The 55864-nt window shown below is 61.8% G+C and carries 59 protein-coding genes and 2 pseudogenes (1 of these 61 cut by a window edge); 16 read left to right on the forward strand and 45 right to left on the reverse strand.

Annotation, left to right across the window (positions count from 1 at the left end):
• The 6 genes and pseudogenes from ACZXDY_RS09430 to ACZXDY_RS09455 form a co-directional block, all read right to left on the reverse strand.
• A pseudogene (locus ACZXDY_RS09430) lies at nt 1-206 on the reverse strand (hypothetical protein); the annotation flags it as partial.
• A gap of 14 nt (nt 207-220) precedes the next feature.
• On the reverse strand, nt 221-1135 hold the full coding sequence (locus ACZXDY_RS09435) for a branched-chain amino acid ABC transporter permease (RefSeq protein ID WP_464345285.1): 915 nt from the start codon (nt 1133-1135) through the stop codon (nt 221-223).
• Complete coding sequence (locus tag ACZXDY_RS09440; RefSeq protein ID WP_464345286.1) at nt 1132-1992, reverse strand: branched-chain amino acid ABC transporter permease; 861 nt, start codon at nt 1990-1992, stop codon at nt 1132-1134. The genes ACZXDY_RS09435 and ACZXDY_RS09440 overlap by 4 nt, the downstream gene beginning before the upstream one ends.
• Nucleotides 1973-2734 carry an ABC transporter ATP-binding protein gene (locus ACZXDY_RS09445; protein WP_464345287.1) on the reverse strand — a complete coding sequence of 254 codons (762 nt, stop codon included), beginning with the start codon at nt 2732-2734 and terminating at the stop codon, nt 1973-1975. Before ACZXDY_RS09445 ends, ACZXDY_RS09440 begins: the two co-directional genes overlap by 20 nt.
• A 23-nt stretch (nt 2735-2757) precedes the next feature.
• Nucleotides 2758-3495, reverse strand: a complete 738-nt coding sequence (locus ACZXDY_RS09450; RefSeq protein WP_464345288.1) for an ABC transporter ATP-binding protein — start codon at nt 3493-3495, stop codon at nt 2758-2760.
• Between the two features lie 280 nt (nt 3496-3775).
• Nucleotides 3776-5074: an LLM class flavin-dependent oxidoreductase gene (locus ACZXDY_RS09455; protein ID WP_464345289.1), complete on the reverse strand. Its 1299-nt coding sequence runs from the start codon at nt 5072-5074 to the stop codon at nt 3776-3778.
• Nucleotides 5075-5510: 436 nt separating this feature from the next.
• Here ACZXDY_RS09455 and ACZXDY_RS09460 point away from each other — a divergent pair.
• A pseudogene (locus ACZXDY_RS09460) lies at nt 5511-5690 on the forward strand (transposase); the annotation flags it as partial.
• Nucleotides 5691-5976: 286 nt separating this feature from the next.
• Here the strand turns inward: ACZXDY_RS09460 and ACZXDY_RS09465 are convergent.
• Entirely contained in the window at nt 5977-7845 is a 1869-nt protein-coding gene (locus ACZXDY_RS09465; protein WP_464345290.1) for a dihydroxy-acid dehydratase domain-containing protein, read from the reverse strand.
• Nucleotides 7846-8593: 748 nt separating this feature from the next.
• Between ACZXDY_RS09465 and ACZXDY_RS09470 the strand changes: the two genes are divergently transcribed.
• From ACZXDY_RS09470 to ACZXDY_RS09480, 3 genes are all read left to right on the forward strand, one after another.
• Nucleotides 8594-9136 carry a YciE/YciF ferroxidase family protein gene (locus tag ACZXDY_RS09470; protein ID WP_464345291.1) on the forward strand — a complete coding sequence of 181 codons (543 nt, stop codon included), beginning with the start codon at nt 8594-8596 and terminating at the stop codon, nt 9134-9136.
• Between the two features lie 84 nt (nt 9137-9220).
• Complete coding sequence (locus ACZXDY_RS09475; RefSeq protein ID WP_464345292.1) at nt 9221-9853, forward strand: cysteine hydrolase family protein; 633 nt, start codon at nt 9221-9223, stop codon at nt 9851-9853.
• A 120-nt stretch (nt 9854-9973) separates the two neighbouring features.
• Complete coding sequence (locus tag ACZXDY_RS09480; protein ID WP_028162302.1) at nt 9974-10489, forward strand: inorganic diphosphatase; 516 nt, start codon at nt 9974-9976, stop codon at nt 10487-10489.
• Between the two features lie 449 nt (nt 10490-10938).
• Here ACZXDY_RS09480 and ACZXDY_RS09485 read toward each other — a convergent pair whose 3' ends face one another.
• Nucleotides 10939-11202, reverse strand: a complete 264-nt coding sequence (locus ACZXDY_RS09485) for a hypothetical protein (RefSeq protein WP_051396543.1) — start codon at nt 11200-11202, stop codon at nt 10939-10941.
• 469 nt (nt 11203-11671) lie between these two features.
• On the opposite strand from ACZXDY_RS09485, the gene ACZXDY_RS09490 reads away from it, so the two are divergent.
• The 4 genes from ACZXDY_RS09490 to ACZXDY_RS09505 all read left to right on the forward strand — a co-directional run bounded on the left by ACZXDY_RS09490 (nt 11672) and on the right by ACZXDY_RS09505 (nt 14471).
• Nucleotides 11672-11896, forward strand: a complete 225-nt coding sequence (locus tag ACZXDY_RS09490) for a hypothetical protein (protein WP_464345293.1) — start codon at nt 11672-11674, stop codon at nt 11894-11896.
• A 309-nt stretch (nt 11897-12205) separates the two neighbouring features.
• On the forward strand, nt 12206-13096 hold the full coding sequence (locus tag ACZXDY_RS09495) for a hypothetical protein (protein ID WP_464345294.1): 891 nt from the start codon (nt 12206-12208) through the stop codon (nt 13094-13096).
• Nucleotides 13097-13243: 147 nt separating this feature from the next.
• A complete protein-coding gene (locus tag ACZXDY_RS09500; RefSeq protein ID WP_028162300.1) occupies nt 13244-13798 on the forward strand; it encodes a DUF4142 domain-containing protein in 555 nt (184 codons plus the stop codon).
• Nucleotides 13799-14138: 340 nt separating this feature from the next.
• Nucleotides 14139-14471, forward strand: coding sequence for a hypothetical protein (locus ACZXDY_RS09505; protein ID WP_028162299.1), 333 nt, complete (start codon nt 14139-14141; stop codon nt 14469-14471).
• Nucleotides 14472-14552: 81 nt separating this feature from the next.
• On the opposite strand, the gene ACZXDY_RS09510 is transcribed toward ACZXDY_RS09505, so the two are convergent.
• Nucleotides 14553-14765, reverse strand: coding sequence for a hypothetical protein (locus tag ACZXDY_RS09510; protein ID WP_464345295.1), 213 nt, complete (start codon nt 14763-14765; stop codon nt 14553-14555).
• A 17-nt stretch (nt 14766-14782) separates the two neighbouring features.
• On the opposite strand from ACZXDY_RS09510, the gene ACZXDY_RS09515 reads away from it, so the two are divergent.
• From ACZXDY_RS09515 to ACZXDY_RS09530, 4 genes are all read left to right on the forward strand, one after another.
• Complete coding sequence (locus ACZXDY_RS09515) at nt 14783-14998, forward strand: hypothetical protein (protein ID WP_464345296.1); 216 nt, start codon at nt 14783-14785, stop codon at nt 14996-14998.
• A complete protein-coding gene (locus ACZXDY_RS09520; protein ID WP_028162297.1) occupies nt 14991-15245 on the forward strand; it encodes a cytochrome c oxidase subunit 3 family protein in 255 nt (84 codons plus the stop codon). Before ACZXDY_RS09515 ends, ACZXDY_RS09520 begins: the two co-directional genes overlap by 8 nt.
• A gap of 52 nt (nt 15246-15297) precedes the next feature.
• Entirely contained in the window at nt 15298-15570 is a 273-nt protein-coding gene (locus tag ACZXDY_RS09525; RefSeq protein ID WP_464345297.1) for a cytochrome C oxidase subunit IV family protein, read from the forward strand.
• 153 nt (nt 15571-15723) lie between these two features.
• The gene (locus ACZXDY_RS09530; RefSeq protein WP_464345298.1) at nt 15724-17031 is read left to right on the forward strand and encodes a hypothetical protein; all 1308 of its coding nucleotides are present in this window, start codon (nt 15724-15726) and stop codon (nt 17029-17031) included.
• A gap of 57 nt (nt 17032-17088) precedes the next feature.
• Here ACZXDY_RS09530 and ACZXDY_RS09535 read toward each other — a convergent pair whose 3' ends face one another.
• From ACZXDY_RS09535 to ACZXDY_RS09545, 3 genes are read right to left on the reverse strand one after another with little or no spacing between them, the layout of a single operon-like run.
• Nucleotides 17089-17286, reverse strand: a complete 198-nt coding sequence (locus tag ACZXDY_RS09535; protein WP_464345394.1) for an enolase C-terminal domain-like protein — start codon at nt 17284-17286, stop codon at nt 17089-17091.
• Nucleotide 17287: 1 nt separating this feature from the next.
• Nucleotides 17288-17809, reverse strand: a complete 522-nt coding sequence (locus ACZXDY_RS09540) for an enolase-like domain-containing protein (RefSeq protein WP_464345299.1) — start codon at nt 17807-17809, stop codon at nt 17288-17290.
• Nucleotides 17810-17818: 9 nt separating this feature from the next.
• Nucleotides 17819-19576 carry a thiamine pyrophosphate-dependent enzyme gene (locus ACZXDY_RS09545; RefSeq protein ID WP_464345300.1) on the reverse strand — a complete coding sequence of 586 codons (1758 nt, stop codon included), beginning with the start codon at nt 19574-19576 and terminating at the stop codon, nt 17819-17821.
• 130 nt (nt 19577-19706) lie between these two features.
• On the opposite strand from ACZXDY_RS09545, the gene ACZXDY_RS09550 reads away from it, so the two are divergent.
• Nucleotides 19707-20087 carry an SDR family NAD(P)-dependent oxidoreductase gene (locus tag ACZXDY_RS09550; RefSeq protein WP_464345301.1) on the forward strand — a complete coding sequence of 127 codons (381 nt, stop codon included), beginning with the start codon at nt 19707-19709 and terminating at the stop codon, nt 20085-20087.
• 217 nt (nt 20088-20304) lie between these two features.
• On the opposite strand, the gene ACZXDY_RS09555 is transcribed toward ACZXDY_RS09550, so the two are convergent.
• The 4 genes from ACZXDY_RS09555 to ACZXDY_RS09570 all read right to left on the reverse strand — a co-directional run bounded on the left by ACZXDY_RS09555 (nt 20305) and on the right by ACZXDY_RS09570 (nt 24481).
• Nucleotides 20305-21261, reverse strand: coding sequence for an MBL fold metallo-hydrolase (locus ACZXDY_RS09555; protein ID WP_464345302.1), 957 nt, complete (start codon nt 21259-21261; stop codon nt 20305-20307).
• An 80-nt stretch (nt 21262-21341) separates the two neighbouring features.
• Nucleotides 21342-22547 (reverse strand): NAD(P)/FAD-dependent oxidoreductase, encoded by a 1206-nt coding sequence (locus tag ACZXDY_RS09560; RefSeq protein ID WP_464345303.1) that lies wholly within the window; start codon nt 22545-22547, stop codon nt 21342-21344.
• Nucleotides 22548-22723: 176 nt separating this feature from the next.
• Entirely contained in the window at nt 22724-23677 is a 954-nt protein-coding gene (locus ACZXDY_RS09565; protein ID WP_464345304.1) for a helix-turn-helix transcriptional regulator, read from the reverse strand.
• A 54-nt stretch (nt 23678-23731) separates the two neighbouring features.
• Nucleotides 23732-24481 carry an SDR family oxidoreductase gene (locus ACZXDY_RS09570; protein WP_464345305.1) on the reverse strand — a complete coding sequence of 250 codons (750 nt, stop codon included), beginning with the start codon at nt 24479-24481 and terminating at the stop codon, nt 23732-23734.
• Between the two features lie 134 nt (nt 24482-24615).
• Between ACZXDY_RS09570 and ACZXDY_RS09575 the strand changes: the two genes are divergently transcribed.
• Complete coding sequence (locus ACZXDY_RS09575) at nt 24616-26193, forward strand: winged helix-turn-helix domain-containing tetratricopeptide repeat protein (protein WP_464345306.1); 1578 nt, start codon at nt 24616-24618, stop codon at nt 26191-26193.
• 355 nt (nt 26194-26548) lie between these two features.
• On the opposite strand, the gene ACZXDY_RS09580 is transcribed toward ACZXDY_RS09575, so the two are convergent.
• The 4 genes from ACZXDY_RS09580 to argE all read right to left on the reverse strand — a co-directional run bounded on the left by ACZXDY_RS09580 (nt 26549) and on the right by argE (nt 29848).
• On the reverse strand, nt 26549-26974 hold the full coding sequence (locus ACZXDY_RS09580) for a GlcG/HbpS family heme-binding protein (protein ID WP_130224095.1): 426 nt from the start codon (nt 26972-26974) through the stop codon (nt 26549-26551).
• Nucleotides 26975-27049: 75 nt separating this feature from the next.
• Nucleotides 27050-27658, reverse strand: a complete 609-nt coding sequence (locus ACZXDY_RS09585; RefSeq protein ID WP_464345395.1) for a glutathione S-transferase family protein — start codon at nt 27656-27658, stop codon at nt 27050-27052.
• A 4-nt stretch (nt 27659-27662) separates the two neighbouring features.
• The gene (locus tag ACZXDY_RS09590) at nt 27663-28655 is read right to left on the reverse strand and encodes an NAD(P)H-quinone oxidoreductase (RefSeq protein ID WP_464345307.1); all 993 of its coding nucleotides are present in this window, start codon (nt 28653-28655) and stop codon (nt 27663-27665) included.
• A 17-nt stretch (nt 28656-28672) separates the two neighbouring features.
• On the reverse strand, nt 28673-29848 hold the full coding sequence (argE, locus tag ACZXDY_RS09595; RefSeq protein ID WP_464345308.1) for an acetylornithine deacetylase: 1176 nt from the start codon (nt 29846-29848) through the stop codon (nt 28673-28675).
• Nucleotides 29849-29887: 39 nt separating this feature from the next.
• Here argE and ACZXDY_RS09600 point away from each other — a divergent pair, with 39 nt between their 5' ends.
• On the forward strand, nt 29888-30541 hold the full coding sequence (locus ACZXDY_RS09600) for a DUF1028 domain-containing protein (RefSeq protein ID WP_463328274.1): 654 nt from the start codon (nt 29888-29890) through the stop codon (nt 30539-30541).
• Nucleotides 30542-30552: 11 nt separating this feature from the next.
• Here ACZXDY_RS09600 and ACZXDY_RS09605 read toward each other — a convergent pair whose 3' ends face one another.
• The 7 genes from ACZXDY_RS09605 to ACZXDY_RS09635 form a co-directional block, all read right to left on the reverse strand.
• On the reverse strand, nt 30553-31701 hold the full coding sequence (locus ACZXDY_RS09605) for an ABC transporter ATP-binding protein (protein ID WP_464345309.1): 1149 nt from the start codon (nt 31699-31701) through the stop codon (nt 30553-30555).
• Nucleotides 31685-32500, reverse strand: coding sequence for an ABC transporter permease (locus ACZXDY_RS09610; RefSeq protein WP_464345310.1), 816 nt, complete (start codon nt 32498-32500; stop codon nt 31685-31687). Before ACZXDY_RS09610 ends, ACZXDY_RS09605 begins: the two co-directional genes overlap by 17 nt.
• Nucleotides 32497-33351, reverse strand: coding sequence for an ABC transporter permease (locus ACZXDY_RS09615; protein ID WP_464345311.1), 855 nt, complete (start codon nt 33349-33351; stop codon nt 32497-32499). Before ACZXDY_RS09615 ends, ACZXDY_RS09610 begins: the two co-directional genes overlap by 4 nt.
• Before the next feature lie 78 nt (nt 33352-33429).
• Nucleotides 33430-34467, reverse strand: coding sequence for an ABC transporter substrate-binding protein (locus tag ACZXDY_RS09620; RefSeq protein ID WP_464345312.1), 1038 nt, complete (start codon nt 34465-34467; stop codon nt 33430-33432).
• Between the two features lie 176 nt (nt 34468-34643).
• Nucleotides 34644-35051 carry a RidA family protein gene (locus tag ACZXDY_RS09625; protein WP_208825888.1) on the reverse strand — a complete coding sequence of 136 codons (408 nt, stop codon included), beginning with the start codon at nt 35049-35051 and terminating at the stop codon, nt 34644-34646.
• Nucleotides 35052-35062: 11 nt separating this feature from the next.
• Entirely contained in the window at nt 35063-35569 is a 507-nt protein-coding gene (locus ACZXDY_RS09630; RefSeq protein ID WP_464345313.1) for a flavin reductase family protein, read from the reverse strand.
• Nucleotides 35566-37020 (reverse strand): 4-hydroxyphenylacetate 3-hydroxylase family protein, encoded by a 1455-nt coding sequence (locus ACZXDY_RS09635; protein ID WP_464345314.1) that lies wholly within the window; start codon nt 37018-37020, stop codon nt 35566-35568. The genes ACZXDY_RS09630 and ACZXDY_RS09635 overlap by 4 nt, the downstream gene beginning before the upstream one ends.
• A gap of 91 nt (nt 37021-37111) precedes the next feature.
• On the opposite strand from ACZXDY_RS09635, the gene ACZXDY_RS09640 reads away from it, so the two are divergent.
• Nucleotides 37112-38059, forward strand: a complete 948-nt coding sequence (locus tag ACZXDY_RS09640; protein WP_464345315.1) for a LysR family transcriptional regulator — start codon at nt 37112-37114, stop codon at nt 38057-38059.
• Here ACZXDY_RS09640 and ACZXDY_RS09645 read toward each other — a convergent pair.
• From ACZXDY_RS09645 to ACZXDY_RS09730, 18 genes are all read right to left on the reverse strand, one after another.
• Entirely contained in the window at nt 38027-38956 is a 930-nt protein-coding gene (locus ACZXDY_RS09645; protein ID WP_464345316.1) for a 2-hydroxyacid dehydrogenase, read from the reverse strand. The genes ACZXDY_RS09640 and ACZXDY_RS09645 overlap by 33 nt on opposite strands.
• Entirely contained in the window at nt 38953-39408 is a 456-nt protein-coding gene (locus ACZXDY_RS09650; RefSeq protein ID WP_464345317.1) for a type II 3-dehydroquinate dehydratase, read from the reverse strand. Before ACZXDY_RS09650 ends, ACZXDY_RS09645 begins: the two co-directional genes overlap by 4 nt.
• Nucleotides 39409-40040: 632 nt before the next feature.
• Nucleotides 40041-41087 (reverse strand): LacI family DNA-binding transcriptional regulator, encoded by a 1047-nt coding sequence (locus tag ACZXDY_RS09655; protein WP_464345318.1) that lies wholly within the window; start codon nt 41085-41087, stop codon nt 40041-40043.
• 82 nt (nt 41088-41169) lie between these two features.
• On the reverse strand, nt 41170-42057 hold the full coding sequence (locus ACZXDY_RS09660) for an MBL fold metallo-hydrolase (protein ID WP_464345319.1): 888 nt from the start codon (nt 42055-42057) through the stop codon (nt 41170-41172).
• Complete coding sequence (locus ACZXDY_RS09665; protein WP_464345320.1) at nt 42054-42878, reverse strand: aspartate/glutamate racemase family protein; 825 nt, start codon at nt 42876-42878, stop codon at nt 42054-42056. Before ACZXDY_RS09665 ends, ACZXDY_RS09660 begins: the two co-directional genes overlap by 4 nt.
• On the reverse strand, nt 42875-44248 hold the full coding sequence (locus tag ACZXDY_RS09670) for an MmgE/PrpD family protein (protein WP_464345321.1): 1374 nt from the start codon (nt 44246-44248) through the stop codon (nt 42875-42877). Before ACZXDY_RS09670 ends, ACZXDY_RS09665 begins: the two co-directional genes overlap by 4 nt.
• Nucleotides 44249-44258: 10 nt before the next feature.
• On the reverse strand, nt 44259-45461 hold the full coding sequence (locus ACZXDY_RS09675) for an acyl-CoA dehydrogenase family protein (RefSeq protein WP_464345322.1): 1203 nt from the start codon (nt 45459-45461) through the stop codon (nt 44259-44261).
• A gap of 11 nt (nt 45462-45472) precedes the next feature.
• Entirely contained in the window at nt 45473-46408 is a 936-nt protein-coding gene (locus ACZXDY_RS09680) for a hydroxymethylglutaryl-CoA lyase (protein ID WP_464345323.1), read from the reverse strand.
• 12 nt (nt 46409-46420) lie between these two features.
• On the reverse strand, nt 46421-47215 hold the full coding sequence (locus tag ACZXDY_RS09685) for an enoyl-CoA hydratase/isomerase family protein (protein ID WP_464345324.1): 795 nt from the start codon (nt 47213-47215) through the stop codon (nt 46421-46423).
• Entirely contained in the window at nt 47205-48371 is a 1167-nt protein-coding gene (locus ACZXDY_RS09690) for a CaiB/BaiF CoA transferase family protein (RefSeq protein ID WP_464345325.1), read from the reverse strand. Before ACZXDY_RS09690 ends, ACZXDY_RS09685 begins: the two co-directional genes overlap by 11 nt.
• Nucleotides 48372-48444: 73 nt before the next feature.
• On the reverse strand, nt 48445-49254 hold the full coding sequence (locus tag ACZXDY_RS09695) for an SDR family NAD(P)-dependent oxidoreductase (protein ID WP_464345326.1): 810 nt from the start codon (nt 49252-49254) through the stop codon (nt 48445-48447).
• Nucleotides 49251-50639, reverse strand: a complete 1389-nt coding sequence (locus tag ACZXDY_RS09700; protein ID WP_464345327.1) for an MmgE/PrpD family protein — start codon at nt 50637-50639, stop codon at nt 49251-49253. Before ACZXDY_RS09700 ends, ACZXDY_RS09695 begins: the two co-directional genes overlap by 4 nt.
• The gene (locus ACZXDY_RS09705) at nt 50639-51334 is read right to left on the reverse strand and encodes an ABC transporter ATP-binding protein (RefSeq protein ID WP_245287198.1); all 696 of its coding nucleotides are present in this window, start codon (nt 51332-51334) and stop codon (nt 50639-50641) included. Before ACZXDY_RS09705 ends, ACZXDY_RS09700 begins: the two co-directional genes overlap by 1 nt.
• Nucleotides 51331-52209: an ABC transporter ATP-binding protein gene (locus ACZXDY_RS09710; RefSeq protein WP_464345328.1), complete on the reverse strand. Its 879-nt coding sequence runs from the start codon at nt 52207-52209 to the stop codon at nt 51331-51333. Before ACZXDY_RS09710 ends, ACZXDY_RS09705 begins: the two co-directional genes overlap by 4 nt.
• On the reverse strand, nt 52206-53246 hold the full coding sequence (locus tag ACZXDY_RS09715; protein WP_464345329.1) for a branched-chain amino acid ABC transporter permease: 1041 nt from the start codon (nt 53244-53246) through the stop codon (nt 52206-52208). The genes ACZXDY_RS09710 and ACZXDY_RS09715 overlap by 4 nt, the downstream gene beginning before the upstream one ends.
• A gap of 3 nt (nt 53247-53249) precedes the next feature.
• Nucleotides 53250-54116 carry a branched-chain amino acid ABC transporter permease gene (locus tag ACZXDY_RS09720; protein ID WP_464345330.1) on the reverse strand — a complete coding sequence of 289 codons (867 nt, stop codon included), beginning with the start codon at nt 54114-54116 and terminating at the stop codon, nt 53250-53252.
• A gap of 10 nt (nt 54117-54126) precedes the next feature.
• Nucleotides 54127-55314: an ABC transporter substrate-binding protein gene (locus tag ACZXDY_RS09725; protein WP_464345331.1), complete on the reverse strand. Its 1188-nt coding sequence runs from the start codon at nt 55312-55314 to the stop codon at nt 54127-54129.
• A gap of 407 nt (nt 55315-55721) precedes the next feature.
• Nucleotides 55722-55864: the final stretch of a carbohydrate kinase family protein gene (locus ACZXDY_RS09730; protein ID WP_464345332.1), read on the reverse strand. It continues 793 nt past the right edge of the window; 143 of the gene's 936 nt are visible here — the last part of the coding sequence; its start codon lies beyond the right edge, outside the window — the gene reads right to left on this strand; the stop codon is at nt 55722-55724.

The raw sequence follows: 55864 nt of genomic DNA on the forward strand, positions 1-55864 counted from the left end.
ATGCCCGCGAGTGGGCGAATTCGCACCGACCGAGATACTGACCCTGCAAATCCAAACTTGTCGGAAACCGCGGCGAGCAAGGATGCTTCTGCACACCGCATTACCCCGGCCTGGTTCTCAAACGCACCGTAGCTGGTCATCTTGTCCCAGAGCGGCTTGAGGCCGGCGGGAATATCCTCTTTGGTCTTTATCGAAATGCGCGACATGATGGCGTCTCCTATCAGTGCGTGACGTTTGGATTGGAGGGCTTGCGGGAAGACAAGCGATATTCCGATGACAGGCCATTTGGCCTGAACATCAGCATGACGATGAGCCCAGCCCCGATCAGGACCAGCCGGAGCGAGGCCGCTTGCTGTGCAGAGAAATACGGCACGAAGTCCTTGAGAAACCGCGTTCCTTCGAGCAGCACCATCACGGTGCAGGCCCCCAGCAGAAGACCGCGGTTGGAGCCTTTGCCACCGACAATGACACTCATGAAGGCGTAGACCGTGACAAATCCCGCGAACTCGCCGGGATCGATGTAGGTGAAATAAAACGCATGCAAGGCGCCCGCGAGGCCGATAACTGCGCCGCCGATCGCGAAAGCCTTCACGCGCAACGATAAAACGTCCTTACCCAATGTGGCGGCCACGACATCGTCTTCGCGCACGGCGCGGAGGGCGCGCCCAAAGGGTGAGCGAATGATGCGATCGAGCAAAAGGTAGACAAGGGCGATGAGTGCGAGACATACCACGAGGAAGAAGATTTCGTAACGCTCGCCGCCGACCAGTTCGACGAATGGCCTTGGGATGTCGCGGATGCCATTGGCGCCCCCTGTCAGCCATGTCTCGTTGTTCAACACCAACCGCACCGACTCCGCAAGTGTCGTAATCGCGAGATAGTCTTCGCGCAGCTTGATCGTGGCGAGCGACACCAGGGCCGAAATGGCCGCTGTCGCGGCAATAGCCGCCGCCGTAGCTGTCACTCCATCGACCCCTTGTTTCGAGAGTATGGCCGCCGTGTAGGCGCCTACCCCATAAAAGCCCGCCAATCCGAAATTGATCATACCTGCCTGCCCCCACTGAATATTCAGCGCGAAGCCAAGCAGCACGGCCAAGGACACGAAGGTGAGGATTGCGACAAGGTATCCGATCATCGCCGAATCCTCGCAACGCCGAACAGTCCCTGCGGACGAAGCAGCAAGACAAGTGCAAGAACGACGAAGCTGATCCCCTGCCGGTAGGTCGTGGAGACCGCAAGAGCGGAGGTCTCCTCGACAACGCCGATGATAAGGGCACCGACGACTGCCCCAAACGGATTACCGATCCCGCCGACCACGGCCGCCGCGAATACGGAAACGAGGTAATTTGTTCCGATGAGCGGATCGACAATGCCATCGAGGGCGATCAGCATGCCCGCAAAGGCGGTCAAAACCCCGGAGATGGCCCAGGTCCAATCGACTGTGCGTCCCCGCTCGACGCCGCGAACTTCCGCCAAGTCCGGATCGTCCGCGATCGCGCGCATGGCACGCCCGAGGCGGGTGCGTCTCAGGAGCACAGCAACCAGGGCCATTGACGTGAGCGTCACGATCAGGATCACGAGTTGCTCGTGATTAAGCCGTAACCCGTTCCACAAGAGTGGCCGGGCCACAGGCACATCGAGAGTGCGTACATCGGCGCCGAAAGCAAATCGAATGATGTTCTCGAGCACGAAGGCAACGCCCATCGAGGCGACCAAGAGCGTGATGTGATCAGCATGCCGGATGTGACGGTAGATTCCTCGGTCGATACCAACCGCGATGAGGGCCAAGGCTGCCGCCGCAATCGGCGCAGCCAGCAGGATAGGCGCGCCGAGCGAGGCGTTTACGGCATAAGCGAGGTAAGCGCCCATCGTGATCATCGCGCCGATGGAAAAATTCGCAAAATTGAGAATGCCATAGGTGAGCGAGAGCGCGATCGCGGGAAGCGCAATCAGCAAACCCGAGACCAGACCGTTAAGCAGCGCTTGCATCATCGCCGGTACCCTGCTGAAGGAGCTCGCCTCCTGCCTTTGTTCCTCCGAGGAACAGTGATTTCACCATTGGATCCGACAGGAAGGCCGCGGCGGACCACGTGCCCTTGATTCCACCACCCGCCAGCAGCAAGGCGTCATGCGAAATACGCATCGCCTCAATCAGGTTCTGTTCGATCATGATCACCGTGACGCCGGCGCGATTCACCGCGGCGACAGCGTCGAGCATCGTGGTGACATAGCGCGGCGAGAGACCGGCGGAGGGCTCATCCAGCAGCAGGGTCGAGGGTCCGGCAATCAGCGCGCATCCCATCGCCAGCATCTGCCGCTGCCCGCCACTGAGCGTGCCGGCCGGCGTTTTGGTGCGCGGGACCAGGTCCGGAAAGAGATCGAGCACACGCTGCCGAGCTGCAGCAAACGCGCCACGCGCGGCTTTCCGGTGAATGAACTCGAAACCGATGCTGAGGTTTTCCTCGACGGTAAGATTCTTGAAGACATTCCGCTCCTGTGGAACATAACCGAGTCCGGCTGCGGCGCGCGCGGGCGGCGGCAATGCCGTGATGTCGCGCGTTCCTATCCGAATTGTCCCCTGGCGCGGCCGCAGCAACCCTGCCATCGTCTTCATGAGGGTCGACTTGCCCGCACCGTTCGGTCCGGCGATGGTGGTGATGCGCCCCGGCTTTGCCTGCAAGCTTACCGTGCGGACGATGTCGGTTGCGCCGTAGCCCGCGGAAACAGACTCCAAGCGCAAAGATCCCGACACGCCGGTCATGCCTTTACCCCGAGATAGGCCTCGACGACGCGGCTATCGCTGGATACCTCGGCGAATGAGCCCTGCGTCAGGATTTTTCCTGCAGCCATGACATAGACATGGCGGCAAAGGGCCGCGACCACATCGAGATCGTGCTCAATAATTAGGAAGTCCACGCCTTCGTCCGCGAGGCCGCGAATGGTGTCGATCAGGATCGCTTCCATGGCGGGTGCGACGCCGGCGGCGGGCTCATCAAGTAGCACGAGCCGCGGCGAAAGCATCAAGGCGCGACTAATCTCGAGGAGCTTTTTCTGGCCTCCGGAAAGTGCCGATGCAGGCTCGTCAGCGAGGCGCCAGAGATTCACTTTCAGGAGCGCCCCACGCGCCGCCTCGATGGCCGCTTCCTCCTCACGGCGAACCCGGCGAGCTCGCGTAAAAATACCCGTGAGGGTCTCGCCCGTCTGACGGGGACGGGCAAGCAGCAGATTCTCAAGCACGCTCAGTTGCCCAAGCTCCCGGGAAATCTGAAACGTCCGCACAAGCCCACGGGATGCAAGCCGATGCTGGGGAAGCGTAGCAACCGCCTCTCCATTCAACCATACGCCTCCGCTGGTCGCGCGCTCGACTCCCGAAATCACGTTGAGAAGCGTCGTCTTTCCTGCGCCGTTGGGACCGATCAGGCCGGTAATACGCCCATGCGGCAAATCCATATCGACGCCCGCGACGGCATCGAGCCCGCCATAGGATTTGGTCAAGCCACGGATCACGAGCAGCGGATGCGCCCCCTCCACACGGTCGGAGGATGCGCGGAAAGGTGTGGGGGCCGGTTCAGGAATCGTCCGAAACGCAAACCGACCGGACGAAGTCTCGACCGAAGCACTCATGCCGGAAGATTAGGAGGCTTTGGAGCGCGTAGCGCATGACCGCAAAAATAAAAAGATTGTCCTCCCTATCCTGCTCACCGCAGGTCAATCTTGTCGCGATTGCTGCCGAGCGGGATGGGCTTGTTTCACGCCATCTCGACGACTTCGCCGCTTAAGTCTGCAGATGGCCGCGAAGCGTTGCGGCGGCATAATCCCGCCGGAACACGCCGAGACGCTGCAGTTCCGGGACCACGCCATCCACAAAGGCAGCAAAGGAGTCGGGCAGGAAGGCTGGTGAGATCACAAAACCGTCCGCATCGCCGGAGGTGAAGATGTCCGCAAGCTCATCGGCAACTTGTCGCGGCGTTCCGCAAATCTGCGGCACGAGGACGCTTTGCCCGTATTTCCGGCCAATTTCGCGCAGGCTGAGCGCATTGTCCTTCGCGATCCGGGACGCCATGGCGATCAGGCTCTGGGTGCCGGTGCTGTGCAACTGTTCGACGGGCGCGTCGAGGTCAAGTTCTTTCAGATCGATGTTCGCATGGGCCGATAACGTCGAAAGTCCGACCAGCGGATTTACAAGGGCATTAGCTTGATCCCGCTTTTCGAAGGCCTCTTCGCGGCTGCGGCCGACGAAGGGCATAATGGCAATGAGCGACTTGCAACCGCCCTCGACACGGCCCGACCGGGCCGCGTCCTCGTGGATCGCCTGCGTCGATCGTCTCATGTGCTCACGCGTCGGCGCAATGTTGAAGATGACCTCGGCCCATTTGACCGCGAAGGCACGCCCCCGGTCAGATGCGCCGGCCTGGATGATGACGGGCCGCCCCTGCGGTCCGCGCGGGATATTGAGCGGCCCCCGCGATTTGAAGTAGGTGCCGACATGGTTCACGTAATGCACCTTGGCCGGATCGGCGTAGAGGCCTTTGGCCTGGTCCAGCTGCAAGGCGCCTTCGTCCCAGCTGTCCCAGAGTTTCGAGATCAGCTCCATGAATTCGTCGGCCCGGTCATAGCGCTGATCGTGGCTGAGGTGGCTTTCCAACCCGAAATTGAGCGCCTCGCCGTCGTTCATCGAAGTCACGACGTTCCAGGCCACGCGACCATTTGAAAGGTGATCAAGCGTGCTGAACTCACGTGCGAGATGATAGGGTTGGTCGTAGGTAGTGGAGCGGGTCGCACCGAGGCCGATATGACGGGTTGTCGCCGCCAGCGCGCCAAGGATGGGCACAGGATCCATCCGCGTCGAATCCTGATCGCCATACCGGATACCGATCTCCTTGTCGCCGCCGAAGCGGTCCGCAATCGCGAGGCGATCGGCGAAGAAGATCAAGTCGAACTTACCGCGCTCCAGGGTTCGCGCCACCTCCGTGTAGTAGTCGAGGGAGAGAAACGGAACGGCGTGTGCGGGATTGCGCCAGAGCGCATGGCTGTGCGCGACGGGCCCGGCGATGAGAAAGCCGGCGAGACTCATATGACGGGAAGACACTAATTCACTTCCACCTAAGGGAAGCGCCACAGCTAACAAATCCATCTGCCCCTGGCGATAGGAGGCGCTTCCCGCTCGCAAAAAGGAAGTTCATTCTAAACATCGCCTATTTTCAGGGATAATTCGAGCGCCTTTACTAAGCTTAGCAGATCAACATGCCATGAGCTCTCATGCTCAAAGAGACCGAGGTCGCCGGTTGAAGCGGCCCGGCCATTTTACTCGGCGGCTATGGCCTCGGCGCGGTCTGCGGCATGCGAAGGACGGGCGACAACCAGCCCTTCCCCTGCAACGGTTTCTCCGCCGCTTTCGCCATCTCGGACTTCTTGAGTGAAGCGATGTTTTCGGCGGCGGCGTTGCCCACCCCTGGCGGACGGCAAGGATACCTCGCACCGGCACACGTTCAACATTCCCGCTCCCACGGTTCCTCCCCGTACGCGTGCTCTCCCGCCTGCTCCGGCGACTGTTCCTGGAGAAGCTCGTCGCCACGCACCAGGCCGCCCGCCTGAGCTTCTTCGGCGATGACGCCCATCTCGCCGATGCGCAATCCTTCGCGGCTTATCTCGCGCCGCTGCGCAAGACCGAGTGGGTCGTCTACGCAAAGTAATGGCGAGAACGTAACGCAACGATAGGGATCGAACTCGGACGAAATGCAGCAAAATCAACAAAGCTGACCAATACGCCGCCGCTCATAACGGTCTGGTTGCAGGTTCGAGTCCTGCCGGGCCCACCAGTGAAATCAATGATGGTGTACTCGAGGACGTCCGTCGAGCAGTTGATGGCGAATTTGGAACGCCGGCGCCAGCAAACGCGCTTCGGGCGAGCGCATCATACTGGCGACCGCGCGCATCCGCACGGGCACGACGCCCTGGGGCGCCGTGTCGCCGTTCCTAGAACGCCTTTTTCGTCTCCGGCCGGTGCTTGTTCGTCGGCACAAAACCCGACGGCTTTGCTTCGCGCGGCTGGCGCACCCAGACCTCGCGATTCGGATGCAGGCCGCCGCCGCGGGTGGCAGGAACGGCGGTGAGCCGTGCGCGGTGCAGCAGGCGGGTGTCCGCGTCGCCGCAATTCGGGTGGATGCCGTCGTTATCAGCCACCACCTTGTCCCATGCGGCTTTGCGCTGCCTGAGAACGGCAGGATCCGACAGCTCCGTGCAGTTGAGCTCGTTCTTGTTCAAGTCCGCGACGATCTCGTCGCCGTCCTGAACGAGGGCGATCGGTCCGCCAAGGGCCGCTTCGGGGCCGACATGGCCGATGACAAGGCCGACCGATCCGCCGGAGAACCGCGCATCGGTCATCAGCGCCACCACGATTCCCCGCTCGCGACACAGCGTGGTGATGCGCGAGGTCGGGTCAAGCATCTCCGGCATGCCCGGAGCGCCACTCGGCCCCTCGTAGCGCACGATGATCATGTCGTTGTTCTGGAATCGCTCGGGCGTCTTGTCGAGCGCGTCAAGCAGGTCCTGCTCGCCTTCGAACACACGTGCCTTGCCGCGGAACAGATTGTCTTCCAGTCCGCCTTCGACGCCGGCAAGCTTCAGGATCGCCGAGAATTCCGGCGACAAATTGCCACCGAGAACCCGCAGGCCTCCAGTCGGCTTATAAGGCTTGGCGACGGGATAGATCACGCTGCCATCGACGGCCTTGGTGCCGAGGCGCTTGACCTGCTGCGCCAGCGTTTCGCCCGTGCAGGTCATCACGTCGCCGTTGAGAAGCCCGGCCTCCAGCAATTCGCGCACGATCACCTGCGCGCCGCCAACCTGGTCGATGTCGACCATCGAATACTTGCCGTACGGGCGGGCATCGGTGAGGACCGGAACGACATACTGCGACAGATGATTGAACTCGGCCGGCGTCATCACCTCTTTCCAGAAGTCCGCAAAGCCTGCGGCGCGCGCGATCTCCGGCGCATGCAGGGTGACGTTGGTCGAACCGCCGACCGCCATTGCGACGATGACGGCGTTTCGGATGGAATCGCGAACCACGATGTCGCGTGGCTTCAGGTCCTTCGCGATCATTTGCGCGAGGTAGTCCACCAGCTGGTCCGGGAATTCCTTGAGCCGGCGGGGATCGTCGGACGGTGGCGCCACCATGTGCAGCGGCTGCATGCCGACGACGCCGATGAATGTCTGCATGGTGTTGTAGGTGAACATGCCGCCGCAGCTACCGTATCCGGGGCAGGCATGACAGGCGATGTAATCGCGGTACTCGGCGTCCGGGTTGCCGGCGACCTGATAGGCGCTGACGATGTCGAGCTTCTCGCCGGTGTTCGGATCGGTGCCGGGATGGATCGGCCCATCCGACATGATGATCGCGGGCTGATTGTGCTCGAGCAGGGCGGCCAGCGTGCCGACCGGCGGCTTGTCACAGGCTACGACGGCGATGGTGCCGGCGAGGCCGGTCGCGCTCAAATGCTCGCAGAGCGCATCGTGAGTGACCTCACGCCCGATCAGCGAATAGCGCATTTCGCGGGTGCCATTGCGGATGCCGTCCGACGTCGCGATCGTGTATTCCGGCTGGACCAGGCGCAGCTTCAACCGGCCCGCGCCCTTGCCAATGCGGCTCTTGAGACTGTCGTGGATGGCATCGACCTTCGCCGTCACGCCCATGTAGCACTGGCTGTCGCCTTTGGTGCCGACCACGCCAACCGACGGCTCGTGGATCAAATCCGGATCGGTGCCAAGCTCTCGCGCAATCCCGATGGTTTGGGTGGAGCGGCCTGGATGCCGGTCGATGATGACGGCTTTCGATTCTGTCACGGCGAGATTCCTTCCAAGCAAACGGCTCTTTTTGATCGACAAATAGCGGGGTGCACCGGTGCGCGGGGATACGACCAAATTCCCTATAGCGGCGGCGGGCCGAATACGAGATTGATCGCGGTCGGCCCGTTCCAGGGCATACCCCCCGAAGATCGCCGACACAAGGATTGTTAAACCGTCTTGCGTTGAGCAACGACTGGCTGTGGCGGGAGGAATCGAGCCTCCGAACGGCGGAATTAAGATCAACTTGAATGATGCATCACGAACAAAAATAAACCTTGGGTATACCTAACTGCGGCCGCTGCATCGTTAGCCACCTGGATGCGGCAGATTAGACCATCGGGAGACACGGCCACCGAGCAGGCCAAGCTGGCGGGCCAGGATCGTGGTTCGGATCGTGTGATGCTGCTGTGGTGGGCCGCCTGGAATCACGCCGCTGGAAATGGCGCTGCAGATTGGCGCGACTTGGCTCGACGGCATGCCGAGCTGGCTCTTCAACGATCTCGATATCGAGCTGAATCTGCATCACGTTCTGAACGAACCAGGATCTTTCGATCTGGATCTGTGTCGGCGGCGTTGGCGCCGGCGGGTCGTCGCGAGGGCTTGCGCGGCTCAACCGGGCTGCGCTGGTTGTCTTGGCTCGCGATGAACAGCCCATGTACTAGGAACCTTTAAGCACACGGCAGGTTGATCGGCCGAGTAGGACAAGTGACGTGTCAAATTCTAGATACTTACACCCGGAGGAGTTATGGCCAAGCGAGCGACATCCCGGCGGACGCGACAACCGAAGAAGCTGAGCGACCTTTTTCACGAGACCCTCAAGGACATCTATTTTACCGAAAACAAGATCATCAAGACCTTGCCGAAAATGGCGAAAGCAGCGCACTCAAGGCAGCTTGCGAACGCCTTCAACAAGCATCTACGCGAGACCCAGGGACAGGTGAAGCGGCTGGATCAGATATTCCGGATGCTTGGCAAGCCGGCCCGCGGCAAAACATGCGAGGCCATCAATGGCATCACCGATGAAGGCGCTGAGATCATGCGCGACTTCAAGGGAATGCCAGCACTCGATGCCGGGCTTTTGGCCGCAGCGCAGGCGGTAGAGCACTACGAAATTTCCCGCTACGGGACCCTGCGGACTTGGGCGGAAGAACTTGGCATGGCGGATGCGGCGAAGCTGCTGCAGGCCACCCTTGCCGAGGAGGAGGCGACCGATCAAGCGCTGACAGAACTGGCCACTTCGGTGATCAATCTCGAAGCCGAGGATGAGGAGGTTTCGGAAGCGGCCTAAAGCGCGATGGGGCATTGGCACGCGATCACGGGCGATTGGAACTAACTAGCCAGCCCGCCGATTGGACCGTTTTCAGGATTTGCCATGTCAAAGAGCGACACACTTCGGTATGGCGCGCCGGGCGATAGCGCGGTTCACCTCTGCGTTGACATGCAGAGAATGTTTGCGGAGGGCACCGAGTGGAAGATGCCCTGGCTTGAACGTGTCTTGCCAAACATCGTCGCGATCACGTCCGCCCACCCTGAGAGAACCATCTTCACCCGCTTCATTCCCGCCCGGAAGCCCGGGCATGGCGTCGGCATGTGGCGGCAGTACTATGAGCGCTGGGCGTCGATGACCATCGATCAGATCGGCCCCGACATGGTTGGCCTCGTCCCAGACCTTGCGACGTTTGTTCCTCCCGCCAAAGTCTTCGATAAGCATGTCTATTCGCCATGGACCGGCAGCGACCTGCACGAGCAGTTGCGCGGCGCCGACGTAGATACGGTCATCATAACTGGCGGCGAGACTGACGTCTGCGTTCTGAGCACCATGCTCGGCGCGGTCGACTGGGGCTTCCGCGTCATCCTCGTCCAGGACGCGCTTTGCAGTTCGGCTGACGAGACCCACGACGCGATGATGAATATCTACATGAACCGGTTCGGAGAGCAGGTCGAAACGATCACGATGGAGACGCTTCTTGAGAGCTGGCAGGCACGCAGGGCGGTCGATAGCTAAGGAATGGTTTGATGGCGTCCTCAAAGAGCAGACAGATAAGTTTGTCGGCGCGACAAGCTTTGTCAGCCCCCCGGCCAGGGGCCCGACGCACCTGACCGCGCGAGATAACAGGAAGATGAGATGACGAACCTTTTTAAGCTTCCGACCTGGGCCGGCGATGACCAAATCTTTGCAGTGATCGAGACTCCTCGCGGAAGCACCTGCAAGCTTGACTTCGATCCGAAGCTGCGCGTCTTTACGCTCGCCAAGCCTCTGATGGCCGGTCTGAGCTATCCGTACGATTGGGGCTTTGTCCCATCGACCAAGGCGCAGGACGGTGATCCGCTCGACGTCCTAGTGATTCACGATGCGCAATCTTATCCCGGCGTGGTCTTGCGGTGCAGACCGATAGGGATTCTCGAAGTCGAACAGAAAGGCAAGAGCAAGACGGAGAGAAACGATCGCCTGTTCGCGGTGCCCGACCGCACTCCGCTCGAGACCGATCTGAAGGACATCCGCGATCTTCCCTCTCGAGCGCACCAGGAGCTCCAGCAGTTCTTTCTCGCAACGAATGCGCTTGAGGAAAAGGAGCTTGAGTTCCTGGGCTGGCGCGGTCCCAACCAGGCCGTCAAGACCATCAAGCGGCTGTCCACATAAGAGCAAAGCGAGCGTCGAGGCGCGCCGTGTCCTGTCGCGACCGAGGGTCAACGCCGGAATTTAGGCGCACGGGAGTTCAGCGGGAGGAACATCGGCCCATAAAGGGGGCGGCGTGCGCGCCGATCGACCGGGCCGTGACTGAGCAGAGATTATGCGAGTCCCCGACTACGGTCGCAACCTATGTTAACCGGGCTCTCGGCGCGCCGCACCCCGCGCGATCGTGGCGTCGACACCGGAGCCCGCTTCCTCTCGGCAGGAGTTGCTTGGTCAGCCAGAGGTGGCGAAGCCAAGGGCAGCACCATCATTGAACTGGTGGCCATTACCTGCGCTGCAGCGCAAAAAGGTCGGCCTCGCCCTTTGGGCGGGGCACGCTAACCCGCTACCCCCTGTTAGGTGCGCTTGAGGCTTCTGAGCGACACCTCCTCAGCCCGATGAGCAAGATGCATGGCTTACTTGCCATCAGGGTGGGTCAAAGTCATCTCATCAGCGGTCTCGTTCCTTCTTGCGATCAGCTCATGTATCGCGCGGCGTCCCACCTCGGTAAGGCCGGCAAGAGTTTGGTTGCCGTTCTTGGCGCATTCAATGATCTTCTCTGCAACGAACTTCCTTGTTTCATGCTCTGGTAGTCCGATAGGCAGGAATCTGCATGCCCTCTCCAGCGCCAGGTCCATTGCGGCGATCGTCTTCTGACTAAATTCCTCGCTGAGCATCATTTCTTCCCCTTACCTTCGGCATTAGCGACCGCCTCGCAATAGCCTGTGCCAGCGCGACCTGGCGGTACAATCACACATGTTAAGTGAGGTCAGCCTTTGCAGCGGCACTAGCCCTGATCGGCTGCGGGCCCGAACAGATCGGCTGTCAGCGGCATAGCGGACAGCGATGGATGGCCGCCATTGTCGGAGAATCAATCCAATTTTATCGCAGCCTTGCGCAGGGTCTTTACATAGTTGAATTTCCCCTGGCAGCCCGATGCTAAGCTCTCAAAATGAGCAACAAACGAAAGCGCAATCGGTCCAAGCCGATCGGCTCATTGCATGAGCGACTGATCAGCTCAGCGCAACGGGCTCGGACGCGCGCCAGAAATCTGTCTCCGGGCGCCGAGCGGGAGAAGCTTCTCCGCCAGGCGCGGCAAATCGAACAAGCTGCTGAGCTGGACGTAGCTCTAAGTTTGGGCGCACCAAAATGAAAGACATGCAGGCGCACCTGGAGAGGCTTCGGAATGAAGCCGAGGAGTGCGAGTTAATCAGCAAGCTGGCGACCAATGCGACGAAGAAAGCATTATTTGCCAAGCTCGCTGAACACCACCGAGCGCTGGTCAAGGAAGTGGAAGAAGCCGTAGCGTCCTGTTCCCCAAGTCCAAGTGATGATCGGGTTGCATCCGAACGAGGAGGATCCCCAGACGCCTGAAAATCAGCGAGGCGGATTGTGATCGACAATGGTCTTTGATGCTCCACTGGGTGCAGGCTGCATCAGTAGCAGTGTGCAGCCTTCCGGCTTTTCCGGTCCGCAACGTTCCAGCGCGATCACCGCGAACGAATAGCCATTATGGCGCGTTTTGCGCCGCATCATCAGGTCTGACAGGAACCTTCCGAACCCGCCTGCGCTTATCAAGCGATCAAGGAGGATTGAAATGAACCAGCTGATCTATCTGGTTGGCCTGATCGTCGTCATACTGGCCATCCTTTCGTTTTTCGGTCTGCGCTGAGGGATTCGACCATGACGATCGAGGCTGCCACGCTCGTCGAAGACGGAGTGCCGACGTTTACTGATGACGTCAGATATCTGCGCTGGACGCCGATTATCGCAGGCGCGTTAGTCGCCGCGGCGTTTGCCTTCACCCTGGTGACCTTTGGCGTCACCATCGGTCTCGGGATCAGCTCGACTTCACCAACTTGGCGAGATGCATCTGCCGCCCTGTCGCTGCTATCAGGCCTTTTTCTGATTCTGCAGGCGATCGTCAGCTTCGGCCTCGGCGGCTACATTGCTGGTCGGACGCGCGGCGACGTTGGTGCTGTCCGCGATGACATTGGCGGTGCCCCCAATTCGGAGGAAACGCGCGATGGTCTTCATGGCCTGACGGCTTGGGCACTCGCGGTTCTAATCGGGGCCGGATTGACGGCGATCGTGAGCGCAGCAGCAGTCAATCGCTCATCTCCATCGTTTGCAATGGAAAACAGGACCTCAGCCGAACCACTTCTGAGCTACGAGCTCGATCGGCTTCTCCGCCAACCGCGTCGACCTCCGAACGTCGATATGAGCGTCGAACGTGCCGAGGCCGGCCGGATACTCATGACTTCGTCGAGCCACGGCGGGGTAAATGGTGATGACCGGACCTATCTGATTCAGCAGGTCCAGACACTTACGGGTCTTTCCGCGGGCGACGCCGAGCGGCGAGCCGATCAGGCGATTGCGAGTTCGAAGACGGCGATTGCTCATGCGCGTCGCAGCACAATCATCCTGGCATTTTCACTGGCAGTCGCCGCCCTGCTCGGAGCCGTCAGCGCCTGGGCGGCAGCTGTTGCTGGCGGTCGACACCGTGACGGCGCGCCGCTTCCGGAATGGATGGCCATTGCCGACAGGTTCGAGCCAAGAATCAGCGCGCGATAGGCGCGGCTGCTCCTCAACCAGCCCCAGCCGATACGATCAAACGCCCCTGCCGCAGCCAACCGAGAGGAACAACACCCTCCTCTGCGGGTTGATGCGCACCTTCAGTCGGCAACCATGGCGCCGCTGAAATCCGGAAGGACCAAAATCATGACGCGTGCAATCATCGTGCTGGGCTGCGTTCTGCTGGCAGGCCCAGCTCTTGCTCAATCCGCCGGCGAGAAGACCGGCGTCAATTCAATGCTGGGTGTTGCGCCGACCACGGCCGACTTCGTCAAGGAGGTCGCAATCAGCGACATGTTCGAAATCGAATCGAGCAAGCTCGCCGAACAAAAGGGCAATGCGCGGGAGAAATCCTTTGCCCAGCGGATGGTAACCGACCACTCAAAGACCTCAGCCGAGCTGAAGCAACTGGTCACCAGCGGCAAGGTCAAGGCGGAGGTGCCCGCGGCGCTCGACAGTTCGCACCAGAGCAAGCTCAACAAGCTGAAGGATGTGTCCGGCAAGGATTTCAGCTCGGACTACGATTCCTACCAGGTCAGCGCTCACAAGGACGCGGTGTCGCTTTTCGAGCGCTATGCCAAGGGTGGCGACAATGCCGATCTGAAAGACTGGGCCGGCAAAACGTTGCCCGCGCTGCAGCATCACCTTGATATGGCCCAAGAGCTCGACAAGGCACCAAGCGTCGGTCAGTCCAGCAAGTAGATGCACAAACTCAATGATGCCGGTAGATCCGCCGGCATCTTTTTAATTTGAGATGACCGCCTCGGGCTACTGCCGCAAATGGAACCCCGTTCAAGACCCAGCGTTAGGCACTGGCTGAAAGGTCGACGTGCTCATGATGCGAGCTGCCGCAATCGCAACTGTTGCGATATTGCTCGCCGGAGTCCCGGCGCAGGCGCGCGTTAACGTGAGTGAAATGGCGGGGTGGAAGCCGTGCCACCGCCGAATGGATCTCTTCCGCTATCGCTGCTCCTGCAAGGCGAAAAAGACATCGAGCCGTTGCGGGAGTGGCTGGGCGCGACGCCATCCGTCTGGGTGCTTGGTGGTCAGCCTGGATCCGAGGGATGCGGTGGCCGATGCGCTAACAATGAAGCACGAGCAAATCGGTAGCGACGGGGAGTTGGTCCGCAACAGTCACTTCCTGCGCACGAACGCCGCTGCTATACGCGAGTTGACCAACGCCTTCGGGTTTCATTTCCGCTACGACAGTGAACACGATCAGTTTGCGCATCCCCTCGCCGCTTTCGTGGTCACCCCGGATGGCCGCGTCGTCCGCGGCCTTTCGGCACTTGCGCTGGATGCCGCGAGCCTGCGCCTTGCTCTGGTCGATGCCGGTCGGGACAGGTTGGGTCGGTTGCCGATCACATTGGCCTGATCTGTTACGGCTTCGATCCCGTGAGTGGCACCTATATGCTCGCTGTTGGGCGGCTGCTCGCCGGCACGGCCCTCATGACGATCATCGGGCTGGCCGCCCTGATCCTGCTTCTCCTTCGGCGCGAACATGTTGCACCGTCGCGTTGATCCAACGCGCGCGCTCACACAGCATGGCATCAAACATCCAAAGCAGAAGCGCCCCGACAAAGACCAGCGCGGCCGCCAGCATCACCGCCGTGGTTAGCGGCGCGACGTGCTCGATCGCGGGCAGGATCAGAATGGCAGCCTCCAGCACGCGCAGCAGCAGCGTCAGTGCGCACAGTCCCAAAAGCCAGCGCCGATAGGCGCGATCTCGCCTATTCCGCCTTCTTCGGGCGACGCTCGCTGGCCAATCCGTGGAACGCGCCGGGACTGGAATGGCAGACACCCTCGCCGCCACCGGAATTTAAGTTTGAGGTGCAGCCGGTCGTCACGCGTGCGCCGTACCAGTATTCCTTCGACTTCAAGGCAGAACCACAAAATGCCTGAGACCCGCTCGTTTGCGCCGCAGTTCATTTCCGTTGAGCATCGTGATCACACCGCCGAACTCGGCATGTGGGTCTTCATCGCGACCGAGGTGCTTCTGTTCGGCGGCCTGGTGCTTTCCTATTTCGTCTACCGGCACGCCTATCCCGCAAGTTTCCTGGCTGCGGGGCGCCACACCGATCTTCTGATCGGCACGGCCAATACGGCGATCCTGCTCACATCGAGCTTTCTGGTCGCTTGGGCGGTGTAGTCTGGATCTTCTTGTTTGCTCTCATCTATCTTCCCGGGAGATCGGTCTCGTGATGCCTTCGCGCCCTTCAATTCCGCTGCTCGCCGCTTGGCTCGTGCTGCTTGCTCTGCTCGCGCTCACGGTCAGCCTGCCTTACGTCCCGCTCGGGAACGGCAACGCGATGGTCGCGCTCAGCATCGCCGCTCTGAAGGCCTCGGTCGTTGCTGCCGTATTCATGGAACTCTGGCACCGCGGGCCACGAACCCTGATCTTTGCGGCTGCCGGACTGTTCTGGCTGGCAATCCTGCTGTGGCTCGGACTAATGGACTTCCTGACCCGGACCTAAAGCTCGCTGCAGCCCGGTTTCATGGCGGCAATGCGGAAGTGGCCTGCCCGGCCGTAATGCATTCCATAGCTCGTGAGCCGACCGGACCGGCCAAGGACCCAATTCCTCGTAGATACGTTAGTCATAATGCGCGGACAAAAATGAAGGCCGGGCATGGAAACCCTCGAGGCATATCTCCACAGAAAGCACGAAGAGCTCAACTTGCTGAACCGCTTCCTCAGCACTCCTCTGTCGTTGCGCCATCCCGCCTCGGTCGCTGAGGTTATTGAACGGAAATTTCAACTGGCCGCTGCCCTGAAGGCTGAGCATGCGCTGCACGATTGGGCGCTCACGGAGACTGCATGGGCGTATCCGGATCGGCTGCGCGCGGGACCATTCCAATTCAGCTATGGCTACCAGCGCGCCGACCTGGACGTACGGGGCCCGTCGTTTTATCAATTCGACGACGCGGCAGCCAATGAGACGATCTATACCTCCTCGGGGATGGCCGCGATATCGGCGCTGCTGCTGGCATCGGCACAAATGATGCCAGAGGCGGACATCTTGGTACTACCTGGCTCTTATAGTGAAACCCTGGAGCTGATCGAAAGTCATGCCCGCCATTTGCGGCCGATGCTGCTGAAAAGCTCACCCGGCGAGGTCGCGTCTCGGGCGCGACGATTGCGGGTGCTTCTCTTGGACTCATGCGCACCCGCGGCCGCATTCGAGACGACGCTTCGCGGCGCAAACCCGCGCCTTGATCTCATCGTTTTCGACACAACCTGCTTCTCCAGCGGCTCGGGGCGCATCCGCCGCGTCCTGAATTGGGCGCATCGTTGGGAGATTCCGATCGTGCTTGTACGCAGCCACACCAAGCTCGACTCCCTTGGGTTGGAATACGGCCGGCTCGGCTCCGCTGTCTTTGTCGCCTGCGAAGAGCACCGTGTGCATCAGGCACAACTGGAGGCGCTTGCGAGGGAGATGCGAAAGGCCGTTCGACTGTTCGGCGGCGCAGCGTTGCCGGCGCATTTCCCGCCCTATGTCGGAACGAGAGCCTATCGGGATCTCACCGATAAGCGCGTCTCAGCAATCTTGCGGAACAGCAGAAGGACTGCGCGCTATTTTGCATCCACGCTCGCCGGCTCGTCGGGAGAACTTCATTTTGGCCACGGGCTGTATGTGACGCTCACGCCAAAGCGGATGCTTGATGAGAGGCAAACGAGGCAAATGGCAGCGGATTTGTGCGGCGACCTGAGGAAGGCCGGGTTGCCGTTGCGTCACGCAGGAAGCTTTGGTTTCGATTTCGGTGCAGCGGAGTGGTTCCACGACAAGACACGCAATCGCTACCTCGTCAGGATCGCTATCCCCGACTTGCCTACATCAATTTGGGATCGCGTCGCGGAAGCCGTGGCCCAATGGTGGTCAGCGCATGAGGAGCAACCGTTTCGCTCTGCAGGATTGCCCATAGGCGCATTCCGATAGCGCCTTTCACTTGAAAAGGCGGCAATGCCGGCGCCCGTCAGAGCTCAGTGCATGGCGTCACTTCCGCGACGTGCTTCGTAGCAGTCGCAATCCCTCAAGATCGTCGCTCGAGACCGGCTCTTCGAACCAGGTCAAACCGAGCGAGGCGAACTGCCTGGCGAATTCGAGCGCCTGCTTACGCCGGTAGGCCCCGTTGGCATCGACGTAAAGCTCCGCGGAGCCGACCGTCGCTTTCGCCGCCCGGACGCGAGCCAGATCATGCCGGCGTCGTTCCGACCTTCATTTTTACGAAACGGCAACCGTCTCTTTCCACCCAGCCGCTCAACTGCTCGCACAGGCGCCCCTCGGAATAGGAGGTGAAGCCACCGCTGCCATAGATCGGCACTTCGGTCCGTTCACATCCGAGGAGATCTGCCAGCGGCATTTTCAACAGGCGCGCTTTCAAATCCCACAGCGCCACGTCGACCGCCGAAATTGCGCACGCACACACGCCGCGCCAACCAATGTTGCGCACCGCCGTCACCATGGCAAGCCAGAGCGCCGGAATCGCCAGCGCGTTCTGCTCGCGCAAGGCCGACGCGAGTTCGTTATTCACGATCTCGGCGGTAGCTGCGCTGCCATAGCTGTAGCCAACGCCGGTCACACCTCCGGCGTCGACGACCTCGACCAGAACGAGCGTCGTAGCCGACCAGGCGATCGTACCGTCTGCTTCCGGCGCATCCGTCGGAATGCGATACGACCGTGCTGCCAGACGCCTGATCCTTGTCTCTTCGCCCATCGCTCCGACTCAAATGATTTCGCGGACCACATCCGAGCCGATGGTCAGTGCGATCTTGCCCTTCGCCGGCGTGCCGCGAACGAGCGATTCGGCCAAATGCGTGATCTGCGTCAAAGTCGCCTTCGGCGGCATCGGCGGTTCGTGCGGATCGACCACCGCTTCGATCAATGCCGGGCCGCGCGTGCTCAGCGCCTCGCGCAGCACCTCGCCGCACTGCGCCGGATCGTCGACACTGAACGCGCTCACACCAAAGCCGCGCGCCACAGCTGCAAAGTCGATCGGCTGCAGATCGCAGACGTATTCCGGATTGCCCAGGAACACCATCTGCTCCCATTTGATCTGCCCGAGGGAGTTGTTCTTGATAACCACGATTTTTACGTCGAGGCCGTATTTCACGCAGGTGGCAAGCTCGCCCATCAGCATGGTGAGACCGCCGTCGCCAACAAACGCCACAACCTGCCTGCCCGGGAAAGCCACCGCAGCCGCAATCGCATAGGGCAAGCCGCACGCCATGGTCGCGAGATTGCCGGAGCACGAGAACATCATATTGCCGCGCATGACCAGGTGTCGGGCTATCCAGGTGGTGATTGTTCCGGAATCGGTTGCCACGATCGCATCATCGGAAAGAAGCTTGTTGAGCTCGTACGCAACGCGCTCAGGTTTCATCGGCTTTTGGCTATTGGTGCCGCGCTGGCTCATCAACGCGTTCCATTCCTTCATCCCCTCCTGGGTCTGTTGCAGGAACGAACGATCGTCACGATAATCAAGCCGCCGCAGCAGAGCCTGAAGTACCTTGCCGGTATCACCCACCAGGCCTGCCTCGACTGGGTACCGCAGCCCGATCCGCTGCGGATCGACATCGATCTGGACGGCGCGCGCCTGGCCCGGCTTTGGATAAAACTCAATGTAGGGGAACGTGCTGCCAGCAATCAGAAGCGTGTCACAGCTTTCTAGCGCTTCCTGCGCGGGTTTGGTTCCGAGAAGGCCAATGCCGCCGGCCGAATACGGACTGTCGTCGGGGATCACCCCCTTGCCAAGAAGCGGCTTGATGACCGGCGCGGCGAGCCTCTCCGCTACAGCGAGAACCTCGTTGCGCGCATCGAGCGCTCCGCGGCCTGCAAGAATGGCTGTCTTCTTGCCGACCTTAAGGATCTCGGATGCTTTGGCGAGCTGCTCCTCGCTTGCGGTCTGCGCCGAGCGGGCCATCAGGTCCGAAACATGGTTTGGCACGTTGCGTTCCGATCTCTTGCCGGCGCTTACAGGCTGCGATTGCATGTCAACCGGAATGGTCACATGGGCGACACCGTGGTAGGCAAGCGCGGTCCGGCAGGCCAGTTCCACGATATTCTGGACGTGGTGTGGACCCATCACGCGGCTGTTGTAGACACACACGTCCATAAAGAGCTTGTCGAGTTCCACGTCCTGCTGCGTGAACGTGTGGAGCAGATCGTGAAATTGCAGACCGGTGATGGCCAACACTGATTGTCCATCGAGCTTGGCATCGTAGAGACCATTAAGAAGATGGATGCCACCCGGGCCTGATGTTGCAAGGCATACGCCGAGCCTACCTGTCCACTTCGCGTAGGCGCAGGCGTTGAAGGCCGCGGCTTCTTCATGACGGACCTGGACGAACTTGATCCGGTCCTGGCGCGTGCGCAGGGCCTCGATAATGCCATTGATGCCATCACCCGGAAGCCCGAAGACGGTATCGACACCCCAGTCGAGCAGCGTCTCGACCAGGACATCTGATGCGGTGGAGGATGCCATGGATACGTCCGATAAGGTTGTAACGTCGTCCCTTTGCGAAGAACAAGCTGACTCCGGGACCGTTCCTTTAAGCCCGCGATTTTCAGGAACTTCTTCGCCGGACGCGCGGTTGGTCTGATGTGAGATCAGCATGCGTCATAAGCCCGGCCCACCCGGAGAGACTGATCCATATGTGAGACACGGTTCGTACATGTCTGGTGAGCTTCGAAACTGCAACGTCGTGATCACGGGCGCCTCCGCTGGTGTGAGCCGGGCCGCCGCGCATCGTTTTGCCCGAGCCGGCGCTCGCGTCGGATTGATTGCGCGCGATGCCGACGCACTGAATGACGTGAAGGGCGAACTCGAGGAGCTTGGGGGCGCTGGTTTCGTCACGCCGGCTGACGTCTCAAATCCGGATGAGGTCTTCGCAGCGGCAGACTCCATTGTGCGGCAATTTGAACCGATCGATGTGTGGATCAACGATGCGATGGTCACCGTCTTTTCGCCCGTGTGGAAAACGTCAAGAGCTTGAGCGTTATCGCGCTTCTCAGGACAGTATCCCTGCTCCGGCCCTTCGAATTGCCAAGCCTTTCTCCCGTCGCGCCACCACGCAATGGTGCGCTCGCAATTGTGCATGTTCACTAATTCGCTGATCGAATCGGGGACCGCAATCAGCAGCGCGCAAACTAGGGCGTGAACTCTTTACGTTATGAGCACGCGCCCTAGTTCGGATTTAAGCCAACAAGCGGTCAGTAGTCCCAGAAAACCGGTACCCAACGAAACGCGTCGTCGTCCACCGCGACCCGACCGACAGACGGGAATGGCAGGTGAGTGGCCACCAGCATCTCGCCGGTCGCAGCCAGCTCCCGCAAAAGACGGACCCGAACGCGCGCCGCCTCCTCGGGGTCGTGTTCGAAGCCGTTGTGCCAGTCGGGCTGGTCGAACCCGACCGCGAACACGGCGTCGCCGGCGAACGTCAGGGCGTCGCCGCCGGATGCCAGGCGGACCACGCTGTGCCCGGGGGTGTGGCCGCCGGTGCGGCGGACGACCACGCCCGGAGCCACCTCGTGCTCCTCATCGAACTGACGCAGATGGTTGTGGTACTGGTTGACGAACCGCTTGGCCGCCGACCGAAGCGCGTCCGGGAACCCCGGCGGCATGGCGGTGTGGGAGAAATCGGGTGACTCCCAGAATTTGACCTCGGCGGCAGCCACGTGAATCTGCAGGTCCGGACGCAGCCTATCCTTCACGCCCTCGACGAGCAGCCCGCCAACGTGATCCATATGCATGTGGGTCAGCACCACGTCGGTCACGGACGCGAGATCGATGCCGGCGGCGTCCAGTCGCTTGACCAACTGCCCGGCCCGCGGCAAGTGCAAGTCCGGGTCGCCCCCTAGTCCAGCATCGATGAGGATGGTCCGACCGCCGCTACGCACCACGACCGCGTTCAGCGCCCAGTCGAAAGCGTCCGGCGGCAGGAACATGTTGTTCAGCCAGGCCGCCCGGATGGCCGGGTCGGCGTTGTGTCCTAACATTTTGGTGGGCAGCAGTAGTACCCCATCGCTGACCACCAGCACGTCAATCTCGCCGACCTTCAGCGCGTAGCGCGACGGAACCAATTCGTCGGGCTTCGATCTAACGGGGTGTGCGGTAATATCTAGGCTCATGTTTGTCTCCTGCTGAGTGTTGTGGATCATCTGATTCATCTCCTGCGTTCGATCTTGGTGCTCGATCCTGGGCGGGCCACGCTTCCCGCGCGGGAAGGGCTTCAATGCTGGTTGGGTGTTCAGAGATCGGTGACACGCTCGGGGTCAGCCGACGCCAGAGCAGCGGCGCGCTCGGCGCGCGGCGGATAGATCCAGACGGTGTTGATCTCCCGCTTGATCTTCTTTGCCTCGTCGCCAACCATCTCGACCTTGCGGTCCCAGCCGCGCGTGAAGAGCGCGCCGGCTTCTCCGAGGTCGAGACAGGTGACGTATGCCTTCTGGTGGTACGGCATAGTCGGAACTCCCAACAGTTCAGCGGCCGCATTGTTGCCCGCAAAGGCACCCATCCGCGTAGCGTGCTGGCACGACATCAGCGCATAGTTGCCGACGTCGTCGCACGCTGCGCGAGCGGCATCGCCGGTGGCGAAGACACCGGGCACCGACAGCACGCGCAGATCGCGGTCGACCAGCAGCCGGCCGAAATTGTCGCGCTCGGCGGGGATCTGCGTGGTCAATGGAGCCGCACGCATACCGGCAGCCCAGATCACGGTCCCGCATTCGATGCGTTCGCCGTTCGAAAGCGTGACCCCGGATTTGTCCAGCTCGGCGACGCCGACGCCGAACCGACCCTCCACGCCGAGTTTGCGCAATGCCTCCTCTATGAGGGGCCTAGGGCCTTCGCCCATGTCGGGAGCGATCGCGCTGTTCCTATCGACGATGATAACGCGCGGCCTGGCATCTTTGCCGAGAATCCCGCGAAGCCGCGCGGGCATCTCCGTTGCCGCCTCAATGCCGGTGAACCCGCCGCCGGCGACGACGACAGTGTCGCGCCCGTTCTTTGCCGGCCGATCGGCCAGACTGTGCAGATGCCGGTCGAGGGCCATCGCATCCTCGAGTTGGTCGACGCTGAAGCCATGTTCGGCAAGGCCCGGAATATTCGGACGGAACAGCCGGCTGCCGGTGGCGACGACCAGCCGATCGTAAGAGAGGTTCTTCTTCGCACCTTTTGCGGTGGCGATTTCCACCGTGCGAGACTTGGTGTCGACCGTCTTTGCGCTGCCTTGCACGTAGACGACATCGATGGCTTCGAGGACCTCCAGCAGAGGTGCGGTCAGCGTCTCTGGCTTCGGCTCGTAAAGTCGCGGGCGAATGACCAGCCTCGGGTCCGGCGCGATCAGCGCGATCTCGAGTTCTTCAGGTGACGCGCCCCTGATGTCGCGCAGCCGGGCAGCGGAAAGCGCTGCGTACATGCCGGCGAAGCCGGCGCCTATGATGACAAGTCGCATGTGACCTACTCCTGTGGTTTGAGTTTTTCCGACGCAAGAAACCGGAGACGCTAGGACGCGATGAACGAGAGCAACTCGGCGTTGACGAGGTCGGCATGGGTCGTGCACATGCCGATTTACCGAAGGAGGTGTGCAGCCGCCCCCGAGCGATTGAGGTAATTGCAGAGGAATTGCTGCTAACGCGCGCGCCGTCTCCAATTGCTCGGAGTTTCGCCGGTCAAACGCCTGAACGCCGCCGCGAAGGCTGTTTGAGAGGCGTAGCCAAGTGCCGCTGCGACCGAGACGATCGACGCGTCGGTGTCGCGAAGCATGTTCATTGCCTGCTCGAGCCGGTGTTGGCGCAGCCAGGCGTGAGGTGAAAGTCCGGTGCTTTCCTTGAAGGCACGGCAGAAGTGAAAGCGCGACAGGCCGGCATCTGCAGCCAGTGCAGCCAGTGAGACGTCGGCATCGCTGTCCGAGCGCAAGCGTTCGATGGCACGGAGCAGGACCTTCGGCGAAAGCCCGCCCAAGGTCGGCCGGAACGTGTTTGGCGAGCCGGTGTGCGCGACCAGGATGCGCGTGGCCAGGAGGTCTGTCAGTTGATGCCTGAACAACCTATCCAGAGCTCCATTGCCCTCAAGGACGTCGGCCGCGCTCAAGAGCAATCGGGATGTAATCGGGTCGGGATGCGCCGTTCGCTCCAGAAGATCGACCGATGTGGCAGTATCGGCTTCGCGTGCAACGCGATCGAGCGTTGTGTGCGGAAGATAGAGCTGAACGACATCGACAGATTTCGGAATATCCCACCGGGAGCTTGATCCGGCCGGAATGATTATCACGACCCCAGGACGAAACGTTCCAATCGTAACCGATCTTCCTGACCGCCGCTCCATGCGTTGAATCGAGCCGTTGTAAGCCATGATGACGTGATCGGTCATGGGCTGGACGACGTCGTGCAGTGGTTCGTGTTTCCAGTGGGCGATCCCGCCACCGGAGGGGTCCAACGCCATACGGAGCGGAGCCGTGTTGAGAACGCGCGCCATTTCCGCATCGGCAGAATGCCGGTCGGCGGTGGGCTGGGTGCCCTGGCGCGCCTCAGATTCGACCGGCGGATCCTCCTGCGAGGGATCGCGCAAGATAGGCTTGCTCATGATTTCATGCTCGCATGATGTAGGCACGTGAAGAGCGTTCGTCGCTCGTGCTTCTCACTGGCTAAGCCTTCTCAACCAGCCCTCGAAACGCACCGAGCCGAGCCAGGGGTTGTTGCCCGGCATAAGAGACCGATCGTTTAGTTCCGCGCCGAAATAGCGGGCGTGGATGTCGGCGACGACCTTGCGGCGGTCCTTCGTCGCCGTCAGGTAACGCCGGCCGAATTCATCGAGGCTGAATCGCTCCGGACCGGCCAGTTCGACCACGCCGTTAATTGGAGCTGCGAGCGTGATGTCGGCCAGCGCATCGGCAACGTCGTCCGATGCCACGGGCTGAAACAAAGCGGGCGACAGCCTGACGATTTGTCCATCCGTGGAGGAATCGACGACCGCGCCCACGAACTCGAAGAACTGCGTCGCGCGCAGGATCGTGTAGGGAATTTTCGAAGCTCTGATCAGATTTTCTTGCGCTAGCTTGGCACGGAAGTAACCGCATTCCGGAAGTCGGTCTGCCGCGACAATCGACAGCCCGACATGGAGACGCACGCCGGCGGCAGACTCAGCCGCGAGCAAATTGCGACCCGAAGTTTCGAAGAAACTCAGAACCGCGTCGTCCTCGAACGAGGGAGAGTTCGCGACGTCGACGACAATTTCAGCGCCGGAAAGTGCATTATCGAGGCCCTCGCTCGTTATCGTGTTGACGCCCGTGCCGAGAGCTGCTGGAATCACTTCGTGGCCCTTCCGACGCAGCTTGCTCGCAAGCTTCGTTCCGATGAGGCCGGTGCCGCCAACAACAACGATCTTCATGACGCTCCTCGATTTGGTGGCCACCAATGGCCCTGCTCCTGATGAGAATGCGCCCCTATGGCCGGAAAGGCCTTGTAGGCGTCTTGAATTGCGGTTGAATTTTGCTTGGCTTCTTGTCCAAGGGGAGCGCGGAAGTGCTGTTCTCGTTTGAAGATTATTGCCTGGACCCCGACCGGCGCGAACTCAAGCGAGGCTCCGAGCTCATAGCCATTGGACCGAAGGTGTTCGATCTGCTGCTCTTTCTGGTCCAGAACCGGGATCAGGTCGTAACAAGAGACGATCTGCTGCAGGCCGTGTGGGAAGGACGGATCGTCTCCGAGTCGACGCTGACGAGCCACATCAATGCGGTGCGCAAGGCGATCGGCGACACCGGCAAGGAGCAGCGCCTGATCCGAACGGTTGCACGCAGGGGCATCCGCTTCGTCGGCAGGATTGCCGAAGAAAAATTGCCCGCGAACGCTTTGGTCATGGACTCAAGTAACGCAGGCGAAAGGCTCGGACCCATTCTGACCCTGCCGGATTCCCCATCGATCGCGGTCCTGCCATTTCGGAACCTCAGTGGCGACGTCGAGCAGGACTATTTTGCCGATGGCATCGTCGAGGACATCATCACCGCCTTGTCGCGCATTCGCTGGCTGTTCGTGATCGCCCGTAACTCGAGCTTCACCTACAAAGACAAGACGGTAGACGAGAAGCAGGTGGGGCGCGAGCTTGGCGTGCGTTACGTCGTCGAAGGCAGCGTGCGCCAGTCCGAAAACCGGATTCGTATCACGGGCCAGCTCGTGGATGCGGCGACAGGCACCCATCTTTGGGCCGAGAGATTCGAAGGGACGCTTGACGACATCTTTGAACTTCAGGATCAGATCGCAACCAGCATCGTCGGAGCAATCGCCTCGCAGCTCGAGCGGGCGGAGATCGATCGTGCGAGGCGGAAGCCGACCGGCAGCCTCAGTGCCTACGACAACTATTTGCGTGCCATGCCTCATTTGCATCGGGGAACGCGGGAGGCAATCAACGAGGCGCTGCCGCTGTTCTACAAGGCCATGCAGCTCGATCCGGAGTTTGCCTCTGCCCACGCAATGGCGGCCTGGTGTCATTTCTGGCGAAAGGTAAATGGCTGGATGACCGACCGGGCACAGGAAATCGCGGAAGGCGTTCGACTGGCCCGCCTTGCGGTGGAATTGGGCAAGGACGACGCTGTCGCGCTCACCAGGGGCGGACATGCCCTTGCCCATCTCGCTGGCGACGTGGAGGGCGCGATCACGCTGGTCGACAAGGCGCTGGTGCTCAATCCGAACCTGGCGTCGGCCTGGTTCCTGGGAGGCTTTCTCAGAGCGGAGCGCGGTGACCCCGATGCCGCGATCGAGTTCTTTACGCGCGCGATGCGTTTCAGCCCGCTGGATCCGGAGATGTTCCGGATGCAGGCAGGCATGGCCCTATCTCATTTATTTGCAGGGCGGTTTGACATGGCCTCATCCTGGGCCGAACAATCCTTCAGGCAATTGCCCAGCTTTTTGATGGCAGCGGCCATCATCGCTGCAAGTCACGCGCTCGCTGGTCGGACCGAGCAGGCGCACATCGCGGTCGAACATTTGCAGAAGCTGGATCCCACGTTTCGTGCCACTCGCCTCACAGACTGGCTTCCGATCCGGCGGCCGGAGCATCTCGTCCGGTTCGAAACCGGCCTGCGGCTGGCAGGCCTACCGGCGTGACCTCCCTTCGGGCTCTAGCAGGATTCGTCATTCGCTATAGAGCAAAAACAGCTTGAACAGGTCACTTCCGCTTCTTCTGCAATGGCGGAAACCCTTCAACGCTCATCCACGACCTTTCTGACGAATGTCCACGGGCCGCACCAGTTTCGTACAAGAAACAACGACGCCAAAACGCAACGAGCGCGAATGAAAACGGACCAAAATCAACGAATATGGTCGATATCCCGTCGCTGCCTTTGCCGACCAGCGCAGCAACAGGATCAAGGCGTCCGGCCTGACCGTATCGAAAACATTCAGGTGACTAGGTTTTGTTATTACCCTGAGCGAGGCAGAACCTGGTTCATCTCGCACGGTTTCATGGCTTCTGATCCTCCGCTCCGATCGCCGCCAATGCGGCGCGGGCTACTTCGACGTCTTGTGCACCGGTGCCAGACCCCACGCCGACCGCACCGACACATTGGCCTCCTATGATGATTGGCAGTCCACCTTCGAGGTTGGTGAGCCGGCCCCCACCCGCAATGGCAAGCTTGATCTCATTGGCCGGATCGAGTCGCGACGTCGGTTGACGATGCGAAGCCGCGGTGATGGCCTTGGACATCGAGGTCTCCCGAGACAGCAGTTTGGCGCCATCCATCCGGACAAATGCCAGAAGGTTACCGCCATCATCGACGATCGAAATGTTCTGCGGTGCGTTAAGCTCCTCCGCTTTGGCTATGGCACCGGCCAACGCCTTGAGCGCGCCGTCATGTGTCAATTTGAGAGAGGGTTTGGTCATCGCCATTTTCGATAGCTCCGGTATCATGCCTTATACGGCTCGATGAAGCATGCGGAGGCATGCTCCAGACGAAGGTCTCAATTATCCATCCGTTGGAAACGTGTCTCGCAAAGACGGACGCAGCGACATGGTTTCGAACCAAACGGCCAGCGCCGGCCGCGTTGTGCGCCAGTCGAATGACGCGAACCGGAAATCCAGATAGCCAAGCGCGCAGGCGATGCTGAGGCTGCCGATGCTGATGCGTGCGCCGAATTCAGCGACCGTGTTTTCCATCTGGTCGAGTGCTGCGGCGATCTTGGTCATCTGGCCGTCTATCCAGTCGGCCGATCGATGCTCATCACTTCTGCAGGTGTTCTCGTAGCGGGTCAGCAGAGCGGCATCGAGGAGGCCGTCACCGAGGGCCTGTTCGGTGAGGACCTGCCAACGTTGCGGCCCGCGCGGAAACAACGAGCCATTTCCGAGGTCATCGAGATACTCGCAGATCACCCGGCTGTCGAATAGCAGCGTTCCGTCCGCCAGTTTTGCGGCCGGGACCTTGGCGAGCGGATTGAAAATGGCGATCCGCTCATCGCGTTTCAACGGATGCGCGGCGCTTGGCAACCGCACGATGCGATCAGCAATGCCGAGTTCGATCGCGCAGGCCATGACCTTGCGGACATAAGGCGATGTCGGCGCATAAAGCAGTTCGATGGCATCACTCATGACCGTCTCCCGTCGGCAGCAGCAACACCTTGCCGATGTTCTCGTTGGCTTCCAGAATGCGATGGGCTTGTGCGGCCTCACTGAGCGGCAATTGCCGCCAGATCAGCGGCCTCACCACGCCAGACGCGACCAGCGGCAGCACCTCGGCGCGGAGCGCGGCGGCGATCACCGTCTTCTCCTCGTCCGACTTCGGTCGCAGCGTCGACGATGTCAGATACAACCCCTTCCGCATCACCAGCCCGAGATCAATCGGGACAACGCCACCCTGCATGAAGGACAGGCTGATATGGCGTCCACCCGGCGCCAGCACGTCGAGATTACGTGCAACGTAAGAACCGCCGACGATATCGAGCACGACATCGACGCCGCGCTCGCCGGTGACACCGCGCGCTGCGGAAACGAAATCGTCGGTGCGATAATTGATCGCGGTCGCGCCCAGCGCTTCGACTGCCTTCTTCTTGGCGTCGCTGCCGACCGTCGCGATGGCCGTAGCGCCGCGAGCGATGGCCATGCGTATCGCAATCGTACCGACGCCGCTGGCGCCGCCGTGCACCAGTACGGCCTCCCCCTTCGACAGCCGGCCGCGCTCGAACAGATTGTGCCAGACGGTGAAGAGCGCCTCGGGCAGGGCTGCCGCCTCTTCCATCGTCAGGCCCTCGGGGACAGCGAGACAATGCGATGCCTTGGCAAGGCAATAGCGCGCATAACCGCCGCCCTTGACCAGCGCCATAACCGCCTGACCGCGCAAGCCGGCGTCGCCATCGACAACGCGCCCTGCAACTTCGAGCCCGAGCACATCGGTAACACCTGCCGGCAACGGGACGGCGCCGCTTCGCTGCATCAGATCGGGGCGATTGACGCCGGCTGCAGCAACCTCGATCAGGATTTCGCCGGCAGCGGGCACGGGCACGGGTCGCGCGACCTGCATCAGCACGTCGGGACCACCCGCCTGCGTTGCGATGATGGCCTGCATGGTGGACGTCATTGTCAAAACTCCGTTGTTCATTCCCGCATCCAATCTGCACGCGGCCGGCCTAGCAGAACGGCCAGCCTGTCGATCATCGCGCCCGCCGCTGCAAGTTCATCAAAACCGATCCATTCGTCGGCCTTGTGCCCGCGCGCCATATCGCCGGGTCCGCAAACCAGCGTCGGGATGCCCGCTTCCGCGTAGAGGCCAGCCTCGGTGCCGAATGCCACTGTCGTTGCGGGACGCGTATCGCTTGCAAGTCGCGCAACCAGACGTGCCGCAGGCGCATCGGCGCTGGTATCCAGGCCGGGATAGGCCGACAGTTCTTCGGAGATAATGTCGGCCTCTGGCGCGCTGTCACGAAGTCGGTCACGCTCGTGCGCAACCAACTCATCGATCCGTGCAAGGATTTCGCCAGTGTCACGGCCCGGCATGGTGCGGATCTCATATTCCAGCGTGGCGCGTTCCGGCACGAGATTGACCATGCTGCCGCCATGCAGCGATCCAACATGAATGGTGGTGAATGGCGGGTCGAAGGCCGCATCGCCACCGCGTGCGATCTCCTGATCGGCGAAACCGCGCAACGCATGAGCGATCGCCACCGCGGAATCGACGGCATTGGTCGCGCGATGCGGCATCGCCGAGTGGCCGGTGCGCCCGATCACCGTCAAGCGACGCGCCACCTTGCCCTTGTGCGCGCGAACGACGCGCATCGCGGTCGGCTCTCCGACGATGGCGAGCGCCGGCGGCGCGACGGACTGCATCAGCGCACGCACCAAATCCGGCGCGCCACGGCATCCGACTTCCTCGTCATAGGAAAACGCCAGATGCACCGGAACGGCCTGAGCCGCCGCCTTGAGACGCGGCACGGCGGAGAGAACGACAGCCAGAAAGCCCTTCATGTCAGTCGCGCCGCGACCATAGACGCGCTGATCACGGATGACCCCGGCAAATGGCGGCACGGTCCAGGCCTGCCCCTCCACCGGCACGACGTCCGTATGTGCCGACAGAACGACACCGGCTCGGTCCGCCGGACCAATGGTCGCGAGCAGCGACGCCTTGCGTCCGTCAGGCGACGGCACGCGACACGCCGGCACGTCCGATGACGTAAGTATCCGCTCGATATAATTGATGATATCGAGATTGGAATTCGAGCTTATACTTTCAATACTGATTAGCTCGCAAAGTATTTGAGCTATCTTTTCGATCATCTATACTACCATTACTTTTACGAATACGGGAGCATCACGATGACCTATTCTATCTCGGCGCGTTGTCCGGAGACCGGCGCATTCGGCATCGCCATCACGTCGTCCAGTATCGCGGTGCCGGCGCGCTGCGCGTGGGTCGGGCCTCTGGGCCTCGTGGTGTCGCAGAATGTGACCGACCCGGCGCTCGGCCCGACCGGTCTTGCGCTGCTGCGTCAGGGCCTCGGTGCCGCTGCCGTTCTCAACAGCCTCACACTCGGCACACCGCAGCCAGCATGGCGACAGGTCGGCGTGATCGATCGTTACGGTCAGGTGGCCTGGCATTCCGGCGCTCAGGCATTGGCCACGGCGGCAGTTGCCGAAGGCGCTGGCTGCCTCGCGCTCGGCAATCTGCTCGCCGACGACAAGGTCCCCAGCACAATGATTGCGCGGTTCGAGGCGACCGCTGGCCAGCCACTGGCGGAGCGGTTGATGTCGGCGCTGGAAGCCGGCCTCGACGCCGGCGGTGAGACTGACGACGAGCATGCGGCGGGTCTGCATGTCGCTCACATCTTCGACTGGCCGGTCGTCGACCTGCGTATCGACTGGCACGACGCGCCGATCGGCGAGTTGCGCGCGTTGTGGGAGCGCTATCGGCCGCAGCAGAAAGATTATGTCGCACGCGCGAAGAATCCGGGCGCGGCGCCGTCGTTCTAGACGCAGACGCCTCACGGCGCCTCGCCCGGCGGAAACGCCACGATGTCGTCGGAGCCGATCGACAATCCGATCTCGGCTCCGACCGGACAGGACGACAGCGCCGCAATACCCGGCGACCGCAGCAAAATATGATCGCGCGCGCTACCTGGCGCGTCGATATAGAGATCGACATGGCCGCCCTGGAACACCTGCGTCGTCACAGTGCCAGGCAGCGATCCCGATGCCCCTCGCGACGTCACGGAAAGATGTTCCGGCCGTACGAAGACATCCACAGAACCGCCAATCGATACTTCAGCAAGTGATGCTGCAGGAACGCTCGCGCGCACATCACCAATCGAGACCACCGCGGCATCGCCGTTCCGCTCGACGAGCCGACCGTTGAGTACGTTGGCATCACCCACGAAGGACGCGACGAAGCGGTCGGCCGGACGACGATAGATATCGTCAGGCGCGGCGATCTGGCGGATGCGTCCGGCCGACATCACCGCGATGCGATCCGACATCGACAGGGCCTCGCCCTGGTCATGGGTCACAAAGATCGTGGTGACGCCGAGCTCACGCTGAATCTGCTTGAGCTCGACCTGCATGGAACCACGCAGATTCTTGTCGAGCGCCGAGAACGGCTCATCCAGCAGCAACACCTTCGGCCTGATCACGAGCGCACGCGCGAGCGCCACACGCTGCTGCTGACCACCCGACAATTGCCGGGGCTTGCGGTCTGAGAAACCGGAGAGCTTGACCAGCGCCAGCGCTTCGTCGACACGGCGCGCCATCTCCTTCTTGTCGACGCCACGGGTCTTCAGTCCATAAGCGACGTTCATCGCGACGCTCATATGCGGAAACAGCGCATAATTTTGAAACACGATGCCGATCTCGCGCATGTGCGCCGGCGTTTCGGTGACCAGGGCGCCTTCAATAAGGATCTCGCCGCTGTCCGCTTCGAGGAAGCCCGCAACAAGATTGAGCAGCGTGGTCTTTCCGCAACCCGACGGTCCCAGCAAGGTCATGAACTCGCTCGACCCGATCTTCAGCCAGGCCTCATGCAACGCGATGGAATCGCCGAAGCGCTTGGTGACGCCGTCGAGCTGCACGGCCGGACGGACTTTGTCGCTTCCCATGACTGACGTATTGGCAGTCATCTGATTAGTGCGCATCAACATTCAGGATTTTTCCGAGGCCCAGAAAGGAATTGGCGATCGTGAGCAAGGTCGCGGTCACGACGATGTAGATGACCGACAGGGCGGCCAGTGTGGGATCCGCGAATTCGCGGACGTAATTGTACATTGCGACCGGCAGCGTCTGCGTGGCCTGGCTGCTGACGAACAGAGTCGCCGTGAATTCGTTGAACGATAGAATTGCTGCGAATAGCCAGCCGCTGAGCAAGCCCGGAATCAAAAGCGGGATCGTCACGGTGAACAGGATCCGCAGCGGCGTGGCGCCAAGGCTGGACGCCGCCAGTTCGAGCCGGATGTCGAGATTCTGCAGCGAGATGTAAGTGCTGCGCATCACGAACGGCAGCACCATGACCACATGGGCGAAGATGACGAGTGGAAAGCCGCGCCCGAGATTGGTCTGCGAGGCGAGGATGAGAACGCCGAGGCCGATTGTGTAGTGCGGGATGATCAGCGGCGACAGCAAAATGCCTTCGAGAAGATTCCTGAGTCTGAATTTGTAGCGGTGAATGGCGAAGGCGAAGGCCGAGCCGACCACCAGCGCGATGCTCGACGCCCACACCGTCACCGTCAAGCCATTCCAGAAGCCCTTGGCGAAATCGGGATAAGAGAACGCGCGCCAGAACCAACGCAGCGACCATGATTGCGGGGGAAACAACAAGATCGCACGGTCGTTGAAGGCCGAAATCGCCACTACGATGCCTGGCAGCAGCACGAACAGGAGAATGGCGGCGATGAGGATGCGTCCCGACCATCGAAGCAGCAGGGTGCCGGGAGAGCGCTTCATGTCGTGCCTGCCATACGTTCGAGTGGGCTCGCGGCCTTCTTCAGCAAGGCGATCACGGCCAGCGATAATGCGAGGCCAATGATGGAGAGACTGGCAGCAAAGGGAAAATTGAAGGACGAGAAGCCGAGCTGATAGATCAGCGTCGACACCGTACTGACACGCCCGCCGCCGATCAGTTGCGGAGTCGCGAAAGCACTGAACGTCCACGCGAAGGCCGTGGAGAAACCAGCGACGATTCCGGGCATCGACAGCGGCAGGGTAATGGTGAGGAAAACGCGGACCGGACCGGCGCCGAGACTTTCGGCGGCCTTCTCGTAGTTGCGGTCGATGTGCGAGAGCGCTGCGGCCAGCATGATCACCATGATCGGCATGGTCACATGGACCAGCGCAGCGACCACGCCGCCAGCGGTGAACATCATCTGCATCGGACGATCCAGCAGGCCAAGCTGGAGCAGCAGCGTATTCAGAAAGCCCTTGTTACCGAGCACGATCATCCACGAATAGGTCCGCACCACCTCGCCGAGAAACAGCGGCGTGACCGACACGATCAGAATGAAGGAGCGCAGCGCCGAACTATTGGTGCGCACCAGCGCATAAGCCAGCGGATAGGCCAGAATCAGCGTGAACACCGCAGTCTCGAAACACAACAACACTGTATTCCAGAATGCCAAAGCATAGAGCGGCCGCAGCATGGCCGCGAAATTCTGCAACGTGAGCCCACCGACTTCGAGCGAGCCGGGAATATAGGCCCGGACGCTATACTGAAAGACGGCCAGCATCGCCGCGATCAGGCCCACAGCGACGAGGCCGGCCGGCGAAACGAACCAACCCAGAAACGGACGTGTGTTCATGGACAAACTCGATGTGGGCAAACTCAAAGCGATGGACCGCGATCCGGCGGTATCAGCCGGATCGCGACCACGACCATGTCATGGAGCCATGATGTTCTCGGTGAACCACTTGCGCCAGGTACCGGTCTTTTCGGCGCGCAGCTTGGCGTCGATCACCAGGGTCTGTTTCGCCCACTGATCCGGCGTGGAGAAAACGCCGGTCAGAGAGGCGATCTCGGGCTTGAGCTTGGCATTGTCGACCACCGGGCTGCCCTTCTTCAGTTCGGCGATCTTGGCCTGAATTTCTGGATCGAGGGCGATGTTCATGAACTTGTAGGCCAGCTCCGCCTTGGTCGAACCTTTGGTGATGGCCATGGTGTCGACACCGAGCACCGCGCCCTCCTTCGGGATCACGAGCTTGATCGGCACGCCCTGGTTCTGCATGTAATAGGCATTCATCGACAGCACGACCTGGACTGGCGTCTCACCGGTGGCGAATAGCTGCTGGCTGTTGGCGTCATTGGTGTAGAATGCCTTGTAGTTCGGCTTCAGCGCCTTCATCTTGGCTTCGCCGACTTCCCAATTCGCAGCATCACCGCCCGACAGTTTGGCCGCAACGACCATCACATGGCTCGGGTCGAAATCGGGCGACGAGATCATGCCCTTGAGCGCGGGATTCCACAGGCCTTCCCAGCTATCGAAGCTGACGCCCTTGGGTAGCCGGTCAGGCAAATAGCCGATGGTATAGACATAGGCCCAGGCGCCGATGTGGTACGGACTGATCCTGGCCTGCTCGACCAGATGGCTGGCATTCGGAATCTTCGCCATGTCGAGCTTCTCGAACAGATTGTCGTTGGCGTAGAGCCAGCCGACATGGGCCGTCGTGAAGGTGACGTCGCTCTCGGGCTTGGCCGCGGCGAGCTTGGCCTGATTCAGCCGGTCGATCGTGCCGCCGGTGATGTATTCGACCTTGACCCCGGTCTCGGCGGTAAACTTCTGCGCGATCGCTTCATCGATCAGATCGCGGAAACTTCCACCCCAGGTGCTGACGACCAGCTTCTCCTGGGCGGATGCCTGCGCGCCGATCGCGAGCGTCGACAGCAACATCAATGCAGTAAACTTCAAGGCGCGCTTCATCTCGGAACCTCACAAGAATTATGACCCCGATAGAAAAGCAAACAACATGCCAAGCGAACGAATTCGACAATATTTTCAAGTATTTCCAGCGCAAGAAACTCCGTTGACCTTTCATTCGAAAGATCTGATTTCAGAATGATCGTAGCTATACTTCGGCGTCGAAGATCGACACAGTGCTACGTCGGAATTTCCGCAATGATGTCGATTTCCATCAGGTATTCGGGCTTGGCGAGCCCCTGAACGATAATTCCGGTCGAAACCGGATAGACGCCCTTCAACCACTTGCCGACAACTCGGTAGACCGGCTCGCGATAGGCGCGATCGGTGATGTAGATGACGATCTTCACCACGTCCTGCAGACTCGAACCTGCCTCTTCAAGCAGCACCTTGGCGCAAAACATGGCATTTTCAGTCTGCGCAGCGGCGTCGCCGATGCCGACGATCTTGCCGTCGAGATCCATCGCCGTCTGGCCACGCACATAAACGGTGTTGTTGGCACGCACCACCATGCAGACATCGTTGTCGAGGCTCTGCTCGGGATAGGCATCTTTGGTATTGAACTTGCGGAAACGCTGATGGGTCATGAACCAAATCCTCAGGCGGCAGCGAGACGACGGAATGTGCGATCGCAGAAGAGCAAAGGACGCGCAGCTTGTTTGCGGACACTCAGCACCTCGCCGGTGACGATGCGATGCGAGCCGAAATCGAACAGGCTGGCCACGCGGCAATCGAAATTGCACAACGCGCCATCAAGCGCTGGCGCTCCGGTGAGCAGTTCTGACCATTCGCCGGCGAGAAAGCGGTTGTCACGCAATTCGGGGATCAGCCCGGCGAAGCTGTTGGCGACACGCTCCTGCGCATCGGACAAAACATTGGCGACGAACACGCCGTTGGCGAGCAGCAGAGCGAGGCCGCGATTGTCGCGGTGAACGCTGAACACCACCGACGGCGGCTCCATCGATAGCGAGCACAACGACGAGACCGTGACGCCGGCCCGGCCGGCCTCACCATCCGTCGTCACCACCGCGACGCCCGACGCGGTCATCCGCATCGCGGCGCGAAATTCATCGACGGCGACGACGTCGTGCGACGCGCGGCTCACGATTGTCCCCCGTCGATACGGTCCGACAGACCCGCCGACTTCTTCACGAAGTCGAGCGGTCCGGCGAAGTCGAAGCTGTTGTAGACGGCCGCCAGATGATTGAAGTGCGGCGCCTGCGCGAACTGCACGAAGGTCAGGCGGTGGCCGGCATAGTCGGAGTTCAGCAGATCGCGCGCGAAAGCGAGCAGCTTGCGGCGATCGTCGGCCTGCCACTGCTCATTGAGTGAATAGAACTTGTTCAGCCACTTACCGCTACCCTCGGCCTCAAACGCATCGGCATTCGGCGTGATGCAGATCTGGCCGCCGCACAGCTCGCGGGCGATGTGCATCATCGCCGGAAGCTGCGAACAGGCAAACACGCGGCCAGCATAGAGCATCGATTGCTGCGGCATCAGAAGACCGCCGGGGCTCTTCTCCGCCATAGCGATCGAGGCGGTGAGATGCGCGTTGATGCCTTCGCGATAGCAAACGAGATCGGCGAGCTTCTCACGCACCGATTGCAGTTTGTCCAGACCGGTCTGCTTGGCATTCCACATCGCCGCGCCGATCATCATGTCAGCCGTGTAGAGCAGCCGCAGCACATAGGGGAATGCCGAATAACGGTGCAGTGTCGAGCGCACGAACTGCGCTGCACGGGTATGACGATAGAAGAATACGTCCTCCCACGGGATCAGAACGTCGTCGAACACAACCAGCGCCTCGACTTCGTCGAAGCGGTTGGCAAGCGGATAATCCTTGGCGCTGCCGCGATTGGCGAAGCCGGAGCGGCAAATATGCTTGACGCCCGGCGCGCCCATCTTGACGATGCAGCCCACCGCGTAGTCGGACAGCTTTTCATTCGCCCAGGCACCGACGGTCGGCTTCAGATAGGCCTGATCGGCATAGGGGGCCGCGGTTTCATATTTGGCGCCGCGAATGATGATGCCCGCATCGGTCTCGCGGGTAACGTGAACCATCAGGTCGGGATCCTGCTGCTGCGGCGGCAGCGAGCGATCGCCCTTCGGGTCGGTATTGGCCGAGACGTGGAAGATGTCCTTCTCGATCACGGCGCGGATATGCCGGTCGATATTGGGGGCGAAGCGCGAATCAATCTCGGCCAGCACGTCGCGCCCGTCGGTGAGCGACCACATCTCGCCGATCGTCTCGTCGCCGACGCGAGTAACGACGCCACCGATGTCCTTCATGACATGGTCGACAGCCCTGATCTTGTCGTGCCAGTCTTTCTGTTCCGTCGGCGGCCGGTAGAAGATCGAATACTTCTCGTTGCCTTCGACATAGGTCAGATCGCCGCTGTAGCGCTCTTCCCGCGCCATGTCGTACATGCGGGCCTTGATATCGATGATCGGCTTCAGCGCGGGATGAGTGGTCACATCGTTGACGCGCTCGCCATCGACCCAGACCTCGCGACCATCGCGAATGCCCTGTTTGTACTCTTCACCCGTGCGGATCATTAATCGGCTCCTGTTCGACTGGACGACAAGGTGCCGGAGGCCCTATCATAAGAAAAATATTTTTATGTTTGGAGATACATAGGAAAATGCGATGAGGTTCTCGCTCCGGGCGCTGAGTTACGTTGTTGAGACAGCCGACGCGGGCAGCGTGACGGAGGCGGCCAAGCGCCTGAACGTCTCTCAGCCCTCGATCTCCGCTGCACTGAGCCAGATGGAGGCGGAACTCGGCATCCAGATATTCATCCGTCACCTCGCGAAGGGTGTGACGCTCTCACCGGCCGGCCAGCGGCTGGTGAATGACGCGAGGCTGCTGCTCAACCATGCTCGCGATTTTGCCAAAAGTGCCCAATCGCTTGGTAGTACCCTGCATGGGGAGATCGTGGTCGGCAGCTTCCTGACTCTTGCGACGCGCTTCATGCCTGGGCTGCTGGCCGGCTTTCGCACGCGCCAGCCAGGCATCTCGGTGAAACTGGAGGAAGGCGACCAGCAGGAGATCATCGACGGTTTGATCTCTGGGCGGACGGAATTGGCGCTGTCCTATTCCTTTGCCGTCCCCGATGAAATCATCGGCGAAAAGTTCTGCGAATTGCCGCCTTATATCGTCCTGTCGGCCAGTCATCCTTTGGCGACCCGGTCTTCGATCAGCCTGACCGAGATGTGCGACGAACCGTTCATCCTGCTGGATCTGCCGCATTCCCGCGATTACTTCTCCAGCCTGTTCACGGCATCGGGGATCGAACCGCGCGTCTCGTTCCGGACCCGGTCATTCGAATTGATCCGCGGACTGATCGGGCATGGCCAAGGATATTCGATTCATAACGCCGTTCCGCGCACCACTATCGGCTATGATGGCAGCCGCGTCGCGGTGGTGCCCATCACCGAGAAACTTCCGCCGACGCATGTCATGGCGCTCCGCCTGAAGCGCCACGCGCTGCGGCCGGCGGTGCAGACATTTGCCGACTACGCGCGCGAGGCCTTTGCCGTTGGCGGCCAGTTCGCGCCGGGCTCAATAGCCCCGTCGAGGATCGACACGGCTTAGCAGTTCCTGCCCGGCCCGAAGCCGGCGCACATTCTCGCCGATCTGCCGTGCAGCCGACCGCGGCGGCGCCACCGATGCAAGATGCGGCGTCACCAGAACATTGTCCATTGCCCACAAAGGACTTTCCGGTGACAATGGTTCGGAGGCAAAGACGTCCAGCGTCGCTTCCGCGATATGGGCCGAACGAAGCGCTTCGATCAAAGCCGGCTCATCGACGATGCTGCCGCGCGACACATTGATGAAGACGGCGCCCGGCTTCATCTGCGCCAGCCGTTCGGCATCGAGAAGGCCGCGGGTCTGCGGCGTCTGGGGCAGCATGCAGACCAGGATGTCGCTATCGCCCAGAATGTCCGGCAATGCGGCCAGGCCGGCAGAGGTCTCGATGCCATCCACCGACTTCAGCGTGTTGGACCAGCCGCGCACCCGATAACCCTGCCGCGCGCATTCCAACGCCGCCGTCAGCCCGAGCTCACCGAGACCAAGCACGCCGACCGTGATGGTCTCAGGATCGCGCGGATGAATGTAGTGCCAACGATGCTCGCGTTGAGCGCGCTCGAAGGCCGGGATATCGCGCGCATGACGCGTCACGGCGAATAGCACATAGCCGGCCATCATCCGCGCCATCTTCGGATCGGACAAGCGGGTGATCGGCACATCCGGCAGATCATCGCGCCCGACCAGCGCATCCACGCCGGCGCCGAGATTGACCACGAGCCCGAGATTTGGGTAGCGGGCGAAAAAGCCATGCGGCGGCTTCCACACCAGCGCCTGCCTGACCTTGAGGGGATCTGCGATGTCGTCTGCCTGGCGCAGATCGATACCCTCTGCGGCAAGCGCATCACGCCACGTCTCGAAGTCATCGAAGGCGCTGTAGAACGCCATGACTTCCGATGTCATCGGGCGGCCTTTTCGGCGATCAGGCGCGACACCGCCGTCAATGCCAGTTCATAGCCAAGCGCGCCCAACCCTGCGATCACGCCCGTCGCCGCTCGCGAAACGTAGGAGTGGTGACGAAACGGCTCGCGCTTCCAGATATTGCTCATATGCGCCTCGATGATCGGGCCCTCGAAAGCGAACAAGGCATCGAGGATCGGGACGGAGGAATAAGTCAGCCCAGCGGCATTGATGACGATGCCCTCGGCCTTCTCCCTCGCCTCCTGGATCCAGTCCACCAAAACGCCCTCGTGATTTGACTGACGGAAATCGACGGTCAGGCCAAGTGATGCCGCGTGATCTTCACAGCGCTTCTTGATGGCGACGAAACTCTCCCGGCCATAGGTTCCATTTTTATCGAGCCCGTAGAGATTCGCATTGGGACCATTCAGGAAATAAACCGTGGCAGAGGTCATAACCGCGCTTTCTCATCTGTCGCAGGGAGATCGGTATCGCTCAGGGCAAACATGACGCCGGCCCCCGCGCGCGAGCAAAAGCTTAGAGAGCCTTTCCTCGCAGCAGAAATCAAAAGAAACTATGCGCTTCGACGGATTTCAGTATGGCACCAGGATTGATCTTCTTCGCAGCGACCAGCTGACGGCGAAGCCGTCACCAAACACCAATACTGCCGCGGCGCAGCACGAGACGACCAATTGACGGCGCTCGCGGCCTCGAGCTGCCAGCTTTGGTTCGCCTTCGGCTAGTGCATTGGGGCGTGCTTGACGGAATCCTTGATCCCGCGCCAGATCTTCGCGCACCAATTGCTGACATTCTGAATCAGGACTTTCTTCAAATCCAACTCTCTGTATAGGCTTTGTTGTCACCTGTCAGAAGCAAGAGTTGGGCCACCAGCCCAGCGACTTGATCGCCGCCGATGAAGCTCGGTCGGCCGTACAGCTGGGCTATAGTGTCCGGAATCTGAAGTTCTACGGCCTCCAAATCAACTCGAAGACGGCGGACTGTCCTTATTGTTTGAGGAGGACGAACGCTTCTGCGCTTACAATGTGCCAGCCAAGGCCAAAATGGCTTGAACTTCTGGTTCAGGACACTACGGCGCCCGTCTTGGCGGCCCAACCGACGCGCGGGGAATGAATTCGCTTGGCACCAGCACTTGATGGGCCTCCTGCACGTCGCGGTTCCGGATTCGATCGAGAAGCATGCCGGCGGCAATCCGGCCGATTTCTCCTTGATCCCATCCGATGACGGCAATCGGCGGCGTGACGAGCTCCGCGAGCTCGGAATGGCCGGACGCGATGACCGAGACATCCTCGGGAATCCTTAAGCCCCTTCCCCGCACCGCGCGCAGCACGCCCGAGAGCATGTCGATGCCGCCGGAGATCACCGCGGTCGGCGGATTGCGTTGGCCGAGCAGCGCCGAGGTGATACGGAATCCTGCACCGGGCAAGAAACTGCCTGCCTGGATCAGAGACAGATCTGGTTGCAGGCCGCGCGCCGCATAAGCCTCCTGATAACCGCGGATGCGTTCACTTGCCGGATACAGCCCGCGCTCACCTGTAATCAGTGCCACGCGGCGATGGCCCAGATCGAGCAAATGACCGACAGCGGCACGCATGCCGCCTGCGTGATCCGCCATGACCGCGTCCGCCCACGGCTGTTGGGCACGATCGATCAGCACGATGGGGATATCGAGCCCGCGCAGGAATGCTTCAAACTCGCCTTCGATCGGCGTGTAAGGGCCCATCATGACACCGTCGGCCTGTCGGCTTGACAGGCGGCTGAGCAGTTCGCGCTCGCGCTCCGCCCGGCCTTCCGAGTTGGAGATCACCAACGAGAACCCCTCGTCGTCGAGCACGTCGTGCGCGGCCTTCACGAAGCCGGCGAGCTGCGGGATATTGATCTCACGCAGGATGCAGCCGATCGTGTGCGTCGAGCGTATCCGCATGCTGCGCGCCACCGCATTCGGCGCATAGCCGAGTTCGTCGATCGCGCGCTGAACCTTTCGGCGGACATCGGGACGAACCGTGGCATTGGCATTCAGGACACGCGAAACAGTGCCCGTCGAAACGCCGGCCGCGGTCGCGACATCGCGGATCGTCAGCTTACTTCCGCGGCCCACCATCTGCCGATTTGTCATCGTGTCCACCTGAGGTCGGAACCCATTTTAGCGCATGCGGCGCTGAAGTGAATTCCGCGGCCTCAACCATCGGACGCACCGATCAGATCTCGAAGGCCCACTGCTCCGCGGCCGAAGTATATTGTCCGCCCTCGCGTCGCATATGGCCAAAGCCGGGAAAATGCAAATGCATTCCGCCGATCAGCATGTCGTCAGTCACCACCATGTCGAAAATCATTTGGCGCGCCTTGGCCGCGGAGTCGGGGTCGGTGTCGAACTCCATGGTGACGTGCGGAAGCGCCACCTGGATTTCGGGCACATGTACGGTGTCGCCCCACACAACCATCGACCGGCCGCCGGAGGAGACGACGTAAGCGGTGTGGCCGGGCGTATGACCGGGGATCGGAATTGCGGTGACGCCCGGCAGCACCTCGCCATTGCGGAAAGTGCGGACGCGATCGGCAGCCATATAAGGCTTGAGTTGAGTCCGGCCGGCCTCAAAATAGCGGCGGCGGGGTCGCTCCGCGGCCTTCGCCATCGCCTCGTCGTTGAACCAGTGATTGATCTCATTTTCATGCACGATGACCTCGGCATTGGGGAACAGTCTCGTGCCAGTCGCCGCATCGGTCAGGCCGTTGGAATGGTCGGGATGAACATGTGTGAGCAGCACGCCATCGACGGAGGCCGGCTCGATGCCCGCAGCCACGAGGTTGTCGGGCAGGCGACCGCAGGTCGGTCCCATCAGATCGGCGGAGCCGCAATCGATCAGGTAGGTCCGGCCGTTCACTCGCAACGCGAAAGCATTCACTGAAATGCGCGGCGGCGAGATCCGGTGATCGCGGGCGAGAATGGCCTTGGTCTCCTGCTCCGGAATGTTGCGGAAGATCGAGTACCCCATGTCGACGTAACCGTCACTTAAGCCCGTGACTAGTACCTCTCCCAGTCTGCGGTGGTAGACGCCAGCGACTTGCGTCTCGGGAAACCTGCTCATCGGACACTCTCCTGCCAAAGTCGCGCGATCACGGCAGGATCGTCGCGTCTGTGATGCCAGCTTCGGCCGACGCGAAGCCCGGCCTTCGACCAAAGTCGAACTTCCATGAGCGCGTAAGCCCAGGTGACCGCGAAAACGTCAATCACCGGTGCGCCAGCGATCTCGCGCAGGCCATGACGAACGAGAAGCTCGGCAAGCACGCCTTCGGCCGGAATGATCACATCGGCGCCGCGCGCGACCAGGCGTTCGGCTGCGGCAGCAAAATTGCCGATCACAGGCGCAGGGTCGGCATAGGCGGCGGCCAGCGCCGGCTCATCAAGCGGCGGATCAAGAGCGACGACATCAAGCACACGTGCGGCAAGCCCATGCTTGTCGACCGCAACCTTCGTCATCCATTGCACGGCCGGCGCATTTGACACCAGCGCCACGTAGCGTCCGAGCGAGCAACCGACGAGAAGGCCGCTCTCCGTGAGCGAGGCGACAGGAATGTCGACGGCGGAACGGATCTCACGCAAGAACGGCTCGCTGAAGGAACCGATCACGAAGGCCGCATAGCCCTCCCGCTCCGCCTTGATCGCATTATCGATCACTTGGCCGAGAATGCGGTGATAGGCATAGGCATTGCCGAGCACCGCCGTGGCCGACGCTCCACGATAGCTCCCCGAGGGAAGGCCATGCACGACAAGCTCGGCATCGTCACCGAGGATGTCGGCCGCGTGCGCCTCCAGCGCGCGCTTGTAAACCGCCAAATGGTCGAGTTCGTTGACCGACTGGTGCCAGATGCGAGGCTTCGAGCCTCCGCCGTATCCTGCTCTTGTCATGCGTCGGTCCGGTCGCTTGTCAGGCGCAGCGAGCGCAACGAGCCGATCTCTTCCAGGCGCCAGAGCTGCTCGAACAAGTCGCTCGCGTGGGCGCGGCTGAACACGCGCGTCGTACAATCCAGGAACTTTTCCCTCAGCTCCTCGCGCGTGAGCGGCATCTGCCAACTGCCCTTGGCATGCACGACCGGCGTGTGTTCCAACACCTCGCCTGAAGTGAGCACAACGCTCACCTGGTCCGACGGCGCAAAAGGCTGGTCGCCGGGCATGATCTCATCGGTCGTCGTGCAGCGCACCTTTGCGAAGGTGGCACCGACATCCGGCCGTGTCACGAATTCATCGGTCAATTCGGCAAGACCGACCCGGCGCGCGATGAGTGCGGCGGCCATCGCGAATTCCATGCTGAACTTTGCTTCCAGCCCCGTCTGCGGATTGCTGTTGCGCAACATCAGCTTTTGCGTGACGCCGGTATGAACCCGGATCTCGCTGACTTCGGATGGGTTCAGCTTGTGCAGGTCGACGAGGCCGAGCATCGCGTCGATCGAGCGATGCGTGGCATAGCAGGTCGGATAGCGCTTCACATTGATTCCAAGCTCGGCTAGCCGCCAGTTCCTGCCGATGTCGAGCGTGCCGTCCTCGATCCTTGGGGTACCGGACGGAGAATGGGCGCGCAGGAACCCGGTTTGGTGTTCCAGCACATCCAGCGAAGCGGTGAATCCCTGGTTCGCCAGCCGTGCAGCGAGCACGCCCGATTGCGCGGTGCGGCCGGCGTGCAGCGATTTCGTCATCGTGCCGAAATTGGCGACAAGACCTGAGGCCAGCGAGGCGGCGATGGCGACGGCGTGCGCCGTCTTCTCGGGACCGAGCCCGCGCAGGCGGGCGCATGCTGCTGCGGTTGCGAGCGCCCCCATCACCGCTGTCGGATGGAAGCCACGCTCGTGCAGGTGTCCTGGTTCGAGATCTGCGAGCTGGGCCCATAGCTCATAGCCCGCGACATAGGCGGCGACCGCATCGGCACCACTCGAATCAAGCGACCAGCCTTCGGCAAGTATGGCTGGAACGAGCACCGCGCTCGGATGACCGGCAAGCGCCACATCGTCATAGTCGAGCACATGCGCCGCGACGCCATTGACGAGTGCGGCATCTGACGCCGCGAGGTTGCGGCCCGAGGGAAGTTCAGGCGCCCCGTCGTTCTGTGTGGACGGTGCGAGCATGGCCGAGACGATGCGGACGGGTTGCTCGGCGGCGCCTGCAATCATAACGCCGACACAATCGATGATGCCGGTACGAGCGGCCTCCTTGCACCGATCGGGCAAGTCTGCCGGCCTCAGGCCCGCGACGAAATTTGCCGTCTCGCGTGTGATATCAAGCATGGTCGCCTCCTCAATAGGATCGGGGAAGACCGAGCACGTGCTGCGCCACATAGGCGAGCACCATGTTGGTCGAGATCGGGGCCGTCTGGTAAAGTCTGACCTCGCGCCACTTGCGCTCGACGTCGTATTCCTGCGCAAAGGCGAAGCCGCCATGGGTCTGGAACGTCGTATCGGCCGCCTTCCACGTCGCTTCGGAGGCAAGCAGCTTGGCGATATTGGCATCGGCACCGCAGGGGCGGCCGGCCTGGAAGAGCGCCGCGGCGCGGCGGCACATCATGTCGGCCGCCTCAAGCTCGGCGTAGGCGCGCGCCAGCGGAAACTGAACACCCTGGTTCTGTCCGATCGGGCGGCCGAACACGCTGCGCTGATTGGCGTAGGCGACGCCCTTGTTGAGCAGCCAGCGCCCATCGCCGACGCATTCGGAAGCGACCAGGATGCGCTCGGCGTTCATGCCGTCGAGGATGTAGCGAAAGCCCTGTCCCTCCTCGCCGATCAAATTCTCCACCGGGACTCGCAGGTTCTCGATAAAGACTTCGGTGGTGTTGTGGTTGATCATCGCCTTGATCGGGCGGATCTCGACGCCATTGCCCTTGGCCTCGCGCAAATCAACGAGGAACACCGAAAGTCCCTCGGTACGGCGCTTCGCCTGATCGAGCGGCGTGGTGCGTGCAAGCAGCAGCATGAGGTCGGAATAGAGCGCGCGCGAGGTCCAGATCTTCTGGCCATTGATGACGTAGACGTCGCCCTGGCGCTCCGCCCGTGTCTTGAGCTGGGTGGTGTCGGAGCCGGTATTGGGCTCGGTCACGCCAAAGGCCTGCAGCCGCAACTTTCCGGCGGCAATATCCGGAAGATAGCTGCGCTTTTGCTTCTCGCTGCCGTGACGCAACAGCGTGCCCATGATGTACATCTGCGCATGCGCTGGGCTCGCCGTGCAGCCATTGGCATTGATCTCTTCGAGGATCACAGCAGCCGCGCGCAGCGGCAGGCCCGAGCCGCCGTATTCCTCCGGAATGAGGGCGCCGAGGAAGCCGGCCTCGGTCAGAGCGGCGACGAATTCGGCCGGATAGCCGCTGCGCTCATCGAGCGCGCGCCAGTATTCGCCGGGGAATCTTTCGCAGATTTTTCGGACCGTGCTGCGCAGCTCCGGAAAATCCTCGCCCACGGCAACGGTAACTTCGGCCTCAGCCGGATGGGAAGTGTCGTGATAGTTCATGCAGTATCCTTTCAGCCGGCAACCCTGGCAGGCGTGCGATAGGTCTTCGGCAATCCAGCGCGAGCGATGGCGCCGGAGAACCGCTCGCCCGGCAGCCAGCTTTCGACTTCCCCGCGCAATGCGATCAGCGCTTCGATATCCGCGCCGGTATCGAAGCCGAGTTGCTCCAGCAGGTACACGGTGTCTTCGGTATCGATGTTGCCGGTCGCTCCGGGTGCGAAGGGACAGCCGCCAAGTCCCGCGAGCGATGCATCGAAGGCACGAACGCCGGCTTCGAGCGCGGCGGTGACGTTGGCGAGGCCGAGGCCCCGGGTATCGTGGAAATGACAGGCAACCGGAACGCGGCCGATAGCGGCTATCACCGCCTTCATCAACCGGCGGACCTGGCCCGGATCACCGTAGCCGACGGTGTCGGCGACGATGATCTCATCGGCTCCCATTTCGGCAAGCCGCACCGCGATCTCGACGACCCGCGCCTCCGACACCGATCCGGAAATGGTGCAACCGAAGGCCGTGGCAATCCCGGCGCCGAGCGCAATGCGCGCGCCGGCGTGTTGATCACGCGCTGCGACGATGCGGGCAAAATCCTGCAGCGACTCCTCGGTGCTGCGACGGACATTGGCGAGGTTGTGCTCCTCGCTCGCGGACAGCACATAGTTGACCTGCGCCAGATCCAGCGCCAATGCGCGCTCCGCACCGCGCAGGTTCGGCACCAGCACCGAGGGCCGGCAGCCGGTAATCGCGGTCGCGCCGCGCGCCACCTCCTCCGCATCGGCAAACTGAGGGATCACCTTTGGCGGCACGAAGGACGTCACCTCGATATCGTTGATGCCCGCCTCGACCATGCCCCGACACCAGGCGAGCTTGCGCGCACTTGGCAGGATCGCCTTCACGAGCTGCAATCCATCCCTCGGCCCAACCTCGCGAACATGAGCTCTCTCACGCATCTCGCGCCTCCATTACTTGCCGTGAAAGTTCGGCTTGCGACGCTCGTTGAACGCGAGGACGCCTTCGCGACGGTCCGACGTCGGAACCAGCCGGTTGTAGGCCTCGATTTCGAAAGCAAGACCGTCCGCAAGCGACATCTGCAGGCCGCGGTGGATCGCCTGCTTGGCCTGGCGCACCGAGATCGGACCATTGCCGGCGATCCGCTCGGCGATGGCCAGCGTTGCTGTCAGCAATTCGTCGGGCGGCAGCACGCGATTGACCAGTCCCCAGCGCTCCGCCTCCTCGGCCGAGAACGGCAGGCCGGAGAGGATGACTTCCTTGGCGCGACGTTCGCCGACAGCGCGCGGCAGGTTCTGCGTCCCGCCCGCCCCGGGCATGATGCCGAGCGTCACCTCCGTCAGCGCAAAGCGTGCGTTGGTCGCGGCGTAGACGAAATCGGCCGCCGCCGCGATCTCGCAACCCCCGCCATATGCGGCGCCGTTCACCGCTGCAATGACCGGAATCGGGCAAGCCAGGATCGCGCGCAGCATGCGCTCGAACACGAGATGCTGGGCCTGCCATGCATCATCCGTCATGCCGTTACGCTGCTTAAGATCACCGCCGGCGCAAAACGCCTTCGCGCCGCTGCCGGTCAGAACCGCAACGCGGAGTCCTTCGAGATCGACGGTCAGCCCTTCGAACAGCTCCATCAGGTCGAGGCCCATCTGGGTGTTCATGGCATTGGCGGCGTCGGGCCGGTTCAAGGTAACCAGCAGGATGTGATTGTCCCGCCGTTCCGCCGTGATGGTTTCGAAATCACTTCGCATTGGCGGTCTCCCTGCTGGCGGATGTCCGAAGGATAGCGTTGTGCTGACCGAGTGCCGGAGCCGGCGTGCGCGCCCGAGGGCGGGCCCCGTTGAACGCGAGGGGAATGCCGACCAAGTCGATGTCGTCGTCATCGCAACGCACCGTCATGTCGAGCGCGCGGGTCTGCGGATGCTTGGCAACTTCATCAATGCCAAGCAGCGGCGCATTGGGCACCCCGGCGTCGTCAAGCAGCTTGCCGAGCGCCTCACCCGAATATCGCTGAACCGCGGCTCCAATCTGCGGCAAGAGCCGCTCGCGGTTGACGACGCGCGCCGCATTCGTGGCGAAGGCCGGATCGGACGCAAGCGCATCGAGCCCCAATGCACTGCAGAGCTTGCGGAACAGATTGTCATTGCCGGCGGCAATCATCAGCCAGCCATCGGATGCCTCGAAAGCCTGATAGGGCACGATCTCCGCCGTGCCCGAGCCGTAGGGCTTGCGCACTTCGCCGGATGCCGCGTAACCGGCGAGCGGCACGGTCATCCAGGCAAGACCGGTCTCGTACAGCGACGTCGAGACGATCCGTCCTTCGGCGCCGCTCTTGCGCGCAACCAGCGAGGCGAGCAGGCCGATCACGGCCCACATGCCCGAGCCCATGTCGATCAGGGAAACGCCGACCCGCACCGGTGGCCGACCGCCCTCGCCCGTGACACTCATGATCCCCGTGCTGGCCTGCGCGAGCGGATCGTAACCCGGCTTGCTCGCGAGCGGCCCCTTGCTGCCGAACGCCCCAATGTCACACCAGATCAGCGCAGGCTTCTCGGCACGCAACGCCTCGGCCGTGAGCCCGAACTTGCTGAGAATGCCGGGCCGCAGATTCTGGATCACGGCGTCGGCCTGCGACAGAATGAGTGACTTCAACTCGCGGCATTCACGCGCATCGTTGAAGTCGATCGTGACGTCCTCCTTGCCGCGGTTGAGGCAATGGAAGGCGCTGGCGGTCTCGTTCCAGAACGGAGGCCCCCAGCCGCGCGCATAGTCGCCGCTCTTCGGGTTCTCGACTTTGATCACGCGCGCGCCGAGATCGGCCAGGATCAGCCCTGCGTAAGGCGCGGCCACGCTGTGACCGAGCTCCACGACGGTGATGCCTTTCAGCGGCTTGTCGATCTCGGCCATTACGTTCTCCTCGATGGGATGCAGCATCCCCGTTTCGCCATCATCATTCCGTCCAAGCTTTCCGCCCCACGCCTCAGGACTTGTCCATCGCGTTGTCCGCCACGAGCACCGCGCCGTTGACGAAGCTCGCCCGGTCCGACAGCGCGAACACGATCAGATTGGCGAGCTCTTGTGGCGTGCCCCAGCGCGTGTTGCGCATCGAATTGTTCTCCGACCAGCGCCGCCGTTCGGCCTCCCCTTCCTCGGCGCTGAGATTGCGCTTGGCGAGCTCGCGCTCCCATTTCGCGAACCGTTCCGGCGTGTTGACGAAGCCCGGAACCACGCAGTTGATGCGGATATTGTGCGGCCCGAATTCATTGGCCAGAATCTTGGAGAACCTGATCTCAGCCGACTTGGCCGGCCCGGTACAGGACGACAGAAAAGGCGGCATCGTCACCATGATGCCGGTCTCGCCCGAGACGTTGACGATGCTGCCGCCTTTCTGCTGGATCATGACGGGAATGATGCGCTGGCAGATGCGGAACTGGGCGAAGAAGTTGATCGCCATGCCGTATTGCAATTCCTCGTCGGTCACTTCGAGGAAGGGCTTGTAGGTGCCGGTGCCGGCATTGTTGACGAGGATATCGATGCGGCCGAGACGGTCGCGGGCGACCATCGGCAGTTGCTCGATCTGCGTCAAATCAGTCACGTCGAGCGACAAGGTCTCGACCTTCGCGCCCGTGGTCTTCTCAATGTCGGCGCGCGCCTCGGCGAGCGCATCCTCGCGCCGTGCGCAGATGAGCACCTTGACACCCTCCTCGGCCAGCAGCCGGCACGTCTCGAGGCCGATACCCTTGCTGCCGCCGGTAACGATGGCTGTCTTGCCTTCCAATCCGAGTTTCATCTGTTTTCTCCCTGAAACGAGGTGACACGATCGAGCAACGCGCGGATCGGCATCGCTCCGCCATTGCGCGCGGAGGCGAAGACCTCCGCAGCCAGCTGGCTTGCGGCGCCGGATGGAAATCCCAATCGCGCCATGCGGGCTTCGAACACTTCGGTTGCGCGCGCCTCATCCTGGAAGACCAATGTCCTGGGCGCTTCGCGCGCGGTGCGGCGATAGCGGCCGCCGTCATCCATCTCGACCTCGACGGTTGCATCAAGATGCGTCCCGACATCGTCAGGCAGCACCGTCGTCTTCTCGACCAGTGCCAGGATCTCCGGATCCCGCTGGTGTTCGGCGCCCATCTCGTAGTCGAGCCGGCCGTAGCGGAGCATGGCGGCGACCGCGAAGGCGGTGCTGGCCTGCGTCTGAACGATGCTCGTAAATGGTCCCTTGAACGATGTTCCGGGATACTCGGTGTAGGGACGCCAGATCGTCACCGTGATCCGCCTGGTGCGCGCAAGGTCGATGCCGTCGCGGTTGAGCAGGCTGGCTGCAATCACAGCAGACATGTTATCGCCGAGCGTGGCGAACGGTTTGGCCATGACGCCGATCATCGTCGCGGGATCGGGATTTTTCAGCCATGTCTCGGGCGTGCGGTCGAGGCCACCAAGTGAGCGCAGAAAACCCTTCGGCCCTTCCAGCGCATCGGGTGCACCCTGCACGCCGCGCGCGGCGAGCTCAGCGGCGATGAACCCGCCGTGAGCGGCGCGCCCATTCTGCACACGCCATTCGTCGGACCCGCAGCGCACCGGCTCCAGGGTGCCTCCTGTTGTGGAAGCCGCGATGGCGACTGCGTTGATAGCCCTCGACGGATCGAGACCAAGCGCTGCGGCACCGGCGGCGGCCGCGGCTATGGTGCCAAAGGTCGGACTGGTGCGCACGCCTCGCCCGATCAGGCCGCGCGCAACGCTCTCGCCGGCGCCGAGCCATTTCAGCGTGGCATATCCGGCCGTGAGCGCATTGAGGACGAGGCGCAACGGCGCATCGCTAGCGTCGCCCAGGCACACCGCGACCGGCGAGATCAACGATCCGGGATGAGTCCATGAATCGTGATCGGTATCGTCCTGGAAATGCGCATGCACGGCAATGCCATTGGCAAGCACCGCTTCGGACAGCGGCACGTGTTTGCCGTTGGCCCAGATCCGCGCACTTCGCGGGCTCGGCGCAACATCCGTCGTCATCGCCCGCGCCGCCATGGCCGTCGGTTCGTCACGTGACGCCAATGCAAGCCCAAGCGAATCGAGCAGGCAGATCGCGGCCTTCACGGCAACTTCGCGCGGGAGTTCGGTCTCAGCGGCTGCGGCAACAAAGGCGCCGAGACGCGCGGTTGCGTTGATCGAATCCATCACAGATACTCCTCGGCCAACGCGACATCGCGTATTTCGGCCACCGAACCGCTTCGCCTGATTTCGCCGCCGCGCATCACATAGCCGCGCGTCGCAAGCTTGAGCGCCGGCCGCGCCATTTGCTCGGTCATGAGGATCGTGGTGCCACGCGCCTGCATATGGCGGATCGCCTCGCTGATCCGCGCGATCCACACCGGCGCAAGCCCGAGGAAAGGCTCATCCAGCAGCAGCAGCTTGGGAAACGAACTCATCGCCCGGGCCAGAGCCACGATCTGCTGCTGACCGCCGGACAACTGTCCCGCCGGCTGGGCCGCGCGTTCCCGCAGCATCGGAAAGAGGCCGCAGAGCCAGTCCCAGGCTTCGCGTTGTGCGGCACGGCCTCGCCCGCAGGCACCGCTCAGAACGTTGTCGGCGACCGACATGGTCGGAAATACGCGGCGGCCTTCCGGCGAATAACCCATGCCGGCCCGCGCCCTGCCATCGCATGCGAGCGCGCTGATGTCCCGGCCTGCGAAACGCACCGTGCCGCGCGCAGCGCCAGCAAGACCGATGACGGCATTGATCAGGCTTGATTTGCCTGCTCCGTTGGCACCCACCAGCAGGACTGTTTCGCCCTCCGCAACTTCGATCGAGACCCCCCGCAGCGCCGTGATGCCGCCATAGCGGACTTCGAGATTTTGTACCGCGAGCATCATGCTTCTGCCTCGTCCATCGTCCCGAGATAAGCGTCGATGACGTCCTTGCGCGACAGCACTTCTGTTGGCGAGCCCTCGGCCAGCACGCGGCCGGAATCCAGCACCAGGATCTTCGGGCAGAGCCTGCGCACCAGATCCATGTCGTGCTCCACGATCAGAACGCCGCACCCCAACTCCGTTACGGCATGACGGACGAAGGCATCGATACGCAGGCGCTCGCGCCGTTCAAGACCGGCCGCCGGTTCATCCAGCAGCAGCACTTTCGGCCGCACCGCGCAGGCAAGCACGAGGCCGAGCATCTTCTGCAAACCGTAAGGCAGCTTATCACTTTGCTCGTCGAGGTGCGCGACAAGCTCGAATTCATCGATCAGCGGCGTGATGGCCTGCCACGCGTCCTCTCCGCCATTGCTGAAGCGCACCGCGCGCGAGATATTCTCGCGCACCGTGGCCGTGCGGAACGTATTGGTCTGCTGAAAGCTGCGCACGATCCCCGCGCGGCTCACGGCATGGAGCGGCTTTCCCGTCATGTCGCGGCCGCCGAGCAGGACACGGCCACTGGTTGGCGGAAGCATGCCGCAGATCACGTTGATCAAGGTGGTCTTGCCGGCACCGTTGGGGCCGATCACGCCGAGCACCTCGCCGGGCGAGATCGAGAAGCTCACGTCGTTGAAGACGTGCAGTCCGCCGAAACGCTTGCAGATGCCGGTGACATCGAGACGCATCGATGAGCTCGCGATGCCGGCGACAGCTTCGCGTCGATCGAGCCGCGGTCCCATGACACCAAGGACATCGCCCGGGGGCATTACAAACCCTTCGCCGAAACTGCTCTCGGTTCGTGCCGCTTCTCTGGGAAGCGGCTCTCTGCTCCTCGTCATGGCTGCGACTCCGTGGCGGCCGGGGCCCCCAGGGCGCCGGAGCCAGGGTTGATGGTGGATCGACGGAGAACGCGCGAACTTAAGAACAGGAGAAACCGGGACACGGTGCCAACGATGCCCTCTCGCGCCGCCAGCACCACGACTACGATGAGGAATCCGAACAGGAGCTGGGAAAATTCACCGCGTAGCGCAAAGATTTCTCCCGCCCAGATCAGCAAGGCCCCGCCGACGAGCGGCCCGAGCATGGTGCCCTTCCCACCGATGATCGTGTAGGCGATGTAGTTCACCGATGAGAGTGGACTGAACGAGGTCGGATGCGCGGTGAGCAGCATGTTGACCAAGGCAAAGCCAGCGAGCCCGGAGACACCGCCAGCGATCGCGAAGCCGAACGCCTTGTAGTGCCAGACGACGAGCCCGAGAGATTGCGCCAGCAACTCGTTCTCTTCGATCGCCGCAAAATGCTGACGCAAGCGGCGAGTGACCGCGGCCGTGATCAGCGCACCGGCGAGCGCCAGGCCGGTCGTGACCAAGAGCACCGCACGATTATCGCCGAGTTCGATCCCGAAGAAGGTCACGGCGGGCATGCCGACCAGACCGTTGGCTCCTCCAGTCCAGCCCGGCATCTCGAACAGCACGAGCTGTGTGATCTCGGTGAGGACGAAGGTGACCAGCACGAAGTAGACGCCGGTGAGACGGAGCACCAGCGCACCCAGCGGCAAAGCAAACAGCGCCGGCACCACGAAACTGGCGATGCCGAGCAGCAGAACATCCGTGACGCCATGGCGGAGACCGAGGATCGCCGCGGTATAGCCTCCGATCGCCATGAACGTGGGCACTGCAAAGGTCATCAGGTTCATGCGCAGCATGATGTAGACGCTGAGCGCAGCGGTGACCCCAATCAGGATCTGATTGGCCAGCGAGTAGACTGCGGGGTTCTGGCTGATCCAGGGGATGACGAAGGCAGCGGCGATGATGACAACGCTTGCCGTCTCGGCAATGGAGCCGCTGCGCACGGCGCCAAGATCAATGCTTGCCATGGCTCAGGCTCCACGCACGCGATGGCCGAACAGACCGGACGGCCTGACCACCAACATGATCAGGACGAGCACGAACAATGCGAGAGCGCCTTTCGATCCTCCGAGATAGACCGCCGAGAACGCTTCCACCATGCCGACGAGAAACGCCGCAACGGTTGCACCGCCAATGCTTCCGAGACCACCAAGAATGACAATGAGGAACGATGTCGCCAGCACGGGATCGCCGACATGCGGTGCAAGCGAGAGGATCGGCGTGACCAGCGCGCCAGTGAGACCCGCAAGCCCGGTGGCCAGCGCAAACGCTGTCGGAAACAGAAGCTTTGGACGCAGTCCCTGCGCCGTGGCGACGGCACGGTCGTCAGCGAGCGCACGCAAGGCGCGGCCGAAGTCGGTGTAGTAAATCAGGGCATAGATCGACAGGATACCCACCAGGCAGACGGCAAGGACCACGAGATTCTCGATCGGGACGTAGAAGCCGTGCCCGCGCAGGACGCCCGTCAGGGGAAAGCTGAATGCAGGCGACTGCGGTCCAAAGATCACCAGAAGGGCGCTCGACATCATCAAATAGAGACCGAGCGTCAGCATCAGTGTCGCCAAGTGATCGTCGATCACGTGATCGAGGACGAAACGCTCGAAGAGATAACCCAGCGCCGTCGTGCCGAGTGCGGCGGCGATCACTGCCAGTGCATAGGGCAGACCAAGATGGGTCACCGCCGAATAAGCGAGATAGCCTCCGAGCACGTAGAATCCGCCATGGGCGAAATTGACCACGCCGAGAATGCCGAAGATCAGGGTGAAGCCGAGGGCGAGCAGCGCATACTGCGCGCCCAGGCTGATGCCGATGAGGCCGGTGGCGACGATGCCTTCCACAGGAACTCCGCTACTTGCCCGTGGCCGCTGCGACCGGAACGATCGGCTGCAATTTTCCGTCGGTGACCAGTCCCACGCCGAAGGGGAACGATAGCTCCTGGTTGATGCCGAAGAATTCCTTGCCGATCCAATGCCCTGAACCGACATTTGGATCGTCCACGGGCAATGCACGGAGAGCCTGGGCCACCTTTTCGGTGTCGGTGGTCGTGCCCGCTTTCGCGATCGCCTTTATGACCATGCGGGCGCCGGACACCCACTGGAAGAACAGATTGTTCTCGGGCCGCTCGGTGCCGAACAGCTTCTTGTATTCGTCGGCGATCAGTTGGACCTTCTCGTCGACCAGAACCGGCTCGTACCAATAGAAGTCCTTCAGCACGGCGTCGCCGCCGGCAACCCGCGAGATCTCGCCATAGCCTGGGCCACCGAGGCGCCCGATCGGTCCTTCGAACCCGGCTTGGCGCAATTGCTTGACCATGATGCCGGCGTCGCCGGGCGGCGAGGACGCAAGATCCACGGCCTCCGGTTTTGCGTTCATGATGCGCGTCACGATCGGCGCAAAATTGGTGGTGCCGCGCTGGTAGTACTCCTCAGTCGCAGCGATACTGTTCTTCTTGTAGGCGTCCGCATCGACGCTTGCGATATCCGTGCCCCCCTGGTCGTTCGGAGCAACGAGGACAACGCTCTTGATGCCGAATTTCTGCTTTGCGATCTTGATGATCGGATCGGCCCATCCCGACGGACCAGGGCCGACATGGAACACCAACGGCCACTGCGGACCGAGCGCATCCTTGGCGTAGCCATTGCCCATCACCAGCATCGAATTGCGTTTGGCGATGGGCTTCAGCCCGGTGAGTTCGGGTGAACCGATGGGACCGATGATGAATTTCACGCCCTGCCCCGCGAGCGTATTTGCTGCCGCGGCGGCGCCCTCTGCGGTGTATTTGCTATCGATCGCAACGACACTGACTTGACAGGGCGCGCCGTCGATCTTGACCAGGCCGTCGCGATTGGCCTCCGCAGCGGCGAACTCCGCCGCGCCCTTGAGGGCGAGTCCCCACTGCGCAGCCGGCCCGGAAAGCACACCGACGACGCCCAGTTTGAGCTCCGGTCCGGCGGCGAGCGCGGACGGCCCGCACACGACACTCGAAGCGCTGATTGCGGCGCCGGCCAACAGCAAGTCACGACGCGTTATCTTCATTTCCACCCTCCCGCTATGGATCGTTTCATTTATTTTTGCTTGTTTTTCTGCCAGCGCGCGTTGCGAGGCGCGCGACACTTAGCTTCGCGCAGTCGCGTCACCCATCAGAGGATGGACGCAACATTCACGCAATATATTGATCTTGCTTTGTAATTATTCTAGCTTGGCCGCTTGAGCGAAGTCTGCACCCAGCCCGGGCGTCGGCGTCCCTTCCCTCTGATTGTTCTTTCAGCACTTGGTTAGAGACTATGTGCCGTTATAGACGGCCTGTCAATGAAACGATTTAACAAAATGAGGGTTGGCTGACCGGTGGCATAACGTCATTATTGGCCGCGCGTATCCTTCGAGCGTCGCGATGTTTATTGCAGTCGCCTAAGCCGCCTTGCACCTAGAGGCGCCCAACGCCTCTAAGACGTCCAAGCAACTTCGTTGCTGCGGGGCGGATCTGCCCCAACCCGCGTGCAGGTCAGCGCAGCGCAACCGCAGGCAAGTGCCAGCGCGCGGCGAAGCTCGTTCGCGTTGGTGTCCCTCAGTCCGCTCCTGCCGAGTC

Source organism: Bradyrhizobium sp. LeoB3 (assembly GCF_055456055.1).

Coding starts and splice junctions, on each gene's coding strand:
- ACZXDY_RS09435 (WP_464345285.1), bottom strand. CDS start 1,135: ATGATCGGATACCTTGTCGCAATCCTCACCTTCGTGTCCTTGGCCGTG.
- ACZXDY_RS09440 (WP_464345286.1), bottom strand. CDS start 1,992: ATGATGCAAGCGCTGCTTAACGGTCTGGTCTCGGGTTTGCTGATTGCG.
- ACZXDY_RS09455 (WP_464345289.1), bottom strand. CDS start 5,074: ATGAGTCTCGCCGGCTTTCTCATCGCCGGGCCCGTCGCGCACAGCCAT.
- ACZXDY_RS09470 (WP_464345291.1), top strand. CDS start 8,594: ATGGCCAAGCGAGCGACATCCCGGCGGACGCGACAACCGAAGAAGCTG.
- ACZXDY_RS09475 (WP_464345292.1), top strand. CDS start 9,221: ATGTCAAAGAGCGACACACTTCGGTATGGCGCGCCGGGCGATAGCGCG.
- ACZXDY_RS09480 (WP_028162302.1), top strand. CDS start 9,974: ATGACGAACCTTTTTAAGCTTCCGACCTGGGCCGGCGATGACCAAATC.
- ACZXDY_RS09485 (WP_051396543.1), bottom strand. CDS start 11,202: ATGATGCTCAGCGAGGAATTTAGTCAGAAGACGATCGCCGCAATGGAC.
- ACZXDY_RS09490 (WP_464345293.1), top strand. CDS start 11,672: ATGAAAGACATGCAGGCGCACCTGGAGAGGCTTCGGAATGAAGCCGAG.
- ACZXDY_RS09495 (WP_464345294.1), top strand. CDS start 12,206: ATGACGATCGAGGCTGCCACGCTCGTCGAAGACGGAGTGCCGACGTTT.
- ACZXDY_RS09500 (WP_028162300.1), top strand. CDS start 13,244: ATGACGCGTGCAATCATCGTGCTGGGCTGCGTTCTGCTGGCAGGCCCA.
- ACZXDY_RS09520 (WP_028162297.1), top strand. CDS start 14,991: ATGCCTGAGACCCGCTCGTTTGCGCCGCAGTTCATTTCCGTTGAGCAT.
- ACZXDY_RS09525 (WP_464345297.1), top strand. CDS start 15,298: ATGCCTTCGCGCCCTTCAATTCCGCTGCTCGCCGCTTGGCTCGTGCTG.
- ACZXDY_RS09530 (WP_464345298.1), top strand. CDS start 15,724: ATGGAAACCCTCGAGGCATATCTCCACAGAAAGCACGAAGAGCTCAAC.
- ACZXDY_RS09540 (WP_464345299.1), bottom strand. CDS start 17,809: ATGGGCGAAGAGACAAGGATCAGGCGTCTGGCAGCACGGTCGTATCGC.
- ACZXDY_RS09545 (WP_464345300.1), bottom strand. CDS start 19,576: ATGGCATCCTCCACCGCATCAGATGTCCTGGTCGAGACGCTGCTCGAC.
- ACZXDY_RS09550 (WP_464345301.1), top strand. CDS start 19,707: ATGCGTCATAAGCCCGGCCCACCCGGAGAGACTGATCCATATGTGAGA.
- ACZXDY_RS09555 (WP_464345302.1), bottom strand. CDS start 21,261: ATGAATCAGATGATCCACAACACTCAGCAGGAGACAAACATGAGCCTA.
- ACZXDY_RS09560 (WP_464345303.1), bottom strand. CDS start 22,547: ATGCGACTTGTCATCATAGGCGCCGGCTTCGCCGGCATGTACGCAGCG.
- ACZXDY_RS09565 (WP_464345304.1), bottom strand. CDS start 23,677: ATGAGCAAGCCTATCTTGCGCGATCCCTCGCAGGAGGATCCGCCGGTC.
- ACZXDY_RS09570 (WP_464345305.1), bottom strand. CDS start 24,481: ATGAAGATCGTTGTTGTTGGCGGCACCGGCCTCATCGGAACGAAGCTT.
- ACZXDY_RS09580 (WP_130224095.1), bottom strand. CDS start 26,974: ATGGCGATGACCAAACCCTCTCTCAAATTGACACATGACGGCGCGCTC.
- ACZXDY_RS09590 (WP_464345307.1), bottom strand. CDS start 28,655: ATGACGTCCACCATGCAGGCCATCATCGCAACGCAGGCGGGTGGTCCC.
- argE (WP_464345308.1), bottom strand. CDS start 29,848: ATGATCGAAAAGATAGCTCAAATACTTTGCGAGCTAATCAGTATTGAA.
- ACZXDY_RS09600 (WP_463328274.1), top strand. CDS start 29,888: ATGACCTATTCTATCTCGGCGCGTTGTCCGGAGACCGGCGCATTCGGC.
- ACZXDY_RS09605 (WP_464345309.1), bottom strand. CDS start 31,701: ATGTTGATGCGCACTAATCAGATGACTGCCAATACGTCAGTCATGGGA.
- ACZXDY_RS09610 (WP_464345310.1), bottom strand. CDS start 32,500: ATGAAGCGCTCTCCCGGCACCCTGCTGCTTCGATGGTCGGGACGCATC.
- ACZXDY_RS09615 (WP_464345311.1), bottom strand. CDS start 33,351: ATGAACACACGTCCGTTTCTGGGTTGGTTCGTTTCGCCGGCCGGCCTC.
- ACZXDY_RS09620 (WP_464345312.1), bottom strand. CDS start 34,467: ATGAAGCGCGCCTTGAAGTTTACTGCATTGATGTTGCTGTCGACGCTC.
- ACZXDY_RS09625 (WP_208825888.1), bottom strand. CDS start 35,051: ATGACCCATCAGCGTTTCCGCAAGTTCAATACCAAAGATGCCTATCCC.
- ACZXDY_RS09635 (WP_464345314.1), bottom strand. CDS start 37,020: ATGATCCGCACGGGTGAAGAGTACAAACAGGGCATTCGCGATGGTCGC.
- ACZXDY_RS09640 (WP_464345315.1), top strand. CDS start 37,112: ATGAGGTTCTCGCTCCGGGCGCTGAGTTACGTTGTTGAGACAGCCGAC.
- ACZXDY_RS09645 (WP_464345316.1), bottom strand. CDS start 38,956: ATGACATCGGAAGTCATGGCGTTCTACAGCGCCTTCGATGACTTCGAG.
- ACZXDY_RS09650 (WP_464345317.1), bottom strand. CDS start 39,408: ATGACCTCTGCCACGGTTTATTTCCTGAATGGTCCCAATGCGAATCTC.
- ACZXDY_RS09655 (WP_464345318.1), bottom strand. CDS start 41,087: ATGACAAATCGGCAGATGGTGGGCCGCGGAAGTAAGCTGACGATCCGC.
- ACZXDY_RS09660 (WP_464345319.1), bottom strand. CDS start 42,057: ATGAGCAGGTTTCCCGAGACGCAAGTCGCTGGCGTCTACCACCGCAGA.
- ACZXDY_RS09665 (WP_464345320.1), bottom strand. CDS start 42,878: ATGACAAGAGCAGGATACGGCGGAGGCTCGAAGCCTCGCATCTGGCAC.
- ACZXDY_RS09670 (WP_464345321.1), bottom strand. CDS start 44,248: ATGCTTGATATCACACGCGAGACGGCAAATTTCGTCGCGGGCCTGAGG.
- ACZXDY_RS09675 (WP_464345322.1), bottom strand. CDS start 45,461: ATGAACTATCACGACACTTCCCATCCGGCTGAGGCCGAAGTTACCGTT.
- ACZXDY_RS09680 (WP_464345323.1), bottom strand. CDS start 46,408: ATGCGTGAGAGAGCTCATGTTCGCGAGGTTGGGCCGAGGGATGGATTG.
- ACZXDY_RS09685 (WP_464345324.1), bottom strand. CDS start 47,215: ATGCGAAGTGATTTCGAAACCATCACGGCGGAACGGCGGGACAATCAC.
- ACZXDY_RS09690 (WP_464345325.1), bottom strand. CDS start 48,371: ATGGCCGAGATCGACAAGCCGCTGAAAGGCATCACCGTCGTGGAGCTC.
- ACZXDY_RS09695 (WP_464345326.1), bottom strand. CDS start 49,254: ATGAAACTCGGATTGGAAGGCAAGACAGCCATCGTTACCGGCGGCAGC.
- ACZXDY_RS09700 (WP_464345327.1), bottom strand. CDS start 50,639: ATGGATTCGATCAACGCAACCGCGCGTCTCGGCGCCTTTGTTGCCGCA.
- ACZXDY_RS09705 (WP_245287198.1), bottom strand. CDS start 51,334: ATGATGCTCGCGGTACAAAATCTCGAAGTCCGCTATGGCGGCATCACG.
- ACZXDY_RS09710 (WP_464345328.1), bottom strand. CDS start 52,209: ATGACGAGGAGCAGAGAGCCGCTTCCCAGAGAAGCGGCACGAACCGAG.
- ACZXDY_RS09715 (WP_464345329.1), bottom strand. CDS start 53,246: ATGGCAAGCATTGATCTTGGCGCCGTGCGCAGCGGCTCCATTGCCGAG.
- ACZXDY_RS09725 (WP_464345331.1), bottom strand. CDS start 55,314: ATGAAGATAACGCGTCGTGACTTGCTGTTGGCCGGCGCCGCAATCAGC.